General features: G+C 71.7%; 54 protein-coding genes and 1 pseudogene (1 of these 55 cut by a window edge). 28 read left to right on the forward strand and 27 right to left on the reverse strand.

Translation table 11 applies throughout. From position 1 onward, the window contains the following. The 3 genes and pseudogenes from ABT288_RS12830 to ABT288_RS12840 form a co-directional block, all read left to right on the forward strand. Positions 1-444 (forward strand): annotated as a pseudogene (locus tag ABT288_RS12830) (hypothetical protein); the annotation flags it as partial. Positions 445-926: 482 nt separating this feature from the next. Then, complete coding sequence (locus tag ABT288_RS12835) at positions 927-1589, forward strand: RNA polymerase sigma factor (protein WP_351605965.1); 663 nt, start codon at positions 927-929, stop codon at positions 1587-1589. Beyond that, positions 1589-2719 carry a hypothetical protein gene (locus ABT288_RS12840; RefSeq protein ID WP_351605967.1) on the forward strand — a complete coding sequence of 377 codons (1131 nt, stop codon included), beginning with the start codon at positions 1589-1591 and terminating at the stop codon, positions 2717-2719. The genes ABT288_RS12835 and ABT288_RS12840 overlap by 1 nt, the downstream gene beginning before the upstream one ends. 248 nt (positions 2720-2967) lie before the next feature. On the opposite strand, the gene ABT288_RS12845 is transcribed toward ABT288_RS12840, so the two are convergent. Continuing rightward, positions 2968-3843 carry a L,D-transpeptidase family protein gene (locus ABT288_RS12845; RefSeq protein ID WP_351605970.1) on the reverse strand — a complete coding sequence of 292 codons (876 nt, stop codon included), beginning with the start codon at positions 3841-3843 and terminating at the stop codon, positions 2968-2970. A 79-nt stretch (positions 3844-3922) separates the two neighbouring features. Between ABT288_RS12845 and ABT288_RS12850 the strand changes: the two genes are divergently transcribed. Continuing rightward, a complete protein-coding gene (locus ABT288_RS12850; protein ID WP_351605973.1) occupies positions 3923-5503 on the forward strand; it encodes an acyl-CoA mutase large subunit family protein in 1581 nt (526 codons plus the stop codon). Positions 5504-5596: 93 nt separating this feature from the next. Beyond that, positions 5597-6178 carry a Uma2 family endonuclease gene (locus ABT288_RS12855; protein ID WP_351605976.1) on the forward strand — a complete coding sequence of 194 codons (582 nt, stop codon included), beginning with the start codon at positions 5597-5599 and terminating at the stop codon, positions 6176-6178. A gap of 12 nt (positions 6179-6190) precedes the next feature. Here the strand turns inward: ABT288_RS12855 and ABT288_RS12860 are convergent, their stop codons facing one another. After that, complete coding sequence (locus tag ABT288_RS12860) at positions 6191-7561, reverse strand: FAD-dependent oxidoreductase (protein WP_351605978.1); 1371 nt, start codon at positions 7559-7561, stop codon at positions 6191-6193. A 71-nt stretch (positions 7562-7632) separates the two neighbouring features. On the opposite strand from ABT288_RS12860, the gene ABT288_RS12865 reads away from it, so the two are divergent. Next, complete coding sequence (locus ABT288_RS12865) at positions 7633-8283, forward strand: TetR/AcrR family transcriptional regulator C-terminal domain-containing protein (RefSeq protein WP_351605981.1); 651 nt, start codon at positions 7633-7635, stop codon at positions 8281-8283. A gap of 8 nt (positions 8284-8291) precedes the next feature. Here the strand turns inward: ABT288_RS12865 and ABT288_RS12870 are convergent, their stop codons facing one another. The 4 genes from ABT288_RS12870 to ABT288_RS12885 all read right to left on the reverse strand — a co-directional run bounded on the left by ABT288_RS12870 (position 8292) and on the right by ABT288_RS12885 (position 12899). Continuing rightward, positions 8292-9245, reverse strand: a complete 954-nt coding sequence (locus tag ABT288_RS12870) for a class I SAM-dependent methyltransferase (RefSeq protein WP_351605984.1) — start codon at positions 9243-9245, stop codon at positions 8292-8294. 102 nt (positions 9246-9347) lie between these two features. Then, the gene (locus ABT288_RS12875; protein WP_351605987.1) at positions 9348-10490 is read right to left on the reverse strand and encodes an acyltransferase family protein; all 1143 of its coding nucleotides are present in this window, start codon (positions 10488-10490) and stop codon (positions 9348-9350) included. 100 nt (positions 10491-10590) lie between these two features. Next, a complete protein-coding gene (locus ABT288_RS12880; RefSeq protein WP_351605990.1) occupies positions 10591-11925 on the reverse strand; it encodes an alpha-2,8-polysialyltransferase family protein in 1335 nt (444 codons plus the stop codon). Next, positions 11922-12899, reverse strand: a complete 978-nt coding sequence (locus ABT288_RS12885) for a glycosyltransferase family 2 protein (protein WP_351606204.1) — start codon at positions 12897-12899, stop codon at positions 11922-11924. The genes ABT288_RS12880 and ABT288_RS12885 overlap by 4 nt, the downstream gene beginning before the upstream one ends. 198 nt (positions 12900-13097) lie before the next feature. Here ABT288_RS12885 and ABT288_RS12890 point away from each other — a divergent pair, with 198 nt between their 5' ends. From ABT288_RS12890 to ABT288_RS12910, 5 genes are all read left to right on the forward strand, one after another. Next, positions 13098-14420 carry a DUF6716 putative glycosyltransferase gene (locus tag ABT288_RS12890; protein ID WP_351605993.1) on the forward strand — a complete coding sequence of 441 codons (1323 nt, stop codon included), beginning with the start codon at positions 13098-13100 and terminating at the stop codon, positions 14418-14420. A 17-nt stretch (positions 14421-14437) separates the two neighbouring features. Then, positions 14438-15667, forward strand: a complete 1230-nt coding sequence (locus ABT288_RS12895; protein WP_351605996.1) for a cytidylyltransferase domain-containing protein — start codon at positions 14438-14440, stop codon at positions 15665-15667. Positions 15668-15680: 13 nt separating this feature from the next. Next, positions 15681-16619, forward strand: coding sequence for an N-acetylneuraminate synthase family protein (locus ABT288_RS12900; RefSeq protein WP_351605998.1), 939 nt, complete (start codon positions 15681-15683; stop codon positions 16617-16619). A 44-nt stretch (positions 16620-16663) separates the two neighbouring features. Next, positions 16664-17848 (forward strand): hypothetical protein, encoded by a 1185-nt coding sequence (locus ABT288_RS12905; protein WP_351606001.1) that lies wholly within the window; start codon positions 16664-16666, stop codon positions 17846-17848. An 82-nt stretch (positions 17849-17930) separates the two neighbouring features. Next, a complete protein-coding gene (locus ABT288_RS12910; RefSeq protein WP_351606217.1) occupies positions 17931-18092 on the forward strand; it encodes a hypothetical protein in 162 nt (53 codons plus the stop codon). Here the strand turns inward: ABT288_RS12910 and ABT288_RS12915 are convergent. Next, positions 18035-18325: a class I SAM-dependent methyltransferase gene (locus ABT288_RS12915; protein WP_351606206.1), complete on the reverse strand. Its 291-nt coding sequence runs from the start codon at positions 18323-18325 to the stop codon at positions 18035-18037. The genes ABT288_RS12910 and ABT288_RS12915 overlap by 58 nt on opposite strands. Beyond that, the gene (locus ABT288_RS12920) at positions 18229-18579 is read right to left on the reverse strand and encodes a hypothetical protein (RefSeq protein ID WP_351606220.1); all 351 of its coding nucleotides are present in this window, start codon (positions 18577-18579) and stop codon (positions 18229-18231) included. Before ABT288_RS12920 ends, ABT288_RS12915 begins: the two co-directional genes overlap by 97 nt. Before the next feature lie 155 nt (positions 18580-18734). Between ABT288_RS12920 and ABT288_RS12925 the strand changes: the two genes are divergently transcribed. The 8 genes from ABT288_RS12925 to ABT288_RS12960 all read left to right on the forward strand — a co-directional run bounded on the left by ABT288_RS12925 (position 18735) and on the right by ABT288_RS12960 (position 29075). Continuing rightward, on the forward strand, positions 18735-19970 hold the full coding sequence (locus ABT288_RS12925) for an amidohydrolase (RefSeq protein WP_351606004.1): 1236 nt from the start codon (positions 18735-18737) through the stop codon (positions 19968-19970). Between the two features lie 1439 nt (positions 19971-21409). After that, on the forward strand, positions 21410-22468 hold the full coding sequence (locus tag ABT288_RS12930; protein ID WP_351606006.1) for a BMP family lipoprotein: 1059 nt from the start codon (positions 21410-21412) through the stop codon (positions 22466-22468). Between the two features lie 236 nt (positions 22469-22704). Next, a complete protein-coding gene (locus tag ABT288_RS12935; protein WP_351606209.1) occupies positions 22705-24231 on the forward strand; it encodes an ABC transporter ATP-binding protein in 1527 nt (508 codons plus the stop codon). Beyond that, complete coding sequence (locus ABT288_RS12940) at positions 24228-25355, forward strand: ABC transporter permease (protein ID WP_351606009.1); 1128 nt, start codon at positions 24228-24230, stop codon at positions 25353-25355. The genes ABT288_RS12935 and ABT288_RS12940 overlap by 4 nt, the downstream gene beginning before the upstream one ends. Then, a complete protein-coding gene (locus tag ABT288_RS12945) occupies positions 25355-26641 on the forward strand; it encodes an ABC transporter permease (protein ID WP_351606012.1) in 1287 nt (428 codons plus the stop codon). Before ABT288_RS12940 ends, ABT288_RS12945 begins: the two co-directional genes overlap by 1 nt. Then, positions 26638-27036 (forward strand): cytidine deaminase, encoded by a 399-nt coding sequence (locus tag ABT288_RS12950; RefSeq protein WP_351606015.1) that lies wholly within the window; start codon positions 26638-26640, stop codon positions 27034-27036. The genes ABT288_RS12945 and ABT288_RS12950 overlap by 4 nt, the downstream gene beginning before the upstream one ends. A gap of 75 nt (positions 27037-27111) precedes the next feature. Further along, complete coding sequence (locus ABT288_RS12955; protein WP_351606017.1) at positions 27112-28395, forward strand: thymidine phosphorylase; 1284 nt, start codon at positions 27112-27114, stop codon at positions 28393-28395. A 95-nt stretch (positions 28396-28490) separates the two neighbouring features. Beyond that, positions 28491-29075 (forward strand): Uma2 family endonuclease, encoded by a 585-nt coding sequence (locus ABT288_RS12960; RefSeq protein WP_351606019.1) that lies wholly within the window; start codon positions 28491-28493, stop codon positions 29073-29075. 7 nt (positions 29076-29082) lie between these two features. On the opposite strand, the gene ABT288_RS12965 is transcribed toward ABT288_RS12960, so the two are convergent. Further along, complete coding sequence (locus tag ABT288_RS12965; protein WP_351606022.1) at positions 29083-30003, reverse strand: AEC family transporter; 921 nt, start codon at positions 30001-30003, stop codon at positions 29083-29085. Positions 30004-30070: 67 nt separating this feature from the next. Here ABT288_RS12965 and ABT288_RS12970 point away from each other — a divergent pair, with 67 nt between their 5' ends. Then, positions 30071-30457: an STAS domain-containing protein gene (locus ABT288_RS12970; protein WP_351606025.1), complete on the forward strand. Its 387-nt coding sequence runs from the start codon at positions 30071-30073 to the stop codon at positions 30455-30457. On the opposite strand, the gene ABT288_RS12975 is transcribed toward ABT288_RS12970, so the two are convergent. Together ABT288_RS12975 and ABT288_RS12980 are read right to left on the reverse strand one after the other, a co-directional pair. Next, entirely contained in the window at positions 30341-31354 is a 1014-nt protein-coding gene (locus ABT288_RS12975) for a sigma-70 family RNA polymerase sigma factor (RefSeq protein ID WP_351606028.1), read from the reverse strand. The genes ABT288_RS12970 and ABT288_RS12975 overlap by 117 nt on opposite strands. A gap of 121 nt (positions 31355-31475) precedes the next feature. Beyond that, entirely contained in the window at positions 31476-32777 is a 1302-nt protein-coding gene (locus tag ABT288_RS12980) for an MFS transporter (protein WP_351606031.1), read from the reverse strand. 63 nt (positions 32778-32840) lie between these two features. On the opposite strand from ABT288_RS12980, the gene ABT288_RS12985 reads away from it, so the two are divergent. Further along, a complete protein-coding gene (locus ABT288_RS12985) occupies positions 32841-33800 on the forward strand; it encodes a LysR family transcriptional regulator (RefSeq protein ID WP_351606033.1) in 960 nt (319 codons plus the stop codon). A gap of 3 nt (positions 33801-33803) precedes the next feature. Here the strand turns inward: ABT288_RS12985 and ABT288_RS12990 are convergent, their stop codons facing one another. Further along, positions 33804-34565, reverse strand: a complete 762-nt coding sequence (locus tag ABT288_RS12990; RefSeq protein ID WP_351606036.1) for an alpha/beta hydrolase — start codon at positions 34563-34565, stop codon at positions 33804-33806. A 134-nt stretch (positions 34566-34699) separates the two neighbouring features. Between ABT288_RS12990 and ABT288_RS12995 the strand changes: the two genes are divergently transcribed. Both ABT288_RS12995 and ABT288_RS13000 read left to right on the forward strand, forming a co-directional pair. Further along, the gene (locus ABT288_RS12995) at positions 34700-35863 is read left to right on the forward strand and encodes an adenosine deaminase (RefSeq protein WP_351606038.1); all 1164 of its coding nucleotides are present in this window, start codon (positions 34700-34702) and stop codon (positions 35861-35863) included. Between the two features lie 147 nt (positions 35864-36010). Continuing rightward, the gene (locus ABT288_RS13000) at positions 36011-36364 is read left to right on the forward strand and encodes an ATP-binding protein (protein WP_351606040.1); all 354 of its coding nucleotides are present in this window, start codon (positions 36011-36013) and stop codon (positions 36362-36364) included. 98 nt (positions 36365-36462) lie between these two features. On the opposite strand, the gene ABT288_RS13005 is transcribed toward ABT288_RS13000, so the two are convergent. The 5 genes from ABT288_RS13005 to afsQ1 all read right to left on the reverse strand — a co-directional run bounded on the left by ABT288_RS13005 (position 36463) and on the right by afsQ1 (position 40327). Next, positions 36463-36663, reverse strand: a complete 201-nt coding sequence (locus ABT288_RS13005; RefSeq protein WP_351606043.1) for a PspC domain-containing protein — start codon at positions 36661-36663, stop codon at positions 36463-36465. Positions 36664-36752: 89 nt separating this feature from the next. Beyond that, the gene (locus ABT288_RS13010; protein WP_351606046.1) at positions 36753-37316 is read right to left on the reverse strand and encodes a VanZ family protein; all 564 of its coding nucleotides are present in this window, start codon (positions 37314-37316) and stop codon (positions 36753-36755) included. Positions 37317-37431: 115 nt separating this feature from the next. Further along, the gene (locus ABT288_RS13015; RefSeq protein ID WP_351606049.1) at positions 37432-38049 is read right to left on the reverse strand and encodes a hypothetical protein; all 618 of its coding nucleotides are present in this window, start codon (positions 38047-38049) and stop codon (positions 37432-37434) included. Next, positions 38049-39653: an ATP-binding protein gene (locus ABT288_RS13020; RefSeq protein ID WP_351606052.1), complete on the reverse strand. Its 1605-nt coding sequence runs from the start codon at positions 39651-39653 to the stop codon at positions 38049-38051. The genes ABT288_RS13015 and ABT288_RS13020 overlap by 1 nt, the downstream gene beginning before the upstream one ends. Then, positions 39650-40327: a two-component system response regulator AfsQ1 gene (gene afsQ1 / locus ABT288_RS13025; RefSeq protein ID WP_067041772.1), complete on the reverse strand. Its 678-nt coding sequence runs from the start codon at positions 40325-40327 to the stop codon at positions 39650-39652. The genes ABT288_RS13020 and afsQ1 overlap by 4 nt, the downstream gene beginning before the upstream one ends. Before the next feature lie 240 nt (positions 40328-40567). On the opposite strand from afsQ1, the gene ABT288_RS13030 reads away from it, so the two are divergent. Beyond that, positions 40568-41308 (forward strand): SigE family RNA polymerase sigma factor, encoded by a 741-nt coding sequence (locus ABT288_RS13030; RefSeq protein ID WP_069779063.1) that lies wholly within the window; start codon positions 40568-40570, stop codon positions 41306-41308. Between the two features lie 166 nt (positions 41309-41474). Here the strand turns inward: ABT288_RS13030 and ABT288_RS13035 are convergent, their stop codons facing one another. After that, on the reverse strand, positions 41475-42110 hold the full coding sequence (locus ABT288_RS13035; RefSeq protein ID WP_351606055.1) for a uridine kinase family protein: 636 nt from the start codon (positions 42108-42110) through the stop codon (positions 41475-41477). A gap of 125 nt (positions 42111-42235) precedes the next feature. Here ABT288_RS13035 and ABT288_RS13040 point away from each other — a divergent pair, with 125 nt between their 5' ends. Further along, a complete protein-coding gene (locus ABT288_RS13040) occupies positions 42236-42619 on the forward strand; it encodes a hypothetical protein (protein WP_351606058.1) in 384 nt (127 codons plus the stop codon). Between the two features lie 83 nt (positions 42620-42702). Here ABT288_RS13040 and ABT288_RS13045 read toward each other — a convergent pair whose 3' ends face one another. Genes ABT288_RS13045 through deoC form a run of 3 tightly spaced genes read right to left on the reverse strand, consistent with a single transcriptional unit; the run spans position 42703 to position 45979 of the window. After that, the gene (locus tag ABT288_RS13045) at positions 42703-43590 is read right to left on the reverse strand and encodes an aldehyde dehydrogenase family protein (RefSeq protein ID WP_351606061.1); all 888 of its coding nucleotides are present in this window, start codon (positions 43588-43590) and stop codon (positions 42703-42705) included. Continuing rightward, complete coding sequence (locus ABT288_RS13050; protein ID WP_351606064.1) at positions 43583-45013, reverse strand: aldehyde dehydrogenase family protein; 1431 nt, start codon at positions 45011-45013, stop codon at positions 43583-43585. Before ABT288_RS13050 ends, ABT288_RS13045 begins: the two co-directional genes overlap by 8 nt. Before the next feature lie 6 nt (positions 45014-45019). Further along, positions 45020-45979, reverse strand: a complete 960-nt coding sequence (gene deoC, locus ABT288_RS13055; RefSeq protein ID WP_351606212.1) for a deoxyribose-phosphate aldolase — start codon at positions 45977-45979, stop codon at positions 45020-45022. 135 nt (positions 45980-46114) lie between these two features. On the opposite strand from deoC, the gene ABT288_RS13060 reads away from it, so the two are divergent. Next, a complete protein-coding gene (locus ABT288_RS13060; protein ID WP_351606067.1) occupies positions 46115-46780 on the forward strand; it encodes a PH domain-containing protein in 666 nt (221 codons plus the stop codon). Positions 46781-46858: 78 nt separating this feature from the next. Here the strand turns inward: ABT288_RS13060 and ABT288_RS13065 are convergent, their stop codons facing one another. The 5 genes from ABT288_RS13065 to ABT288_RS13085 all read right to left on the reverse strand — a co-directional run bounded on the left by ABT288_RS13065 (position 46859) and on the right by ABT288_RS13085 (position 51850). Beyond that, positions 46859-47338 (reverse strand): hypothetical protein, encoded by a 480-nt coding sequence (locus ABT288_RS13065; protein ID WP_351606070.1) that lies wholly within the window; start codon positions 47336-47338, stop codon positions 46859-46861. Between the two features lie 375 nt (positions 47339-47713). After that, the gene (locus tag ABT288_RS13070; RefSeq protein WP_351606073.1) at positions 47714-48253 is read right to left on the reverse strand and encodes a hypothetical protein; all 540 of its coding nucleotides are present in this window, start codon (positions 48251-48253) and stop codon (positions 47714-47716) included. Positions 48254-48718: 465 nt separating this feature from the next. After that, on the reverse strand, positions 48719-50350 hold the full coding sequence (locus tag ABT288_RS13075) for a phospho-sugar mutase (RefSeq protein ID WP_351606077.1): 1632 nt from the start codon (positions 50348-50350) through the stop codon (positions 48719-48721). A gap of 117 nt (positions 50351-50467) precedes the next feature. Beyond that, on the reverse strand, positions 50468-51292 hold the full coding sequence (locus tag ABT288_RS13080; RefSeq protein WP_228621046.1) for a purine-nucleoside phosphorylase: 825 nt from the start codon (positions 51290-51292) through the stop codon (positions 50468-50470). A 120-nt stretch (positions 51293-51412) separates the two neighbouring features. Beyond that, positions 51413-51850 carry a gamma-glutamylcyclotransferase family protein gene (locus ABT288_RS13085; RefSeq protein ID WP_351606080.1) on the reverse strand — a complete coding sequence of 146 codons (438 nt, stop codon included), beginning with the start codon at positions 51848-51850 and terminating at the stop codon, positions 51413-51415. Between the two features lie 95 nt (positions 51851-51945). On the opposite strand from ABT288_RS13085, the gene ABT288_RS13090 reads away from it, so the two are divergent. Then, complete coding sequence (locus ABT288_RS13090) at positions 51946-53394, forward strand: NAD(P)H-quinone dehydrogenase (protein ID WP_351606083.1); 1449 nt, start codon at positions 51946-51948, stop codon at positions 53392-53394. A gap of 166 nt (positions 53395-53560) precedes the next feature. Continuing rightward, the gene (locus ABT288_RS13095; protein ID WP_351606085.1) at positions 53561-54490 is read left to right on the forward strand and encodes a DeoR/GlpR family DNA-binding transcription regulator; all 930 of its coding nucleotides are present in this window, start codon (positions 53561-53563) and stop codon (positions 54488-54490) included. 143 nt (positions 54491-54633) lie between these two features. Here ABT288_RS13095 and ABT288_RS13100 read toward each other — a convergent pair whose 3' ends face one another. After that, a protein-coding gene (locus tag ABT288_RS13100) for an acetyl/propionyl/methylcrotonyl-CoA carboxylase subunit alpha (protein WP_351606087.1) crosses the window boundary here: on the reverse strand, positions 54634-56254 show its 3' portion. Its footprint extends 152 nt past the window's final position; only the last 1621 of its 1773 coding nucleotides appear in the window; its start codon lies beyond the right edge, outside the window; the stop codon is at positions 54634-54636.

Here is a 56254-nt window from a genome sequence, read left to right on the forward strand (position 1 = left end):
CTCTCGGTGGCGCTCGCGAGCCTCACGCTGGGCGGTGTCGCCTTCGCGGCGATCGGCTCCGCCGGTTCCGGCACCCACGGCCGCCCCGGTACCCCGCATCCGGCCCTCCCATCGGCGAGCACCCCGCACCGGCCGCCCGCTCCCGGCACGCCCGCCGGGACCGCCGGCCAGGCATCCGGCGCCGCGTCCACGCGCCCGCACCATCCGGCCACCGCCCGGGACACGGTGGCCCACTGCCGCGCCTACGAGCGGGCAGGGGACCGGAGTGGCGCCCTGGACGCGACGGCCTGGCAGCGGCTCGTCGGGGCGGCGGGCGGCGAGGAGAAGGTGGCGGCCTACTGCGCGGCCCAGGTGAAAGCCGCATACGGGAAGAAAGCCGACAAGGGCGGCAACAGCGCCGGAAACAGTGGCAGTTCCGACCGTAGGGCCCCGGGGAAGAAGTAGTCCTCGTCACGCGGGCCCGTCGGTGTGTCACGGCAAGGTCACGGACGTTCTAGACGCGGGTGAGAACCCGTGGAGGCCTCCGCGCAGGTGAGGCACTCCTCGTCGGGCCGCAACCAGGGCCCGGCACGGAAAGCGCCGAGTCGAACGGGCCCGCACACCAGCATTGGCCGCGCGTTGGCCGCATTGGTCGCCGATGCCGCGCATCGGCCCAGGTCAGAGCGGCAAACTGATGCAACGGCCGGGGCCGCCACCCCCCACAGGAGAGGCCCCGGCCGTCGCGCTGACGGGCCGCGCGCGACCCGTACTCTCTACAGCGCCGTGCGTGCTGTTTCTGTCACACCCGGCCACCGTCGAATCTCACCCTGCGCACATCCGCACCTGGTCACGAGTTAGTTGCATCTTCTACGGACATGGACGGGGAGCGGTTTCACGCCGTAACGTGCCTTTCGCGCCGACCGGGAAACAGGCGTAAAGGGAGTCAGGTGCTGGGGGACGACGCGGAGCTGACCGCCGCGGTGCGATCGGCGCAGGACGGTGACGAGACCGCGTTCCGTACTGTGTACCGCGCGGTGCATCCACGGTTGCTCGGATACGTACGGACGCTGGTGGGCGATCCGGACGCCGAGGACGTGGCGTCCGAGGCCTGGCTGCAGATCGCCCGCGACCTCGACCGGTTCAGCGGAGACGCCGACCGCTTCCGCGGCTGGGCCGCCCGGATCGCCCGCAACCGCGCCCTGGACCACATACGCATGCGCGGCCGCCGCCCCGCCATAGGCGGCGACGAGACGGAACTGACCGGCCGGGCCGCCGAGTCCGACACCGCCGGCGAGGCCATCGAGGCCCTGGCCACCGACGGCACCCTCTCCCTCATCGCGCGGCTCCCGCAGGACCAGGCCGAGGCGGTCGTCCTGCGCGTCGTGGTCGGCCTGGACGCCAAGAGCGCCGCCGAGACCCTCGGCAAACGCGCCGGCGCCGTGCGCACCGCGGCACACCGCGGCCTGAAGCGGCTCGCGGAGCTGCTCGGTGACGATCCGGAATCGGCGGGCGTGCTCGACGCGCTCCCACCCCAGCGAGAACCGCGCGGCCGCGCGGTGTCGTCCGCAACTGTGACGGATACGCGTGCGCGGACGCAGAAGGACATGTGATGGCCGACGAGCAGGACAAGTGGCTGAACCGTGAGACGGCGGAACGCCTGTTGCGCGGCGAGTCGCTGGAAGCCGTCGATGCCTCCGCCCGTGACCAGGCCGAACGACTCTCCCGGGCGCTCGGCGCGCTGACCTCCCGGACGGCCCCCGCCACCGGCGAACTCCCCGGCGAGCAGGCCGCCCTGGCCGCGTTCCGCAAGGCCCGCGAGGCCGCCGCCGCGGAAGGCACCGCCGTCGGCCGTGCCGAGGGCGCCTCCGGCCTGTCCGTGCCCGGCGGCGACGCGGGCCTGGTCCGCATCGCCGCCCCGGCCCGTACCGGAATCCCCGCCCGCCGGACCCGCTGGGCCCGCCCCGTGCGGCTGGCGCTGGCCGCGGCGGTGGCCGTGGGCACGGTCGGCGGGGTCGCCATGGCCGCCGGGACCGGGATGCTGCCCACACCGTTCCGGCACGAGCACCCCGCCGCCTCCGTCTCCGCCGACCCGACCTCCCGAACGCCGCTCGCCTCCGTCCCGCAGGGCACCCCGGGGGCGACTGCGGGGCCCGGCGCGCCGAGCGGCAGCGCGGGCACCGACCGCGGTGGCGCCTCCGGCGAGGCCGTCGTACCGGGCGACCGCAACGGCAGGAGCAGCTCTCCCGGCACCGGCGACCCCTCCGGCACCCCCGGCGGCTGGTGGCGGGACGCGGCCTCGGCCTGCCGGGACATCCGCGACGGCAAGGAGCTGGACTCCGGCCGCCGGCGCGTCCTGGAGCACCTGGCGGGCGGCAGTGCCCGGGTGAGCCGGTACTGCAAGGTCGTCCTGGCCACCGTCGACTCGGCCGACGGCGCGACGGGCGGCGGCAAGGGCGACGAGAACGGCGACAAGGGCAAGGGCAACGGAAACGGCCGGGGCGGCGACGAGGAAGGCAACCCCGGCCACGGCGGCGACGGTCACCCCGGCTGGGGCGGCAACCCCGGCTGGGGCGGCAACCCCGGCAAGGGCACCGGCGACGGCAAGGGCAGCGGAGGCGGCAAGGGTTGGCACGGCGACGCTGTGGCGCCCGCACCCACGGCCTTCGCCCCGGCCCGCCCCGCCCGGAGCACCGGCACCCGGCCCGGCCCGGCGCCGAGCCCGACGTACACCGCCCTCTGACCCGACCGGCCCGCGGGCCGCTCCCTCCCCCGCCCCCCTTTTTTGCCCCTCTGACCTGCGCTTTTGTGGGTCGTGAAAAATTCTTCGGGCGGGGTGTGACGTTTTCGGCGGCCGGTACGCAGTACTGAGTGAGCCGACTGGTCATCGGCCGTCGCACTGAGCCGGGGTTCCCCCCGTACCCACGGCTCGTGCACCTGGCGCGGGCGGGACACGTTCCCCCGGTCCCGCCCGCGCCCCGCAATCCCGCCTCACCAGTGGACGACGACTTTGTCGCCCACCCGCACCTGAGCGAACAGCTGCTGGATCGCCGTCTCGTCCCGGACGTTCACGCACCCGTGCGAGGCCCCCGCGTAGCCACGCGCCGCGAAGTCGTACGAATAGTGCACGGCCTCGCCGCCGCTGAAGAACATCGCGTACGGCATCGGCGAGTGGTAGAGCGTCGACACCCAGTTCCGCTCCTTGCGGTAGACGTGGAAGACACCCTCGCGGGTCGGCGTGTACTGCGCCCCGAACCGCACCGCCGTCGTCGAGAGCGTCCGCCCGCCGATCATCCAGCGCAGCGTCCGCGTCGTCTTGTCGATGCACAGCACGCGCCCGGTCATGCAGCGCGGGTCGGGCGCGCCGGCCGGCTGACCGCCCATCAGATACAGCTCCCATGTGCCGGGCGCGTGGGTCATCCCCACCAGCCGCTGCCAGGTGACGGTGTCCGTCCGCCCCGTCCGCGGCAGCCCGCGCTTGCCCTGGAACCCCTGCACGGCCTGCTCGGTCGGAGCGTCGTACGACCCCGTCGGCCCCTCGAACAGCCAGTCCAGCTGGCGCAGCCGCGCCTGCAGCTCCCGTACCCCCGGCCCGCTGTCGCCGCGCGAGTACAGCAGCCGGGGAGCGGGGGCGGGCACGGCGGGGGACGGCGGCCGGGGAGCGGGCGCGGCCGGGGACGGCTGCTCCGTCCGGGTGGGCTGTGCCGCGCGGCTTTCCAGGGGCGGTGCCGGGCTCTGGGCGTACACCGGGGCCCGGGGTTTGCCGTCGGCGTCCGAGGGATGCACGGTGCAGCCGCACAGGGCGGTGAGGGCGGCGAGTGCGGTGGCCGATGTGAGGGCGGCGGCGGGTCTTCGCGAGATCGTCATGCCGGGATGCTTCCCCGCGTGACCGTCGCCGAACGACGGGGCATGGTGAGGGGTGACAAGACGTACTCCGGAGGCATCCATGTCGCGTGAGTCCGAGTCGGGACTGCCCATCGAGCCGGTCTACGGGCCGCGGGACCTGCAGGGCTGGGACCCGGCCGGGAAACTGGGCGAACCGGGCGTGTACCCCTTCACCCGCGGGGTCTACCCGAGCATGTACACCGGCCGGCCCTGGACCATGCGCCAGTACGCGGGCTTCGGCACGGCCGCCGAATCCAACGCCCGCTACCGGCAGCTGATCGCCCACGGCACCACGGGCCTCTCCGTCGCCTTCGACCTGCCCACCCAGATGGGCCACGACTCCGACGCACCCCTCGCGCACGGCGAGGTCGGCAAGGTGGGCGTGGCGATCGACTCGATCGAGGACATGCGGGTGCTGTTCGACGGCATCCCGCTCGACCAGGTCTCCACGTCGATGACGATCAACGCCCCGGCCGCCCTCCTCCTGCTCCTCTACCAGCTGGTGGCGGAGGAACAGGGCGCGCGCGCCGACCAGTTGACGGGCACGATCCAGAACGACGTGCTGAAGGAGTACATCGCGCGGGGGACGTACATCTTCCCGCCGAAGCCCTCCCTGCGCCTGACGGCGGACATCTTCAAGTACTGCACCGCCGAGATCCCGAGGTGGAACACGATCTCGATCTCCGGCTACCACATGGCCGAGGCCGGGGCGTCGCCCGTCCAGGAGATCGCGTTCACGCTGGCGGACGGCATCGAGTACGTCCGCACGGCGGTGGCGGCGGGGATGTCCGTGGACGACTTCGCGCCCCGCCTGTCCTTCTTCTTCGTGGCCCGTACGACGCTGCTGGAGGAGGTCGCCAAGTTCCGCGCCGCCCGCAGGATCTGGGCGCGGGTGATGCGGGAGGAGTTCGGCGCCCGGAACCCCAAGTCCCTGATGCTCCGCTTCCACACCCAGACGGCGGGCGTCCAGCTGACGGCCCAGCAGCCGGAGGTGAACCTGGTGCGGGTCGCGGTGCAGGCGTTGGCGGCGGTGCTGGGCGGCACCCAGTCCCTGCACACCAACTCCTTCGACGAGGCGATCGCGCTGCCGACCGACAGGTCCGCCCGGCTGGCCCTGCGCACCCAGCAGGTGCTGGCCCACGAGACGGACGTGACGGCGACGGTGGATCCCTTCGCGGGGTCGTATGCGGTGGAGCGGATGACGGACGACGTGGAGGACGCGGCCGTCGAGCTGATGCGGCGGGTGGAGGATCTGGGCGGGGCGGTCGCGGCGATCGAGCGGGGCTTCCAGAAGGCCGAGATCGAGCGGAACGCGTACCGGATCGCCCAGGAGACGGACTCCGGGGAGCGGGTGGTGGTCGGCGTGAACCGCTTCCAGCTGGACGAGGAGGAGCCGTACGAGCCGATGCGCGTCGACCCCGCCATCGAGGCCCGGCAGGCGGAACGCCTGGAGAAGCTCCGGGCCGAACGGGACCGGCGGGCGGTGGACTCGGCGCTGGACGCGCTGCGGAAGGCGGCGGAGGGGGAGGAGAACGTCCTGTACCCGATGAAGGAGGCGCTGCGGGCGCGGGCGACGGTGGGGCAGGTGTGCGGAGCGCTCCGCGGGGTTTGGGGGGCTTACGAGCCGTCGGAGGTGTTCTGAGCTGGGTGGTTACTTCGTATGGGTGATCGCGAGCCGAGTCCCCATGTTCCCGGTTACTCTCGTCGCAGAGTGGGCCCCGAAAAGGAGGACGCCATGGCCGTACTGCAGCAGGAGCTGACCCTGGGCGAGGCTGCCGACCAGCTTGCCCGTGCACTGCCTGGCCACCGCGTGGAGATTCTCCAGGGGAGGCTTACTGTGACACCGCCGCCGGATGGTTCGCACGCTCTGTCGCTGACGAAACTGGGCAGGGCTTTCGACCGGGCGGGGCTCGTTGAGGCGGGGTACGAGTACGTCCAGGGCGTCGGGCTCTGGCTGCCCACGCTGCCTGAGGACTTTGCGATCCCCGACTTCTCGGTCGTCGACCAGGACTTCCGCGACGCCCATGTCACGAAGAACTACTACGCACCGAACGTCTTCCGCATGGTGGTGGAAGTGACGTCCTCGAACTGGTCCGACGACCTCGGTCCCAAGGTCGAGTGCTACGCCCAGGCAGACCTTCCCGCCTACCTCATCGCTGACCGCAAGCACGACGAGGTCCTCCTCTACACCGACCCGGCCGACGGCAAGTACCCCGACCCTCAGCGCTTCAAGCGAGGTCAGTTCGTCCCCGTCCCCGAATCCGTCGGCGTCACCCTCGACCTCCCCGTCGACACCCTCCTCGACGGCGACGACTGACCACCACCCCGGTCAGACGCCGACCTCGGCCAGGTAGGCCTCGGCCCCGTCCGGCGAGTCTCCCGCCCACCCCACATAGCCGTCCGGGCGGATCAGGAAGACGCCCGGGCCGTACGACTCCGGCGCCGCCGGGAGCGCCCGCACACCGGCAACGGAGGTGTCCGCGCCCAGCAGCGTCCAGTGCGGTCCCCGGAACGCGTCGAAGAGGCGCACGCCGGACACCGTGCCGTCCGGGGCGCGGTCGCCCGCCCGGACGCCGGCCGGCTCGTCCCGCGTCTCCACGCTCAGGGACGACTCCCGGTAGCCCAGCCCCAGCTGCACCGTCGCCCTTCCGCGCCGTACCTCGCCGCGGTGGACGCCCGTGGACAGGTCCAGCATGGCCGCCGCGTTCGCCCGGCGCTCCTCCTCGTAGGTGTCCAGCAACGCCTCCGGCGCCCCGCCGCGCAGGACCGCGCCCAGCTTCCAGCCCAGGTTGTAGGCGTCCTGGACGCTGGTGTTCAGGCCCTGGCCGCCGGCCGGCGAGTGGACGTGGGCGGCATCGCCGGCGAGGAAGACCCGGCCCACCCGGAAGCGGTCCGCGAGGGCGGCGCGCGGGCGGAAGCCGGAGGACCAGCGCAGCTCGGTGACGTCCTCGGCGTCCAGGTGGGTGTACGCGGCGACCAGCCTACGGATGCCGTCGAAGCCCGGGTCGGGTTCCGTGCCCTCGGCGAGGCGTGCCTGGAGCTGGAAGTCGTTCGTGCCGGCCTGCGGGCACAGGCCGACGACGGTGCCGTCGTCCTTGGGGAAGACGTGCCAGAAGTCCCGGTCCAGGCCCGTCAGCCGTACGTCCGCCACCAGGAACGGCGCCGGGTCGACCGTTTCCCCGGCCATGCCCACGCCCACCGCGCGCCGGACCACCGAGCGCCCGCCGTCGGCCGCGACGACGTACCCCGCGCGCACGGCCGTACCGTCGGCGAACCGGACGGTCACGCCCTCGGCGTCCTGCTCCAGGCCCGTCACCTCGCGCCCGAAGTCCACCCGGCCGCCCAGCTCGAGCAGGCGCGCGTGCAGGATCTCCTGCGTCCGCCACTGTGCGACCATCCACGGCTCGGTGTACGGCGCGCCCTCGTCCGCCTCGATCCTCTCGAACATCGGCAGCTCGCCGACCCGCTCGCCGTCCTTCCAGGTCACCCGGTGCGGATAGGGGCCGCCCGCCGCCCGGATCGCGTCCACCACGCCCAGGTCGTCGAAGACCTCCAGGGTGCGCGGCTGGAGCCCCTTGCCGCGCGAGCCGGGGAACAGCCCCTCCGCCCGCTCCACGACCAGCGCTTCCACGCCCCGGCGGGCCAGGTCGATGCCGAGGGTCAGGCCGGTGGGACCCGCGCCCACGATCAGCACATCCATCACACTTCTCCTTAACGCCGTTAAGTGCCGTTGCCCAGAAGGGTGCCCTTAACGCTGTTAAGCTGTCAAGCGTGAGCCCTGAGAAACGCGCCCCCCTGGACCGCCGCCGCGTCGCCGCCACCGCCCTGCGGCTGCTCAACGAGGTCGGCCTGGACGGCCTGACCCTGCGCGCCATCGCCAGGGAACTGGACGTCAAGGCGCCCGCGCTGTACTGGCACTTCAAGGACAAGCAGGCGCTGCTGGACGAGATGGCGACGGAGATGTACCGGCGGATGGCCGCCGGTACCACGCTCGACCCCGCCGACAGCTGGCAGGAGCGGCTGCTCAAGGCCGGCCGCGGACTGCGGGCGGCGCTGCTCGGCTACCGCGACGGCGCCAAGGTCTACAGCGGCTCACGGTTCACGGGCACGGAGCACGCCCCCCAGCAGGAGGCCGGCCTGCGGCTGCTGACGGAGGCCGGATTCACCCTCGCCCAGGCGGTCCACGCGGCGCGCACGGTGAACGCGTACACCATCGGCTTCGTCACCGAGGAGCAGGGCGTACAGCCCCTCCCGGGCGAGCGCCGAGAGGGGTACGACATCGAGGAACGCGCCCGGCGGCTGGCCGGCCACCCGCTCGCCGCCGAGGCCGGGAAGCTGCTCTTCGACGGTTACGACGAGCAGTTCGAGGAGGGGCTGGCGATCGTGATCGCGGGGATCGGGGCGCGGTACGGGATCGGCTGAGCGGGCGGTCAGCGCCGGTTGGCGCGTGCCCGGGCGCGAGCCTTGCGGATCGCCCGGGTGGCGACCGGCGGGAGGAGGTCGACGGCGATCCGGCGGACCCTGCTCGCGTTGCGCCGCGGCGCGTGCCGGACCGGCGCCGGCGCGGGAGAGGGCGCCGCGGCCTCCTGAGGTACCGGTACCGGCTCCGGCTCCGCGTCCGCCGCCGCATGCCTGGACGGCGGGAACTCCGGCGCCCGCATCCCCTTCGACTTCAGCCGGACGATCCGGTGCCCGGCGGCCTCCTGGACGCTCAGATGGCAGTCGGACCGCTCCCGCACCATGGCCAGCAGCTCCTCCTGGACCGGCTCCGGGTCGCCCCAGGTGCCGTAGAGCTTCTGGGTGCTCAGACAGACCGGGCGCAGGCCGCGGTTGAGCACGGCCTCCCAGGTGGCTATGGAGACGCCGGGGGTGTGCTCGGAGCGGAAGTCGTCCAGGACGACGATCCCGTCCGGGAGCAGCAGATCGCGGGCGGCCCCGATGTCGCCGTGCACATGCTCGTACAGATGGGAGGCGTCGATGTGCACGAACCGGCAGGAGTCCGGCTCGACCTCGCCGGGCACCAGCGAGCTGGGGCCCTGCAGCACGCGGGGCAGTTCGTCGTGGAAGGAGAGGTAGTTGTCCTCGAAGACGCGGCGGGTCAGCGCGCCGTACGACTTCGCCGACTCCGCCCGGTTGGCGTCGTCCGGGGCGTCGCCCTCGAAGAGGTCGCACACCGTGTACCGCTCGCCCGGCTGCCGGTGCCGGCCGGTGAAGATCGCGCTCTTGCCCATGTAGACCCCGACTTCCAGCAGATCACCCCGCATCCCGGTGGTCTCCTGCCGGTTCAGGAACCAGTCGAAGAGCAGCTGGTCGAGCACCGGGAACCAGCCGGGGACGTCGTCGAGACGGCGGGGCGGTCGGATCGCATCCTGGATGGTGGCCATGCGGGGTGGGCACTCCCTCGGTACGGCGTCTGTGAGATCCCTGCGGAAAGCCTGTGCGGCATCTGCGGCAAGGGCTCTACGGTGCCTGCCCGACGGCCCGGTTCAAAACCCAAGACCAGGTGAACGGTCGCCCAACTTACGCTCCTTCAGGGCCCGCTTCAGCCGCGGCCCGAACGGCCTCTCCACGAACCGGTGGATCAGCCAGGCCAGCACCAGCATGCCGAGCACGGTCACCGCGAGCGTCGGCCACGCGGGCAGGCCGAGCCCCCGGTGCAGCACCCGTATGGCGAACCAGCCGAGGTGCTCGTGGACCAGGTAGAACGGGTACGTCAGCGCGCCGGCCGTGACCAGCCAGGACCAGGAGGCCCAGCGCGTCCAGCCCAGTGCCACGGCGGCGACGGCCGCGAAGGCGACGGTGACGATCAGGACGACGACGTAGGGGTCACGGTGCGGGTGCGGGCCCCACAGCCCGCGGGTGGCCTCGCTCTGGGCGAGCAGCCAGGACATCGCGACGATGCCCCACGCGAGCAGGTCGCTGCCGAAGCGGTGTATCAGGTACAGCGCCAGACCGCCTATGAAGAACGGGGCGTACTCGGGCATGACGACCTGGTTCAGCAGCTCGTTGCCGGACGAGTGGCACAGCACGCCCGCCACGGTCCACAGGCACGCGAACAGCACCACCCGGCGGTAGGTCACCCCGCGCAGGACGACGAGCAGCGCGAACAGCACATAGAAGCGCACCTCGACCCAGAGCGTCCAGCACACGCCCAGCACCCGGGTCGCGCCCATCGGCTGCTGGAGCATCGTCAGGTTCACCAGGAACTCGTCGAGCCGGACCGGGTGGACGACGACGGGCAGGGCCAGGGACGCCCCCGTGACCAGGGCCAGGGCCACCCAGTACGCGGGGTACAGACGGGCGACCCGGGAGCGGAAGAAGTCACCGAGGGTGCGGCCCCAGCTGCTCATGCAGATCACGAAACCGCTGATGACGAAGAAGAGCTCGACGCCGAAATTGCCGTAGACCGCGGCCCGGGACAGGCCCGGGAAGAGGTGGCCCGGGCTCCCGTGCCAGGACGCGGAGACCGTGCCGCCGCGGCCGGTGTAGTGGTAGAGGCAGACCATCAGCGCGGCGACGAGCCGCAGACCGTCCAGGGCGAGCAGACGGCTGCGGGGCCTGGAAGCGGGGGCCGTTCCGGGGGCGGGAGGAACGGGAACGGCGGTGCGGGCGGGGGATGGAGCAACCATGGTGTAGGCCGCCTTGCCAGGGTCTCGGCGCCTCACACCCACGACCGGGCCGCTCGGCACACTGTTCGTCAACTGGTCGGTGAACATTCACTCGGAGCTGTCAGCGGCGCACCGAATTGCGCAGACTGCGCGCCTTCTTCGCCATCCGGCGGACCGTCGGGTTGCGCGGGATGAACGCCAGCTGGGCGGGCACCCCGCCGGGCAGGGCCAGCGAGGACAGGCGCCGGCGCTTGAAGTAGCGCATGGTGCGCTGGTTCAGGTTCCGCGCCAGCCAGGCCTCGGTCTCCGGGCGCAGGCTCGGGTAGATCTTCGGCTGCATCGCGAAGCCCACCGCACGGATCAGCGCGCCGAGCGCGTCCACGGCCATGCCGGTGCGCTGCTCGGTCACCGCGCCGCGGTCGCCGAGGGCGGGCAGCAGCGCGTCGACGATGGTCACCGGGACCCGGTTGCTGTTCTCGTACGGCGTCAGCCGCTCCAGCAGCACCTCGGTGCCGATCCGGGCGACGGGCAGGCCGTACAGGGCCTTGGCCGTGAGCAGGGCGGTGGAGAAGCAGCCGACGACCAGCGCCGGACGCATGCGCTGGTACAGCACCTCGGCGAGGACCGGGGTGTCGAGCACGGTCAGCTCCACCTTCAGCCGCTCCGCCTCCTGCTCCAGCAGGCGGGCGAAGCGGGCCGGGGCGGACGGGTGCGGCTTGAACACCACCTTGGTGTGCCCGAGCGCGGCCGCGCCCTTCAGCATCCGCACATGCAGGTTCTCCTCCTGCTCGGCGGTGAGGATGTCCAGCGCGGACAGGTACTGGCCGAGCAGCAGCGCGGGCTCCTCGACGTCCGGCAACTCGGCGCCGGACGGGGCGAGTTCGGCGAGTACCTTGGTGAAGGCGGCCGTCGGCACGAGCTCGCCGGGCACGTCGAACTCGGTCAGCAGCAGCGGCTTCAGGCCCGGCACCAGGTCCAGGTGGAGCACCCGGTCCACGCGGGTGCCGGCCAGCGGGTCGATCTTGTTGCGGGTCGGGCCGTAGCTCATCAGGCCGTCGGCGTAGACCGTCACCGGGGCGCCGTTGAAGATCTGCGCGAGCGCCAGGGACGGGTTGACCTGGATCGACTCGACGGCCAGCTCCACGTCCTCGTCGCCGAGTTGCCACTCGTGGCGCAGGAAGCGTTCCCACAGCGGCATGTCGTCCACGCGGGGTGCCCAGCCGCCCGGGTGGAACGGGAAGATGGTCTCGTTGTACAGGATCACGTCGTCGAAACGGTCGCGCAGCTTCTCGAAGCCCGGCGCCTCGTCCAGCCCGGGCGTCGTCTCGGGCGTGGCCGCGTTGTTGCAGACCAGCAGGATCCGCCGGTCGGCCGGGCGGAAGCAGCCGGAGTCCAGGGCGGCGGCGAGCGTGGCCGTGCCGTAGAGCGTCGACGCCTGGAAGATCTGGGTGGTCACGCGGCGGCCCCCGCGGAGGCGGGACGGCGGCGCATTCGGCGCAGCTTGGTGGCGCGCTCCAGGTCCATGGAGTCGAGCGCGTCGTCCAGCACGTCCTGCGGCATGCGCCGCAGGGCCGCGGCACTCATGGATTTCAGTTTCTTCGCCACCGCGGGCTCGAACCTTTCGATGGATCCCAGATGATGGGAAATGATGGCGCAATAGGTGCGGACCGCCTTCGGCAACAGGTCATCGGCGTCCCGGTCCTGGGCGGTTTCCGTAATGACCTGATCGAACGCGCGAATGAAATCGAGCTGCCGGACATCGCCGATCTGGGTGAGCGACGAGGCGACTCCGCGCCGGTAGAACACGCCGAGCATGCTCACCGCGGCGAAGGATTCCGCCTCCCGGTGCAGTTTCCAGATCCACGGCCGGTCCTCGGCCGTGCGCAGACCGTCGGTGAAGTGCAGCAGCCCCTTGTCGACGAGTCGGCGGTGGTAGACGCCCGCCCACGCGTACGCGTAGTCGACGGAGGTGGACCGGTCGGCGGGCAGGATCGCCTCCCGCGGGCTGAGCACCACGTTCCGCCGGCCGACGGGCACCCGGTTCACCGTGCGCGACCGTGCGGTGCACTGCACATGGTCGGTGCGGATGAAGTCGCAGCCGAGTTCCTCCATGGCCGCGACCAGCTGCGGGTAGTAGCCGGGGGCGAGCCAGTCGTCGCCGTCCAGGAAGGTCAGGTACTCACCGCGCGCCCGGTCGATACCGGTGTTGCGGGCGGTCGCCAGCCCTCCGTTCTGCTCGTGCCGGACGTAGACCGCTCCGGGCAGCTCGCGCTCCGCGCGCGCGAGAATCTCTGGTGTCCCGTCGCGCGAACAGTCGTCGACGAGAATGAATTCGAAGTCCTCACGCGCGTTCGCCTTCAGGCTCCTGAGCGTGTCGGGCGCGTATTGCTGCACGTTGTAGAACGGCACGATGACGGAGAGCTTGACCACGGCTTGAACGTTAGGACGAAGCCCGTCATTCGTCTTGACCGCCCGCTTGATGCTGAGTGAACGGCATGTGGCGAAGCCGTGAACCAGGTCTTTTTCGCTTGCCCCGGCGGCCCGATTCGCCATTCGGCGGTGTGCTGTTAACCGTTTGTTGCATTCGGGTTGGGCGGAACCTCGGAATGGCTTCCTAGCGTCTTCGGCGTGCCAGCAAGTGCTACGAAGTCCCTGCGGGTCGCCGTCCTCGCCGATTCCGACACCCGGTGGAAGTGGGGTGCGCTCACCGCGCAGCGCCTCGCCCCCGCGGACGCCGAGATCCGGCTCGACGGCTACCTCCTGCGGGGGCGAGCCACCCCGACGGCCCGTCAGCTGAAGGAGGTCGGCGTCCGGGCGGACTCCCTCCGCGAGGTCACCGGCGTCGAGTTCCTGCGCGGGATGGGCGGCGCCGCCGAAGACCGGTACGACGTCCTCATCCTCGCGCTTGTCGGCGGCGGCGTCCAGGCCATGCTGCACGGGCTGCGCGCCACCTGGGCGGGCGCCGCCCGGCGTCCCGTCGTCGTCACCGGGTACGTCGGTGTCGTCTACGAGAAGCTCGCCGACGGCCTGCTGCTGCGGCACGGCGCCGACCTCGTCCTCGCCAACTCCCGCCACGACGCGGACCGGTTCCGGGCCGTGTACGAGGGTGTGGGCGCCGACGCCTCCTCGGTCACCGAGGTCGCGCTGCCCTTCCTCGGCGGGGCGCCCTACACCGGTGAACACGAGCCCTACACCGTGGTGTTCGCCGCCCAGCCGTCCGTCCCCGACAGCCGCAGGGACCGTACGTACCTGCTCAACCGGCTGATCGAGCACGCCCGGAAACACCCCGAGCGCGAGGTGCTGCTGAAGCTGCGCTCCAAGCCGGGCGAACACACCACCCACATCGAGGAGCTGCCGTACCAGAAGCTGGTCCAGGGCAAGGACGTGCCCGCCAACTTCCGCCTGGTGTACGGCCACATGGGCGGGGTGCTGGACCGCACCGACCTGCTGGTCACGGTCAGCTCCACGGCCGCCCTGGAGGCCCTGCACCGCCGCATCCCCACGGTGCTCCTGACCGACCTGGGCGTGCGCGAGGTGCTCGGCAACCACCACTTCACCGGCTCCGGGTGCCTGGCCTCCTGGGACCAGCTCGACGCCGGGTACCGGCCGGTGCCGGACGCGGAGTGGGTGGCCCGGCAGGGCGTGGCCGCCGACGGGTCGTACGGGACGGCCTTCGACGTCGCGCGTGAACGCATCGCCAAGCTGCTCGACCGCCCCGGCGGCCTGCCGCCCGTGAACCCCTACTACACCCCCGAGACCGCGCCCGGCTATCTGCCCGGCATCCTCGCCCGCCACCACCTCGGCCCCGACGGCGTACCGCTGCCCGGCGCGCCCGCCGCCGACAAGGAGCCCGGGCCGGTCCGCCAGATCGTGCGCCGCGCCGCGCGTGGCGCCTACCGCCACGGCGTGCAGCGGGTCGCCCCGGTGATCCGCCGGATGGGGGAGCTGTGACCTCTCAAGGAGATCGGATGTCCAACTCGGAAGCGGGACAGGGCGCGACGGTGCGCCGGGTGCTCGCGGTGATCCCCGCGCGCGGCGGCTCCAAGGGCGTGCCCGCGAAGAACCTCGCCCCCGTCGGCGGAGTCCCGCTGGTGGCGCGCGCGGTGCGCGAGTGCCGGGCGACCCGGCTGGTGACCGACGTCGTCGTCTCCACCGACGACCAGGCCATCGCCGCCGCCGCCCGCGAAGCCGGCGCCGAGGTCGTGCTCCGGCCCGCCGCCATCGCCGGGGACACCGCGACCTCCGAGGCCGCGGTCCTGCACGCCATGGACGCCCACGAGGCGCTGCACGGCGCGGCGGTCGACGCGGTCCTGCTCGTGCAGTGCACCAGCCCGTTCATCGTCCGCGAGGACATAGACGGGGTGGCCGGCGCGGTCGTCGAGAACGGCGCGGACACGGCCGTCACCGTGGCCCCCTTCCACGGCTTCGTCTGGCGGGAGGCCGACGCCGAGTCCGAGGGCGGCGCCGGGGTCAACCACGACAAGTCCTACCGCCCGCGCCGCCAGGACCGCCCCCAGGACTTCCTGGAGACCGGCGCCGCCTACGCGATGGACGCGGCCGGCTTCCGCAAGCACCAGCACCGCTTCTTCGGCCGTACGGAACTCGTCCGCACCGACCCCGCCCGGGTCCTGGAGATCGACGACCCGCACGACCTGGCCCGCGCCCGCGCCCTGGCCCCCCTGTTCGACGCGGACCGCCCCGGTTCGCTGCCCGCCTACGACGACATCGACGCCGTAGTCCTCGACTTCGACGGCACCCAGACCGACGACCGGGTGCTGATCGACTCCGAGGGACGGGAGTTCGTCTCCGTGCACCGCGGTGACGGACTCGGCATCGCCGCCCTGCGCAGAAGCGGCCTGAAGATGCTGATCCTGTCCACGGAACAGAACCCTGTGGTCGCCGCCCGCGCCCGGAAGCTCAAGCTCCCGGTGCTGCACGGCATCGACCGCAAGGACCTCGCGCTGAAGCAGTGGTGCGAGGAGCAGGGCATCGCGCCGGAGCGCGTGCTCTACGTCGGCAACGACGTCAACGACCTGCCGTGCTTCGCCCTCGTCGGCTGGCCCGTGGCGGTCGCGAGCGCCCACGACGTCGTACGCGGCGCCGCACGCGCGGTCACCACCCTCCCCGGCGGTGACGGCGCGATCCGAGAGATCGCCAGCTGGATCCTCGGCCCCTCTCTCGACTCCCTCCCCAAGTAAGGACATCCCCCTGATGAGCACCAACTCCCGTCTGCGTACGTTCGGTTCGCGCGAGGTCGGCCCGGGCCGTCCCGTCTACATCTGCGGCGAGATCGGCATCAACCACAACGGTGAGCTGGAGAACGCCTTCAAGCTGATCGACGTGGCCGCCGCGGCCGGCTGCGACGCGGTCAAGTTCCAGAAGCGCACCCCGGAGATCTGCACCCCGCGCGACCAGTGGGACATCGAGCGCGACACCCCCTGGGGCCGGATGACCTACATCGACTACCGCCACCGCGTGGAGTTCGGTGAGGACGAGTACCGCCAGATCGACGAGTACTGCAAGGAGAAGGGGATCGACTGGTTCGCCTCCCCGTGGGACACCGAGGCCGTCGCCTTCCTGGAGAAGTTCGACCTGCCCGCCCACAAGGTGGCCTCCGCCTCCCTGACGGACGACGAGCTGCTGCGCGCGCTCCGCGCCACCGGCCGCTCGGTCATCCTCTCCACGGGCATGTCGACCCCGAAGCAGATCCGCCACGCGGTCGAGGTCCTGGGCTCGGACAACATCCTGATGTGCCACGCCACCTCCACCTACCCGGCGAAGGCCGAGGAGCTGAACCTCCGCGTGATCAACACGCTGGAGAAGGAGTACCCGAACGTCCCGATCGGCTACTCCGGCCACGAGACGGGTCTGCAGACCACCCTCGCCGCGGTCGCGCTCGGGGCGGCCTTCGTCGAGCGTCACATCACCCTCGACCGCGCCATGTGGGGCTCCGACCAGGCCGCGTCGGTGGAGCCGCAGGGCCTGGAGCGCCTGGTCCGCGACATCCGCGTGATCGAGGCGTCCCTCGGTGACGGCGTCAAGAAGGTCTACGACTCCGAGCTCGGCCCGATGAAGAAGCTGCGCCGCGTCGCCGGTGCCGTCGCCGAGGCGGAGATCGCGGCCGCGGCCGGCGAGCCGGTCACGGTCTGAAGCCCGACCTCTTGAGCCCCTTACGACGGGACGGTCGTACGCCGATGAGCCCCCGCGCCGGTCATGCCGGCCACCCTCCCCGCACGCTCGCCTTCGTGGAGAGCCCCGTCCAGCTGCTGAACGTACTGGAGTGGGCGCATCTGCACGGGCTGCGCGGCGCGGACCCGGTCCGGCTGCCGGGCTCGGAGCCGCTGCCGGGCACGGACCCGCTTCCGTCCGTGCCCTCGCAGGTGCGGCGGACGGTGGCCGGCGACCCGCCGGGGACCGGCGCGGACCTCACGGTCGTCGTCCTGTCCCCGACCGACCCCATGACCCGGGGCCAGCTGCGCCGCATGGCGGACCTGGCGCGGGACGAGGGGTACCGGGTGCGCTGGGAGGAGGCGCGGGGCGGCACGACCGCGCCCTTCTCGACGATCGGCGGCCTGGCGGGCGCGCTGCGCCGGGCCGACCGGATCGTCATGGGCGACCCGTTCTCGCGGTATGTGCAGTTGCTGCTGACGATCACGCGGGCCAAGGACCTGGTCGTGGTCGACGACGGCACCGCGACGATGGAGTTCGTCGCCCAGCTGGCCCGGGGCGAGCGGCTGGTCCGCTGGCACCGCAAGGGCGGCCGTCCGGGGGCCAGGGACCTGCTCTTCGCGCCGGTGTCGTCCTCGGCCCGCCGCCGGCTGACACCCAGCGCGCGCCGGAGGGTGGAGGTCTTCTCCTCGATGCCGGTGACGGAGACCCCGCAGGGCGTCACGGTCACCGCGAACGACTTCTCCTGGACCCGGGCCCGCTTCGGTCCGCCGCGCATCACCAAGAGCGCGGACATGGTGGGAACGTCCTTGGTGGAAACGGGAGTTGTGGACGGGGCGGCCTATCTGGAGGCGGTCCGTCGCCTGGCCAGGACGCACGGCGCGACCCGCTACTTCGCGCACCGCCGCGAAAGCGCCGAGAAACTCCACCGCCTGGCCGCCGAGACCGGCCTGGAGATAGTCCGCCCGGACCTCCCCCTGGAAGTGATCGCCCGCCGGGGCCCGATCGGCCGTACGGTCCTCAGCTTCCCGTCGACGGTCGTCCACACCCTGCCGCTGGCCCTCGCGGGCACCGGGGTGCGGGTGGCGGTCTTCGACATCGACCCGACCTGGCTGACCGAGTCCGCTTCCCCACGGGCGCAGGGCTTCCTGTCGGGGGTGACTGGTACGGCGAGGGACGTGCACCGGCTGGCCGCGGTGAGCCCGGCGTAGCCGGCCTGGCCGGCGTGTCAGGTCGGTTCCTCGTCGGCTTCCGCCGCGATCGTGATCGCCGTCTCTGCCCCCGGAGGTCTCGGTGAGCCGGTTCTCCAGGGGCAGGCAGCTGTGTGAGATCACCCGGGACGGCATCGTGGCCCTGGTGACCTTCGAGGGGCAGTCGCCCAGCACCAGTGCCAGCACCTACGTCACCCTGGACATCACCCTCTGGCGGGACGCCGTACCGGCGCGGAGCGACTGACTCGGCCGGCCTTCCTGGCCAGTGCGAACCGTCGAGTACAGAGCGAGGATGCCGCCCAGGGTGGCGTCCGGCAGGTCCAGGGAGGTCATCGAACCGATGGGGAAGCGCAGTTCGGGGTAGGTGTCGCGGGCCGGCGTCACCATGGCGGGGGAGAGGTCCACGCCGAAGGCCGGGACGCCCAGCTCGTGCAGCAGTGCGGTGACGTGTGCGGGGCCGCTGCCCAGGTCGGCCAGGGGGCCGCGCCGTGCTCGGCGACCAGCTGGTCGAAGGCGGTGATCACGGTGCGGCCCAGGGGATGCCGGCCGTCGGCCGGACACCGGGCGGCGTAGTCCTTGGCGATCGCGTCGTAGGAGATGCGGTTCGTCTGCAGGAAGGTCGTGTGCAGGAAGGTCCAGGTCGCGTCGGTCACGAGTGCGGGCCCCAGCGGGACGCGGGTCGCGCCGTAGTCCGGTTCGTGGACATCGCGAGCGTGACCGTGGCGAGGCATGGTATCCGTGGAAGGAGAAAGAAAGGTTTTACCCATCACAGTCCGCCGCCATGCGTCCGCCGGTCAGATTTTCTTCCCCTAACGGGCTGAAGTTTTGTTGATCGAGGGGTAGTTGACCAGCCGGGCGTCCTACCCTTCAGAGGGTGAAGCAATTGATGTCCCTAGAGTCCGAGGCCGGCCTCGCGGGGGATGTGCTCCCCGGCGTGCTGAGCGAAGCCCTGCACGCCGAACTCGTCGCCTTCCGTCGCGACTTGCACATGCACCCTGAGCTGGGCAATCAGGAGTTCCGTACGACCGCCGCGATCAAGGAGCGGCTGGAGCTGGCCGGGCTTCGGCCCCGGGTGCTCGCCAAGGGAACCGGACTCGTGTGTGACATCGGTGTGGCGGAGGGTGATCGGCCGGCCGTACCGCTGCTCGCACTGCGCGCGGACATCGACGCCCTGCCCATCCCGGACACCAAGACCGACTGCCCCTACCGGTCGACCGTGCCCGATCGGGCCCATGCCTGCGGTCATGACGTGCACACGACCGTCGTGCTGGGGACCGGGCTCGTGCTCGCCGACCTGCACAGCAAGGGTCTGCTGCCCCGTCCCGTGCGGCTGATCTTCCAGCCCGCCGAGGAGGTGCTGCCCGGCGGCGCGCTGGACGCCATCGAGGAGGGGGTGCTGAAGGGGGTCGAGCGGATCCTCGCCGTGCACTGCGACCCCCGCGTCGACGCCGGCAAGATCGGACTGCGGCACGGCGCGATCACCAGCGCCTGCGACCGGCTGGAGATCGCGCTCGACGGCCCCGGCGGCCACACCGCCCGCCCGCACCTGACCACCGACCTGGTCACCGCCGCCGCCCGCGTCGCCGTCGACGTGCCCGCGCTGATCGGCCGCCGTGTGGACACCCGCGCCGGGCTGGCGCTGACCTGGGGGCGGATCGAGTCCGGGCACGCGCCGAACGTCATCCCGCAGCACGCCGAGCTCTCCGGGACCGTGCGCTGCCTGGACCTGGACGCCTGGCGGCAGGCCCCCGACATCGTGCACGCGGCCATCGACGAGGTTGCCACCCTGCACCGCGCCAAGTCCGAGATCACCTATGTGCGCGGGGTGCCGCCGGTCGTCAACGACCGGGAGTCCACCGACCTGCTGCGCCGGGCGATGGCGGCGCGCCGCGGCCGGGACTCCGTCGAGAGCACCGAGCAGAGCCTCGGCGGCGAGGACTTCTCCTGGTACCTGGAGAACGTCCCGGGCGCCATGGCCCGGCTCGGCGTCCGGCGGCCCGGCGAGCGCACCGTGCGCGATCTCCACCAGGGCGACTTCGACGCCGACGAGCACGCGATCACGGTCGGCGTGGAGATGTTCACGGCAGCGGCCTTCCTGGAACCGAACGAGGTACAGGGCTGACCCCGCGGTCCGCGGTGCGGCCGTTCGGCGGAGTCCCGTGTCCCGAGACGGGAGTCCGGCGCGGACCGGAGGCGGGAGTCCGGCGGCCCGAGGCGGGGGACCGGGCTGTCCCCGAGGCGTGAGTCCGGGGTCTGGGCTGGGGGATCGGGGTGTCGCCGGGGCGGGGAGTCCGGGGGCTGGGGTGTCCCGAGGTGGGAGATCGGCCCGAGGCAGAGGCCAGGCGCGCTTCAGCGGCGAGAGTCAGGCGGGCCCCGCCGGGGAGTCCGGAGTCTTGGGTGAGAGTCCGGCGCGGCCCTGAGGCGGGGAGTCCGGCGCGCCTCTGAGTTCCGGTCCGGGGGCTTCGAGGCGGGAGGCTGGGGCGCTCCCGCGGTGGGAGTCCGGCGCGGGCCGGAGGCGGGAGTCCGGCGGCCCGAGGCGGGGGACCGGGCTGTCCCTGGGGCGGGGAGTCCGGGGGCTGGGGTGGGAGTCCGGCGCGCCCTTGGAGCGGGGAGTCCGGGGTCCGGGGTGTCCCGAGGTGGGAGATCGGCCCGAGGCAGAGGCCAGGCGCGCTTCAGCGGCGAGAGTCAGGCGGGCCCCGCCGGGGAGTCCGGAGTCTTGGGTGAGAGTCCGGCGCGGCCCTGAGGCGGGAAGATCGGCGCGCCCCGGAGGCCTGGTCCGGGGGCTTCGAGGCGTGAGTCCGGCACGGGCCGGAGGCGGGAGGCCCGGGCGCCCCTAGGTGGGAGTCCGGGCCCCGAAGCGAGAATCCGGTGCGGGCCCGGGGCTGCAGTCCGGGGAGGCTCGAGGCCGGAGTCCGGGGCCTGAGGTGGGGGTCAGGCGTGGCCCCGGGGCAGGAGGCTGGGGCCCCGAGGCGCGGGCGGCGGGCGCGCCCGCCGCGGCGGGACCTCAGAGGGGATCGAGGCGGAGACCGGGCTCGGGCCCTGAGGCGGGATTCCTGGGCGAGCCCCGAAGCGGGAGACCGGCGCGGGACCGAGGCGTGAGACCGGCGCCCTCCGGAGGTGGGGGACCGGCGCCCCCCGGAGGGGGGAGACCGGTGCGCCCGGAGGTGGGAGACCGGCGCGCCCCCGAGGTGGGAGACGCGCACCTCCGACGCTGCAGTCCGGGAGCCTCGACGCGGGAGGCCGGGCGTCTCGACACCGGAAGGCCGGCCGGGGCCTTCGGGGGCCGGGGGCGGGGCCCCGAGTGTCCTTCCCCTGGGCGGCGCAACACACTCGTAAGCCATTCGTACACGCTGTGCAACAGCGCCATGAGAGGGCCGAGAGGCCGAGTTCAGACGCTGTTTGCCTCGAATCGATAACGGAGTCGCGAGAGGGTTTTTTGCGACATCTACGCGCGTTACGATGCCGCGAAGCCGACGCCGCCGGGGCGTTTCGGCTCGAGCACTGGCATGGTGCTCACATCAAGCGCCGACACGGCGCTCAGGTCAGGTGAAGGAGCCTCCCGTGCGCCGGGTAGCCAAGCTTTCCGCTGCGGCAATCGCCACCGCAGCTCTCGCCGTGACTGCCACCGCGTGTGGCAGCACGTCCTCCGACAACAACGCCAGCCCCTCGTCCTCGGGCAGCGCCAAGGGCGGCATCAAGATCGGCCTCGCCTACGACGTCGGCGGCCGTGGTGACCGTTCCTTCAACGACTCCGCCGCGCGCGGTGCCGACAAGGCCGCGAAGGAGTTCGGCGGTTCCATCAAGGAGCTGACCGCCAAGACCTCCGACACCGAGGCCGACCGTGAGCAGCGGCTGTCGGACCTGGCGCAGGCGGGGTACAACCCGATCGTCGCCGTCGGTTTCTCCTATGCGCCGGCCGTGACCAAGATCGCCAAGCAGTTCCCGAAGACCAACTTCGGCATCGTCGACTCGGTCGTGAACGCGAGCAACGTCGACAGCATCACGTTCACCGAGGAGCAGGGCTCCTACCTGGCCGGTGTCGCCGCGGCACTGAAGACCAAGACGGACCACGTCGGCTTCATCGGCGGTGTCGACGTCCCGCTGATCAAGAAGTTCGAGGCGGGCTACGTCCAGGGCGTCAAGGACACCAACCCGAAGATCAAGGTCGACACCCAGTACCTGAGCCACGGCTCGGACTTCTCCGGCTTCGCCAGCCCCGACAAGGGCAAGGCGGCCGCGCAGGGCATGCTGGACAACGGCGCCGACGTGATCTACTCGGCGGCCGGCTCCTCCGGCAACGGCGCGATCGAGGCCGTCAACGGCAAGAAGGGCGCCTGGGCCATCGGCGTGGACTCGGACCAGTACAACATCCCGGGTCTGGCCAAGTACAAGAACTCGATCCTGACCTCCATGGTCAAGAACGTGGACGTCGGTGTGTACGACTTCATCAAGTCCGTGCACGACGGCAAGCCGCTGGCCGGCCTCAACGCCTACTCCCTCGCCAAGAACGGTGTCTCGCTGGCCACCAGCGGTGGCTTCATCAACGACATCCAGCCCAAGCTGGACGCCGCGAAGCAGAAGATCGTCTCCGGCCAGATCAAGGTCAAGACCACCCCGTGACCCGTCCGGTACGGCCGGACCGCCGATGTGACGGTCCGGCCGTACCGTGGGACTTGAGGCTCGGCGCGGGGGCGCCCTCCGGAGCCCCCCGCCGAGCCATAACAATGTGTCAACTCTACGCGTGTAGCATGGAGTTGCCGCGCTAGCGTCGCCGACGCCCCAGCCCTCCCCTACGCAGCCCCTTTCCCACAGGAGAGTGCGCCATCAACGCGTCCAGCCCTCCCGCTGCCGTCGAACTGCGCGGCATCACCAAGCGTTTCCCCGGCGTCGTCGCCAACCGCGACATCGACATCACGGTCCGCACGGGCACCGTCCACGCCCTGTGCGGTGAGAACGGCGCCGGCAAGTCCACCCTGATGAAGATCCTCTACGGCATGCAGCAGCCGGACGAGGGCACCATCACGGTGGGCGGCGAACAGGTCACCTTCCACAACCCCGGCGACGCCATCGCCCGCGGCATCGGCATGGTGCACCAGCACTTCATGCTCGCCGACAACCTCACCGTGCTGGAGAACGTCGTCCTCGGCGCCGAGAAGCTGTACGGCATCGGCGGCAAGGCCCGGGCCAGGATCAAGGAGATCTCGGACGCCTACAGCCTGAACGTCCGCCCGGACGTGCTGGTCGAGGAGCTGGGCGTCGCCGACCGCCAGCGCGTGGAGATCCTCAAGGTCCTCTACCGCGGCGCCAAGACCCTCATCCTGGACGAGCCGACGGCCGTACTCGTGCCGCAGGAGGTCGAAGCGCTCTTCGACAACCTGCGCGAGCTGAAGTCCGAGGGCCTCACCGTCATCTTCATCTCCCACAAGCTGGGCGAGGTGCTCTCCGTCGCCGACGAGATCACCGTCATCCGGCGCGGCACCACCGTCGGCACGGTCTCGCCGCAGGGGACCACTCCCAAGCAGCTCGCCGAGCTGATGGTCGGCGCCGAGCTGCCCACCCCCGAGACCGCGGAGTCCACCGTCACGGACGTCCCGATGCTGAGGGTGGAGGGGCTGCACCTGGCGCAGACCGACCTCGAGGGCATCGAGCGGATCATCCTGGACCAGATCTCTTTCACCATCCACAAGGGCGAGGTCCTCGGCATCGCCGGTGTGGAGGGCAACGGCCAGTCCGAACTGGTCGAGGCGATCATGGGCATGCGCCACCCGGACGCCGGTGTCGTCACCCTCGACGGCACCGACATCTCCCGCACCCCCACCCGCGACCGCCGCGAGGCCGGCATCGGCTACATCCCCGAGGACCGCCACCGCCACGGCCTGCTGCTGGAAGCCCCGCTGTGGGAGAACCGCATCCTCGGCCACGTCACCGAGAAGCCCAACTCCCGCGGCCAGCTGCTCGACATCAAGGCCGCCCGCACCGACACCGAGCGGATCGTGCAGGCGTACGACGTCCGCACCCCCGGTATCGACGTCACCGCGGCCTCGCTGTCCGGCGGCAACCAGCAGAAGCTGATCGTCGGCCGGGAGATGAGCCACAACCCCAAGCTGCTCATCGCCGCCCACCCCACCCGCGGTGTGGACGTCGGCGCGCAGGCCGCGATCTGGGACTACATCCGCGAGGCCCGCCGCGAGGGCCTGGCCGTGCTGCTGATCTCCGCGGACCTGGACGAGCTGATCGGGCTCTCCGACACCCTGCGGGTGATGTACCGCGGCCGCCTGGTCGCCGACGCCGACCCTGCCACCATCACCCCCGAAGAGCTGGGCTCCGCCATGACGGGTGCGGCCACCGGCCACCTGGAGCACACAGAGGACGACGAGCGATGAACAAGCTGACCTCACGGATCGACAAGGAGCGGCTGCTCCTCGGCATCGCCGCGCCGGTGCTGGCGGTCGTCGCCGCGCTCGTCGTCACCACCCTGGTGATCCTCGCGACCGGCAAGAACCCCGGCAACGCGTTCAGCGACATGGTGACCTACGGCCTCGCCAGCGACAGCCAGGTCTACATCCTGAACAAGGCGACGACGTACTACCTCGCGGGTGTCTCCGTCGCCATCGGCTTCCGGATGAACCTGTTCAACATCGGTGTCGACGGCCAGTACCGGCTCGCCGCGTTCTTCGCCGCCGTCCTCGGCGGCGCGCTGACCGTGCCCGGCTGGATCGCCATCCCGCTGATCCTGATCTGCGCCATGGCGACCGGCGCCCTGTGGGCCGCCATCGCGGGCATCCTCAAGGTGACCCGGGGCGTCAGCGAGGTCATCTCGACCATCATGCTGAACTCGATCGCCACCGCGATCATCGCCTACCTGCTGCAGCCGGGGAAGCTGGCCCAGCTGGAACAGGGCGGCACCGTCGTCTCCACCAAGCCGCTGCCGTCGTCCTCGTACTTCTTCAGCATCAACACCGGCCCGGCCGGGCAGCTGTGGGGCTTCATCTTCATCGCCGCGGCCGTCGGCGTCGCGTACTGGTTCGTGCTCGGCCGCACCCGCTTCGGCTTCGACCTGCGCACCGTCGGCCAGTCCGAGAGCGCGGCCTCCGCGAGCGGCGTGTCGGTGAAGAAGATGATCGCCACCAGCATGATCATCTCGGGTGCGGTGGCCGGTCTGATCGGCATGCCGACCCTGCTCAACGACTCCTACGCGTTCAGCAACGACTTCCCGGTCGGCGTCGGCTTCACCGGCATCGCCATCGCGCTGCTCGGCCGCAACCACCCGGTCGGCATCGCGCTCGGCGCCCTGCTCTGGGGCTTCCTGGAGCGCACCACCAACCACCTGGAGTTCCAGGGCTACGACAAGGAGATCCTCGGCGTCATCCAGGGCGTCATCGTCCTGTGCGTCGTGATCGCCTACGAGGTCGTCCGCCGCTACGGCCTCAAGCGCCAGCAGCAGAAGGTCGGCGCCGAACTCGCCGCGCAGGCCGCCGCCCCGACGAAGAAGCAGGAGGTGGCGTGATGACTGCCACGATGACCGACACGCCGCCGCCCGCGGCGCCCAAGGCGGCGGGCGCGCCGCAGCGCTCCGGCCGCTCCTTCGGCCAGATCCTCCTGCTCGTCGCGGGCGCGCTGCTGCTCCTGGCCGCGGTCCGCGTGATCACCGGCTCCAACCAGCTCGACTCCGCCGGGCAGGTCAGCGCCGCGCTCGGCCTCGCCGTGCCGATCGGCCTCGCCGGCCTCGCGGGTCTGTGGTCCGAGCGGTCCGGTGTGGTCAACATCGGCCTCGAGGGCATGATGATCCTCGGCACCTTCGGCGCCGGCTGGGTCGGCTGGCAGTCCAACCCCTGGCTCGGCCTGCTGTGCGGCATCGGCTTCGGCGTCCTCGGCGGCCTGCTGCACGCCGTCGCCACCGTCACCTTCGGCGTCGACCACATCGTCTCCGGTGTCGCGATCAACCTGCTCGCGCTCGGTGCCACCCAGTACCTCGCCAAGCTGTTCTTCGCGGGCGGCAGCGCGGCCAACGCGGGCGGCAACCCCAAGCAGTCCCCGCCGGTGGACTCGCTGCCGCAGGTCACCGTGCCCGGCCTCTCCGACGGTCTGCAGTCGCTGGAGAACCACCACTGGTTCCTGATCTCCGACCTCGCCGGCATCCTCGGCGGTCTGATCACCAACCTGTCCGTGATCACGATCCTGGCCGCGGTGCTGTTCGTCGGCAGCTGGTGGCTGCTGTGGCGCACGCCGTTCGGTCTGCGGCTGCGCTCCTGCGGCGAGAACCCGACGGCCGCCGAGTCCCTCGGCGTCAACGTCTACAAGTACAAGTACGCGGCCGTCGCCGTCTCCGGCGGCCTCGCCGGCCTCGGCGGCGCCTTCCTCGCGCTGGTCACCTCGCACACCTACCTCGAGGGCCAGACCGGCGGCCGCGGCTACATCGGCCTCGCGGCGATGATCTTCGGCAACTGGCGTCCGGGCGGCCTCGCGATGGGCGCGGGCCTGTTCGGCTACTCCGACGCGCTCCAGCTGCGCAACGGCGGTCCGACCGTCCACGCGCTGCTGCTCCTGCTGGTCATCCTGCTCGTCGTCCTGGCAGGCTGGAAGCTGTACCGCACGTCGCTGTGGCAGGGCGCGGTCAGCCTCATCGTGGCCGCGCTGGTCCTGCTCTGGTATTTGGTCACCGACGAGGTCCCGAGCGACTTCGTGGGCGCCACGCCGTACGTCGTCACCCTGCTGGTGCTGTCGCTGTCGGCGCAGCGTCTGCGGATGCCCAAGGCGGACGGCATGCGCTACCGGAAGGGCCAGGGCAAGTGACGGCCGCCGACTTCGACTGGGAGGCGCTGCGGGAGGTGGCGCGCGAGGCGATGTCCCACGCGTACGCCCCCTACTCCGGCTTCCCGGTCGGTGTGGCGGCCCGGGTCGACGACGGCCGCACGGTCACCGGCTGCAACGTGGAGAACGCCTCCTACGGCATCGGCCTGTGCGCCGAGTGCGGCCTGGTCTCGGACCTGCAGCGCACGGGCGGCGGCCGGCTGACGCACTTCACCTGCGTCGACGGCACCGGCGGCCTGCTGGTCCCCTGCGGCCGCTGCCGTCAGCTGCTGTACGAGTTCGGCGGCCCGGACCTCCTCCTGGACACCCCCGAGGGCGTCCTCCCCCTCTCCGAGATGCTGCCCCAGGCCTTCGGGCCCGGGCACCTCTCCTCGTAAGTCCCGTACGGCCCCCCTGCCCCGCTCGCAGGGGGGCCGCACACTTCGCACCTCCCGGAAGGAACCACACCCGCCATGGCCATGGACGCCATCTCCGTGATCCGCACCAAGCGGGACCGCGGCGAGCTGACCGACGAGCAGATCGACTGGGTCATCGACGCGTACACCCGCGGCGAGGTCGCCGACGAGCAGATGTCCTCGCTCGCCATGGCGATCCTGCTCAACGGCATGAACCGCCGCGAGATCGCCCGCTGGACGGCCGCGATGATCGCCTCCGGCGAGCGCATGGACTTCTCCGCCCTGTCCCGCCCGACGGCCGACAAGCACTCGACGGGCGGCGTCGGCGACAAGATCACGCTCCCGCTGGCCCCCCTCGTCGCCGCCTGCGGTGCCGCGGTCCCGCAGCTCTCGGGCCGGGGCCTGGGCCACACCGGCGGCACCCTGGACAAGCTGGAGTCGATCCCGGGCTGGCGCGCGCTGCTCTCGAACGAGGAGATGCTGTCCGTGCTGGAGGGGACCGGCGCGGTGATCTGCGCGGCGGGCGACGGCCTGGCCCCGGCGGACAAGAAGCTGTACGCGCTGCGGGACGTGACGGGCACGGTGGAGGCGATCCCGCTCATCGCCTCCTCGATCATGTCGAAGAAGATCGCCGAGGGCACGGGCTCCCTGGTCCTGGACGTGAAGGTCGGCAGCGGCGCCTTCATGAAGACGCTGGACGACGCCCGCGAACTGGCGACCACGATGGTGGGCCTGGGCACCGACCACGGCGTGAAGACGGTGGCCCTGCTGACCGACATGTCGACCCCGCTGGGCCTGACGGCCGGCAACGCGCTCGAGGTCCGCGAGTCGGTGGAGGTCCTGGCGGGCGGCGGCCCGGCGGACGTGGTGGAACTGACGCTGGCCCTGGCGCGCGAGATGCTGGAGGCGGCCGGGGTCAAGGACGCCGACCCGGCGAAGGCCCTGGCCGACGGCTCGGCGATGGACGTCTGGCGCCGCATGATCGCGGCCCAGGGCGGCGACCCGGACGCCGTGCTGCCCACGTCGAAGGAACAGCACGTGATCAAGGCGCCGTCCTCCGGCGTCCTGACCCGCCTGGACGCCTACGGCATCGGCATCGCGGCCTGGCGTCTGGGCGCCGGCCGCGCCCGCAAGGAGGACCCGGTGCAGGCGGCGGCGGGCGTCGAGATGCACGCCAAGCCGGGCGACACGGTGACGGAGGGCCAGCCCGTGCTGACCCTGCACACGGACACCCCCGAGCGCTTCGCGTACGCGCTGCAGGCGGTGGAGGGCTCCTACGACATCGCGGCACCGGGCACCGACTTCACGGCATCGCCGGTGGTGCTGGAACGTATCGCCTGACCAGGGGATTTCTCCTTCGAGTGAACGGGATCGGTGGACCGCCGCCGGTCCCGTTCGGCATGCTGGGATCGGTGACGCACCGATAGGAGACCGCCGTGAGCGCACTCACCGTGAGCCAGGACCCCGACCAGAACTGGGACGACCTCGTCCGGTACTGGGAGGAGATGGAATGGCCCGAGGGCAGCAAGGTGGAGATCATCGAGGGGATCATCACCGTGTCACCCACTCCCGCGTTCCGCCACAACGTGATCGCGGAACGCATCCAGCGTCGCCTCTACTCCGTAATCCCTGACGACTGGGGCATCTTCCAGACACTGTCGATCGCCGTACCTTCACGGCTGGGCATGTTCATCCCGGACCTGCTGGTGACGCTGGTGCAGGAGCCCCCGGAGACGGACTCCTACATTCCCGCTGCCCTCGCCGAACTCGTCGTCGAAGTGACCTCCAAGTCCAACGCGCGCCACGACCGCGTCAGCAAGGCTGCCGCGTACGCCACCGCCGGGATCCCGCTCTACCTCCTCATCGACCGCTGGGCCCCCGGAGGCCCCACCGCCACCCTCTACGGGGAGCCGAAGGGCGATGTCTACCGGGTCCTCAGCGCCGTGAAGTTCGGCGACCCCATCAAGCTCCCGGCACCGTTCGACATCACGATCGACACCAGCGAGTTCCCAGTCGACTGACCCGGCGTCACCCCAACACCGCCGCCACCCCCACCAGCACCGGCACCGACACCACGGTCGACAGCAGGATCGACTCGCGGGCCAGGCCCTCGGCCACGCGGTAGCGGCTGGCGTAGGTGAAGAGGTTCTGTGCGGCGGGGAGGGCCGAGGTCACCACCACGTCCAGCAGCGGGGCGCCGTGGAGGTCGAAGACCGCCGTCGCCAGTGCCCACGCCGCCAGGGGCTGGGCCAGGGACTTCAACACGACGGACAGCAGGACGAGTTGGCGGTCGCGGCCCCGGCCGGGGGCCGAACTGCCGTGCAGCGACATGCCGAAGACCAGCAGCGCCGCGGGGACGGACATGTTGCCGATCAGGGTGAGGGGGTTCATCAGGGGGCCCGGGATCGTCCAGCCCGCCGCCGACACGGCGACCCCCGACAGCGAGCCCACCGCTATCGGATTCCGCAGCGGTGTCCCCAGGCGCCGCCACAGCGTTCCCTTCTCGCCCATGCCCGACAGATCCAGGATCGTCAGCGCGACCGGCGTCACCAGGACCACCTGGAAGAGCAGCACCGGTGCCACCAGGGACGCGTCGCCCAGAACGTACGCCGCGATCGGAATACCCAGGTTGCCCGAGTTCACATAACCGGAGCACAGGGCGCCGATGGTCGTACGGCCCACACCCCAGCGGCGCACCGCACCCACCGCGGCGAACACCCCCGCGACCGCGGCCGTGCTCAGCGCCGTCACCAGCAGCCGTGCCGAGAAGAGCACCGACAGGTCCGCGCGCGCGAGGGTCGTGAAGAGAAGCGCGGGGCCCGCCACCGTGAAGGCCAGCCGGGTCAGCACCTCGCCGCCCTGCGCCCCGAGCGTCCCGCGCCGCCCGAGCACATAGCCCACCCCGATGACGACCGCGATCACCGCGAACCCGCTCAGCACCCCCGTCACACGGCCAACCCTCCGAGGAGAAGAGGGAACTGGTCAATGTGATCTGTGCCGACGGTGATCCGTGGCGATGAGTTACGCCCGGCCCGCCGGTCTACCGCACGTGAAGGCCGAGGAACCCGCCGTGCTCGTGTTGCCCGGCCCCGTCAGCGGGGACGAGCTGGCGTCGCTGTGTGCCCAGGTGCGGATGCTGCTGGCGGGCGGCGGCGCCCGCGTCGTCGTGTGCGACGTGGGCGCACTCGGGCCCCCGGGCCTGGCCGCCGTGGACCTGCTGGCGCGGCTGGAGCTGGCCGCCCGCCGGGCCGGCGGGCGGATCCGGCTGCGGGACCCCGACCCCGCGCTACCCGCCCTGCTCGACCTCGTCGGGCTCCGCTTCCAGATGGAGGGGGAGGCCGAACAGCGGGAACCAGCGCCTGGTGTCGAGGAAGCAGTGGAAACCGGTGATCCGGCCCCCTGACAGCTCCAGCACCTGCACGGCCCAGGGACCGAAACCGCCCTTCTCCTCGTCCGGCTTGTAGTGCGCGAACCCCGGCAGCCCGTTGACCCGCACCGGCAGCAGACGCGACCCGGCGCAGGAGGCGCCGAGCGTCGACATGAAACCGGTGATGTCGGCGGGGCCGCGCAGCCACAGGTCGAACGGCGGCATCGTCATGACGGCGTCCTCGTGCAGCAACGCCGTCAGCGCCGTCATGTCGTAGCCCTCGAAGGCTTTGACATAGCGCTCCAGGAGTTTCTGCTGCTCCTCGTCCAGAGGATCGGACACCGCGCCCTCGGGGCCCGCTTCCGCGCGCTCCGCGAGCGTGGCCCGCGCACGCTGCAGCGCGCTGTTGACCGAGGCCACCGAGGTGTCCAGCAGCTCGGCGACCTCGCTCGCCTTCCAGGCCAGCACCTCGCGCAGGATCAGCACCGCCCGCTGCTTGGGCGGCAGCTGCTGGAGGGCCGCCATGAAGGCCAGCCGGATCGACTCCTTCGCGACGGCGGCCTCCGCCGGATCGTCGACCGTGGGCAGCACCCGCGCGTCCGGCATCGGCTCCAGCCAGGTGTGGTCCGGGCGAGGGGAGAGCGCGGCCTGCGCGAGCGGGGTCGATTCCGTCAGGTCCATCGGTCTCGCCCGCTTGTTGCCCGCCGTCAGCATGTCCAGGCACACGTTCGTCGCGATCCGGTACAGCCACGAGCGCAGGCTCGAGCGGCCCTCGAACTTGTCGTAGCTCCGCCAGGCCCGCACCAGGGTGTCCTGCACCGCGTCCTCCGCCTCGAAGGAGGAGCCGAGCATGCGGTAGCAGTACCCGGTCAGCTCGGTCCGGTGCTTCTCCAGTGCGACGTCGAGGTCCGCCGTCGCCGTGCTGTCGCCCATCGTCCACCCACCCCTGTGGCCGTTCCTGTGGCGCGCCTTCGCGCCCCAGCACCTTGGAAGCTACCGCAGGGCACTGACAATGGCGCCCAGAGTGGGAAAAGCGCAGGTCGGACGGGGCGCTTCAGTGCGCGTTGGCCACGACTGCGCGCCGCGCCGCCACCCGGGCCGCCCGCGTGCCGAGCACCGTGATGGTGACGACCCCGACGACCGCGAGCAGGCCGACCTGCACCGTGCCGCTCCACCCCGCCGCGTGGAACGCCGTCGCGCCGACCGTGCTGCCGACGCTGGAGCCGATGTAGTACGTGGACTGGTACAGGGCCGAGGCCTGGGCGCGACCCCGCGTGGCCGTCTTGCTGACCGCCGAGGAGGCGACCGCGTGGCCCGCGAAGAAGCCCGCCGTGATCAGCACCAGACCCAGCAGGACCAGCGGCAGCGAGGGGACCAGCGACAGCAGCAGGCCCGCCGCCGTCGTACCGCCCGCCAGGTACAGCGCGCCCCGGCGGCCGAGCCGGCCCACCAGCCGGCCCGCCGTGGACGCCGACACCGTACCCACCAGGTAGACCAGGAAGATCGAGCCGATGATGCCCTGCGGCAGCCCGAACGGCGCGCCCGTGAGCCGGTAGCCGATCACCGTGTACACGCCGCCGAACACCGTCATGAACAGCGCGCCGATCGCGTACAGCCGCCGCAGCAGCGGGTTCGCGAGGTGGTCGCGGACCGTGCCGAGCAGGACGCGGGGCCGCAGCGAGCCCGCCGTGAAGTGCCTCGGCGCCGGCAGCAGCAGCCGGAAGGCGATCGCGCAGCCCACCGCGATCACGCCGATCACGCCCACGGCGACCCGCCAGCCCCACTCCTGGGCCACCCAGCCGGTGATCACCCGGCCGCTCATGCCGCCCACGCTGTTGCCCGCGACGAACAGGCCGATCGCCGTGACCAGCGCCTTCGGCCGGACCTCCTCGGCCAGATAGGCCTGCGCCGAGGCCGGCAGACCGGCCAGCGCCGCGCCCTGCACCGCCCGCAGCACCACCAGCACGCCGAGCGACGGCGCGAACGGCACCAGCAGTCCCACCGCCACCGCGACGGCCAGCGAGGCCGTCATCACCGTACGGCGGCCGAAGCGCTCGGACAGGGCGCTCATCGGCAGGACGAACAGGGCCAGTCCGCCGGTCGCGGCCGCCACGGTCCAGCTCGCCTCGCTCGCCGCGACCCCGAACTCGCCGGAGATCAGCGGCAGCAGGGCCTGCGTGGAGTACAGAAGAGCGAAGGTCGCGACTCCGGCGAGGAAGAGGGCGAGGCTCATCCGGCGGTAGCCGGGGCCGCCCGGAGTCATACGGGAGTCGGAGTCGGAGGCGGAGGTGTCGGAGACGGGGACGGTCGGTGCGGCGCCCACGGTGGTGGACGCCCCGGTACTGGCGGGAGACATGCCACGACCGTAGGTACGGCCCGTCTCATCCGTCCAATGCATGGAATCGCCATAATCGTTCCCATGCCGCATCAGCAGAGCTCACAGCCTCGCCTGTCACCGAACAGTGACACAGAAGACATGTCCGCGATGTCGCGGGTACTGGCTCCCCGCCTCGCGTACTTCGCCGGTGTGGCCCGTACCGAGCACGTCACCCGCGCCGCCCACGAGATGAACGTCCCCCAGTCCACCCTCTCCCGCGCGATGGCCCGCCTGGAGCAGGACCTGGGCGTCGACCTGTTCGCCCGGCACGGCCGCACGGTCTCCCTGACCCCCGCCGGGCGCACCTTCCTCACCTCCGTCGAACGCGCCCTCGCCGAGATCGAGCGGGCCGCGGAGGAGGTACGCGCCGACGCCGACCCGGCCACCGGCAAGGTCGCCTTCGGCTTCCTGCACACCATGGGCGCCGAGACCGTCCCGGGCCTCCTGCACGCCTTCCGCGAGGACCACCCGCGCGTGCGCTTCAGCCTGGTGCAGAACTACGGCGAGGCCATGCTGGAGGGCCTGCGCGCCGGCGAACTGGACCTCTGCCTCACCTCACCCGTCCCCGACGCCCCGGACCTGGTCGCCCGCCGCCTGGACGAGCAGAAACTCCGCCTGGTCGTCCCCGCCGACCACCGCCTGGCCACCCGCCGCCGCGTCCGCCTCGCCGAGGCGGCCGACGAATCCTGGGTCACCCTGGAGGCCGGCTACGGCCTGCGCCGCATCTTCGACGCCCTGTGCCGCGAGGCCGGCTTCCGCCCGAGGGTCGCCTTCGAGGGCGAGGAGGCGGAGACCCTGCGGGGCCTGGTGGCGGCGGGCCTGGGCGTCGCCCTTCTGCCCCCGCCCACAGTCCCCAGGCCCGGGGTCGTGGAACTGTCGGTCACGGCCCCGAGAGCGGTACGGGAGATCGGCGTGGCGTGGCTGGCGGACCGCCCGGACACACCTCCGGTGGCCGCCTTCAAGAGGTTCCTGCTCTCGAGAAGGGGCAGCCTGCTTCCCTGAGCCCTACCGCTTCAACGACTTACCGAACCCCACCGCCAACGGCATCCGAAGCCCGATCGGCGGCGGCGCGGCAAGCGCGTCCTCGACAGGGCGGGACACGGAGTGTCCGAACAACGCCCCCATCATGAAGTCGACGGCCAGGGAGGCGACCTCCTCCCGGTGGCCGTGCAACCCGTGCCCGTCGGAGTGCACTTCGAACCGGCACACCTCCCGGTTGACCTTCTTCGCCCGCGCCGCGAACCGGAACGACAGCTCCGGGTCGGTCCGCTCGTCGTTCGTGCCGTGCACGATCAGCACCCGCCGTCCCACGAGCTGCTTCACCGGCTCGACGGGCGCGGCGACGTCGTCCTCCGGCAGCCAGGGCGCAAGAGCGACAACGGAGTTGACGGCCTCGTGTCCGCCCGCCCGCAGCGCCGCCCGTCCCCCCATGTCCACCCCGACCAGGCACACGGGAACGTCCCCGTACCGGCGTACGACCTCGTCGGCGGCCCACTCGGCGTCCACGGCCAGATGCGCCTCGCTCCCGTTCCAGCCCCGGCAGCGGTACTGGACGGTATGGACAGCCAAGCCCTCCTCCCGCCCCGCGCGAGCGAACCGCCGGCCCAGCGAGCGCAGCGCGATCGTCGCCCGCACGGGGGACGGCCTGCGGGTGGAGGCCTCCTCCCCGCCGGGGAGCAGCAGCACCGCTCCGCTCACCGCCGTCGGCACCGGGCCGACCGCCTTTCCCAGCCCGGCCGTTCGGACCGGTGTCGCTTGCTGTCCCATGACAGAACAGTGTCAGAAGGGGCGGTGGACGAAACCCGTATGGGCGGTCACCGTTGGGTATCGGCGGAAAACCGCCGCCGCGGAACTGTCGCGTTCGCCGGGATCTCTACGCGCGTAGGCGTTACAGTGCGGAAATGACGAGCCAGACTGCACCAAGTGGGGCCGTTCCGACGCCGGACCAGATCCGCCGGGCACCCAAGGTTCTGCTGCACGATCATCTCGACGGCGGTCTCCGCCCCGGAACCGTCGTCGAACTCGCCCATGCGAGCGGCTATACGGAGCTCCCCGAGACCGATCCGGACAAGCTGGGCATCTGGTTCCGCGAGGCCGCCGACTCCGGCTCGCTGGAACGGTATCTGGAGACCTTCCGGCACACCGTCGGCGTGATGCAGACGCGGGACGCACTCGTCCGGGTCGCCCGCGAGTGCGCCGAGGACCTGGCGGAGGACGGCGTCGTCTACGCCGAGGTGCGCTACGCCCCCGAACAGCACCTCGACATGGGGCTCACCCTCGAAGAGGTCGTCGAGGCCGTCAACGAGGGGTTCCGGCAGGGCGAGCGGCTCGCCCGGGAGAACGGCCGCCGCATCCGGGTCGGCGCCCTGCTGACCGCCATGCGGCATGCCGCCCGCTCCCTGGAGATCGCCGAACTCGCCAACCGCTACCGGGACTCCGGGGTCGTCGGCTTCGACATCGCGGGCGCGGAGGCCGGCTACCCGCCCACCCGGCACCTGGACGCCTTCGAGTACCTCAAGCGCGAGAACAACCACTTCACCATCCATGCCGGCGAGGCCTTCGGGCTGCCGTCCATCTGGCAGGCGCTGCAGTGGTGCGGCGCCGACCGGCTCGGGCACGGCGTGCGGATCATCGACGACATCGAGGTCCACGAGGACGGCTCCGTCACGCTCGGCCGGCTGGCCTCGTACGTCCGCGACAAGCGGATCCCGTTGGAGCTGTGCCCCAGCTCCAACCTGCAGACCGGGGCCGCGCCCTCCTACGCCGAGCACCCGATCGGGCTGCTGCGCCGGCTGCACTTCCGGGCCACCGTGAACACCGACAACCGGCTGATGTCGCACACGAGTATGAGTCAGGAATTCGAGCATCTCGTCGAGGTGTTCGGTTACACGCTGGACGACCTGCAGTGGTTCTCGGTCAATGCCATGAAATCGGCGTTCATTCCTTTCGATGAACGGCTCGCTATGATCAATGACGTCGTCAAGCCCGGATATGCCGAGCTGAAATCCGAATGGCTGTTCCGACAGACGGCCTCCACCAGCGGTTCTGCCGGTTCGGCGGGATAGCGGCGGTTCGGCGGGGGGACGGGTTGTGAAAGACGGTTCACAAGCCGTCCGCATTTCGGTGTTTGCGGCGGGTGATCGGGCGTGTTTACGGTCGAGGACCGTTCATCGTTTTTGTTCTCCGTCCCCTATTTCAAGGACGCACTCACCATGAAGCACTCTGCCGTCAGGACTCTCGGCGTCGCCGCCCTCGGTGCCGCTTTCGCCGCCGTCGGTGCGGGCGCGGCCAACGCGGCCCCGGCCGTACCGGACGCGACCCCGCCGCTGGACACCGTCTCCAGGACGCTGCCGGCCGGGGACGCCGGCATCGCCCAGCCGGGCACCACCGACGCCCTCTCCCGGGGGCAGGACGCCCTCGGCGCCGGCATGGCCGCCGCGCAGCCGGCCGTCGAGAACGCGCTGCAGGGCGGGGCGACCGGGCCGGTCCACAGCCGCCTCGGCGGGCTGCCCGTGCAGGGCGCGCCCGTGCACGGCCTGCCGGTGAACGGCATCGCGCTCGGCTGAGGCCGGCCGCCGTACGACGCCGTCGGGGCGCCTCGGTCAGGTCCGGGGGCGCCCTGTCGGCGTTTTGCGCACTCCGGTCGCCGGGCGGCAGACGGCGGTCACCAGGCGGTACTCGTCCGGTCCTCGGCCGGCAGCAGGATCCACAGCGCTATGTAGAGCAGGAACTGGGGGCCGGGCAGCAGGCAGGACAGCAGGAAGATCACCCGCATCGTCGTCGCGGAGGTGCCGAAGCGCCGGGCGAGTGCCGCGCACACTCCGCCGATCATGCGGCCGTGGGTCGGGCGGGCAAGGGTGGTCATGTCGGCTCCTCCGTGGTCGTCGGTTCCTGTCGGCTGTCTTCCAGCAGCTGTCTTCGACGATACGGACACGAAGCGGACGAAGCGTCACTCTATGGAGCTATCCCGACCCTGGGAATCGTCGGGGTACGCCCCTGAGACAGCTCCTCCTGGACGGTGACCGGCTCGGCCCCGGTGTGGTCCTGCAGCTGCCACCGCCGCACCCGGGCGCGGCCCGCGGGTACGACCACCAGGTGGGCCAGCGCGACGCCGGCGGTGTTCAGCAGCAGCGAGTCGATGTCCACGACCCGGCCCGGGATGCCGGTCTGCAGCAGGGCGATGCCGACGGAGACCAGGGCGCCGGCGGCGGCCGTACGGATCAGGGAGGAGACCGGGGAGACGGTCAGCCTGCCGTGCGCCATCGGCAGCAGCACGCCCAGCGGGGCCAGCAGGGCCAGGCCCTCGCCGATGGGTCTGGCGGCCTCCGGCCAGCCCAGGGCCAGGTCGGCCCTGATGCCGGCGAGGGGGTGCAGGTTGGGGGGTGACACCCAGGGGACGTCCAGGGGTCGCAGCATCAGCCAGGCGACGAGGGCCAGGTGGGCGACGAGGAGGACACCTCCCGTCACCCGGATACGGATCGCGGCGCTGTCGCCGCCGATGGAGCCTTGACGCTGCACGTCCCCCAAGACGCGCTGCCGCACCCGATCGGTTCCGCCCCGCAACCTTCCGGTTGCCCTGCGCTCCGGAAAGGGGTTTCGCACGGGGAGGACGACCCCGCGCACCCTCGGGCGGCTACTTCCCCGCGACCTCGCTGGACGGCGGTTCGACGCTGCCCGGGCGGTCGCGGACGTCGGCGGTGCACGCGTAGCGGCGCAGCGGTCCGTTGTCCGGACCGCCGAGGATGACCGAGCCGTCGCCCTCCGTCGCCGCCGAGTCGGACAGGGTGCACACCAGCTGCGCCAGGGCGTAGGAGGTGAGCCGGGACGGCGGCGTGCTCAGGTGGAGCGCGTCCTCGGGGTCCCCGTGGCCGGGCCCGCGCACCGTGAGGCCGCCCGGCACGTACGTCGTATAGCCCGCGGAGCGCTCCGCGGCGGACGGGGACGCGGCGAGCTGGTCCAGGAGCCGCTGGGCCACGATCACGCGGCGTCGCGCGTCCGGGGTGCCCTCGGGAACGCCGACCGTCCGGTCGACGGTCACCAGGGACGCCCCGCAGAGCAGGAAGACCTGCACGGGCACGCCCTGCGCGGACTGCGTGGCCCGGTCCGGCCCGGCCAGCGAGCACGGCACCCTGGACGGCGCCGCCCCGAAGTCGGTCGGCACCTGGGTGGCCCGGATACCGCAGCCGGAGACCAGCAGGCCGAGGAGGGGCAGCGCCAGCAGGCGTCGCACGGTCAGGCGTCGTACGGACATCACCCCTCCTTTCCTGAACTTCCCGGGCTTCCGGAGTTTCCGGAAGCGTTCTCGTCGGTCTTCCCGCCCTCGTCGGACTCCTCCGTCAGCCGGGAGGCGTCCCGCGGCAGCCGCAGTGTGAACACCGCGCCGCCCTCGGGCGAGTTGGCGGCGGTGATCTCACCGCCGTGGATGTGGGCGTTCTCCATGGCGATGGACAGGCCCAGCCCGCTGCCCTCGGAGCGCGGCCGGGAGGCGCTCGCCTTGAAGAAGCGGTCGAAGACGTGCGGGAGCACGTCCTCGGGAATGCCCGGCCCGTGGTCACGCACCGCGATGACCAGGTCGTCGCCGTCGATGCGCACCGACACCCGCACCGGCGACCCGCCGTGTTTGAGCGCGTTGCCGATCAGGTTGGCGAGGATGACGTCCAGCCGGCGCGGGTCGAGGCGGGCGTGGATGCCGCGCTCGGCGTCCAGGTCGACCGCGTCCAGCCAGGCCCGGGCGTCGATGCAGGCGGTGATCTGGTCGGCGAGGTCGACGTCGTCCAGGACCAGCCGGGCGGTGCCCGCGTCGAAGCGGGTGACCTCCATCAGGTTCTCGACCAGGTCGTTCAGCCGCCGGGTCTCGCTGACCACCAGCCGGACCGCGGGCTCGATCATCGGGTCGATGCCGCCGGCCTCCGACTCCAGCTCCTCTTCCAGCACCTCCGTCACGGCGGTGATGGCGGTCAGCGGCGTCCGCAGCTCGTGGCTCATGTCGGCGACGAAGCGACGCGAGGCCTCGTCCCGCGCGGCCATCTCCGCGACCCGCTTCTCCAGCGCCTCGGCGGCGTTGTTGAACGTCCGGGAGAGGTCCGCGAGTTCGTCGGTCCCCGACACCCGCAGCCGCGTGTCCAGCCTGCCCTCGCCGAGCCGCCGGGCGGCGACCCCCAGCCGGTGCACCGGTTTCAGTACGGTCGTGGCGGCGGCCTGGGCGAGCAGCGCGGCGCCGATCAGCGCGAGCCCGGTGGCGATGCCGAGCGACCAGGCCAGCGAGTTGAGGTCCTTCGCCTCCGGCTCCAGCGACTTGGCCATGTAGCCCGTGGGCCCGCCGCCGATCAGGCGCGAACCGGCCACCAGGTACGGCGTGCCGTGGTCCACGACCCGCTGCCAGTACAGGTGGTACGGCTCCTTGTTGGCGTCGGTCACCTTCTGCCGCTTGTCCACGGCCGCGCGCAGCGGTTTCGGCACGTCCTCCAGCGAGAAGCCGTTGATGCCGCCCGAGTTGCCGTACACCGTCTTGCCACCGGTGTCCTGGGCGACCAGCAGCACGCTGAAGTGCTGGCTGCTCGCCGCCATCTGGCCCGCCACGCGCTGGAGTTGGTCCTGTGTGGGGTGTGCCGGCAGCGTGCCCGCGCGGTTCTGCATCTCCTGCCGGAAGTCGCGCAGCACCGCGTCCTGGGCGCGGGTGAGCACCGCCTCCCGGTTCAGCCAGTAGGCGATGCCGGACGCCGAGACGGCGGCCGTGAGAGCCACCAGCGCGAAGACGACGACCAGGCGCAGCCTGAGGCTGGTGAACCTGAGCCGCGACAGATTTCCCGTGCGCCCCGCGGCCCAGCCGCGCAGCCCCCCCTGCTCGTCGGTCACTGAGGAGTGTCCAGGCGGTAGCCGACACCACGGACGGTACGGATCAGGGTCGGCGACGAGGGCACGTCCTCGACCTTGGCGCGCAGCCGCTGCACACAGGCGTCCACGAGCCGCGAGTCACCGAGATAGTCGTGCTCCCACACCAGCCGCAGCAGCTGCTGCCGGGACAGGGCCTGACCGGGCCGCCGACTCAGCTCCAGCAGCAGCCTCAGCTCGGTCGGGGTCAGCTGCAGGTCCTCGCCGTTCTTCGTCACGGTCATCGCCGACCGGTCGATGACGAGGTTGCCGAACGTCGCCGAGTCGCTGGACTCGCGCTCCCCGCGCCGCAGCACCGCCCGGATCCGGGCGTCCAGCACCCGGCCCTGCACCGGCTTGACCACATAGTCGTCGGCGCCGGACTCCAGCCCGACCACCACGTCGATGTCGTCACTGCGCGCGGTCAGCAGGATGATCGGCAACTGGTCGGTGCGCCGGATGCGACGGCACACCTCGAAGCCGTCGATGCCGGGCAGCATCACGTCCAGCACGATCAGGTCGGGCCGCTGCTCGCGCAGCAGCTTCAGACCGTCCTCACCGCTGGCAGCGGTCGCCACCCGGTGGCCCTGGCGCGTCAGGGAGAGCTCCAGGGCCGTGCGGATGGCGTCGTCGTCCTCGATCAGCAACAGGGAAGGCACGGGCTCATTCTGGCCCATGGACGGGCTGTCGTACGACCCGCCGACACCGGGCCTTCCCCACCGCCACCATCTGTGCACTTCCTGTGACGATGCCGGGCCGGACCCCTGTGACAGGTCTGTGACAGTCGGCGGACACGTCCATGAAGTCGCCCCGGCAGTCTTTTGGGCACGGGCAGGGCGGCCAGCCGAGCCGGCCCGGGCAGGACCGAACGACCGGAAGTCCACCACGGGGAGCGCGAGATGAACACGCTGCACAGCATCAGCACCAGCGCCGTAATCACGCGACTGCACGATGTGCACCGGGGTTCCGAGAAGTCCGGTGCCGTGAGCGGGCGGGGGTGCGCTCGCGGCACCGGGCGTCAGCACACCGCCTACATGACGGTGGTTGACGCGCACACGGGGGAGACGCACGGGGGATCCGCGTACAGGGAGGACTCGGGGGAGCAGCGCCGTTCCCTGACGGAGGCGGAGTTCACCGCCTACGTCCAGGAGCGCCGCGCCTCCCTGTACGCCACCGCCTACCACCTGACCGGCGACCGCTTCGAGGCCGAGGACCTGCTGCAGAGCGCGCTGTTCTCGACGTACAAGGCGTGGGACCGGATCAGCGACAAGGCCGCGGTCGGCGGATACCTCCGCCGCACCATGACCAACCTGCACATCAGCGCCTGGCGGCGCCGCAAGCTCAACGAGTACCCGACCGAGGAACTGCCGGAGACGCCCTCCGACACGGACGCGATGCGCGGCACCGAGCTGCGCGCGGTCCTGTGGCAGGCGCTGGCCCGGCTCCCCGAGCTCCAGCGCACCATGCTGGTCCTGCGCTACTACGAGGGCCGTACGGACCCGGAGATCGCGGAGATCCTCGACATCAGTGTCGGCACGGTGAAGTCCAGCATCTGGCGCTCGCTGCGCCGGCTGCGCGAGGACGAGGTCCTCAGCTTCGGCCGTGACGAGGAGGACGCCTTCGGCGAGCTGGTCGCCTGAAGGTCGGGGGTCACCGGGAGGTGACCCGACGGGGGACACGGGGGAAAACGGAGGGGGACACGGGGGAGCACCGGGGGAGGGCCCACGGGGGAAACGGGGGAGTGCGCGAAGCGGGACTGGAGGGTCGGGGGGCCTGTCCAGTCCCGTTTCCGTTTCCGTACGGCGCTCACGCCACCGTCTGCCGACGGGCGTGCCGCCCCGCCGCGGCTGCCGCGAGCCGCCCCAGCGCCTCGTCGCGGTCGCACGCGTGCGCGCCCAGCGACACCTGGCGGGCGACGATCGAGCGCTCCGCGCGCATCAGCCGCCAGCCGCGGCGCAACAGGAACGGCACCGACTTGCGGCCCTCGCTCAGATCCCGCAGGAACCGCCGCCGGAACGTGGTGAACGGCCCGCGGCTCAGGCACAGCGCGTCCGCGAGCACGCCCAGTTCCCGGCAGCGCGCGACGATCTCCGCGGCGAAGATGCCCTCCGCTATGAACAGCGGGGTACGGCCGATGTGCAGCGTCTCCTCGCCGGTACGGGCACTCAGCGCGATGTCGTACACCGGCACCGGTGCCGAACCCGTGGCGCACAGCCGGGCGATGGCCTGCACCGCGACCTCCGCGTCCCATGACTCCGGGTGGTCCCAGTCGATGTCCGAACTCCCCTCCACCAGGGGCAGAGTGGGGTCGTCGCCCTCCTTGTAGAAGTCGTCCAGACGCAGGACGGGAAGCCCGGAACGGGCGGCGACAAGGGACTTGCCCGAGCCCGAGGGGCCGCACAGCAGCACGACACGGGCGGGGGACGGGGGATGAATGCTCACGGAACACCAGTTTGACGCATGGCGGCGCGCCTGCCGACCCCGCGGGTCGGCTTTTGAGCGTGACTCCCGCCTCAACTACCCTCTGTGTCGACCGTTTCACCCTGAGTATCAGAAGGTGACCCCGCATGACACGACACACGTCCCCCCGCAACCACACCGCGCGGCGCGCCCTGATCGTCCTCGCGACCGCCTCGGCGGCGCTGGGTGCGGGCGTGGCGACGGCGTCCGCGGACGCCGCTCGCGTCCCGGACGTGCCCTTGCGGCCCGCTTCGCTCGGGACGATGGCCCCGCAGGCCGGTACCCAGGTGCCGGGACTGACCGACTACGCCGCCATCCCCGTCCAGGCCCTCCAGTACACCCCGGTCGCCCACACCCGTGTCATGCCGGGGGACGACGGCGACCTCGGCGGCCTGACCGGACCGCTCGCCCGGATGGGCCCGATCGGCGCCGTCCCGGCGGCGGAAGGACTCGGGGGAGTGCTGGGCGGCCTGACCGGAACCGAGGGCTGACCGCGGACGAGAGAGCCGCGCCGCCCCTGGACGGAGGGGCGGCGCGGCTCTCGGCTGTCGTGGCCGTCGGGCCGTCGTGGCCGTCAGTATGACGAGCCGGACGCGCCCAGCGACCCCGTCGGATGCCACACCGTCTTCGTCTCCAGGAACGCCGTCATCCGGTCGATGCCCGGCGTCCCGGAGTAATCCACAGCCTGTGGACGAAGAACCCGCTTCAGATTGTCGGCCGCCGCGATCTCCAGCTCCTTCGCCAACTCCTCGTCCGCACCCGCGAGGTCGATCGCGTTGACGTCCTGGTGCGCGGCCAGCGGCGCCGCGAGCTCCGCCGTACGGCCGGAGAGGATGTTCACCACACCGCCCGGCACGTCGGAGGTGGCCAGCACCTCGGCCAGGGACAGGGCCGGAAGGGGGGACTTCTCGCTCGCGACCACGACCGCCGTGTTGCCGGTGGCGATCACGGGCGCGAGCACCGACACCAGGCCCAGGAACGACGACTCCTGCGGGGCCAGTACGGCGACCACACCCGTCGGCTCGGGGGAGGAGAGGTTGAAGAACGGGCCCGCGACCGGGTTCACGCCGCCGATCACCTGGGCGATCTTGTCGGTCCAGCCGGCGTACCAGACCCAGCGGTCGACGGTCGCGTCCACGACGGCGGCCGCCTTCGACTTCGACAGGCCCTCGGCGTCGGCCACTTCCCGGACGAACTGGTCCCTGCGGCCCTCCAGCATCTCCGCGACGCGGTAGAGGACCTGGCCGCGGTTGTAGGCCGTCGCGCCGGACCAGCCGCCGAACGCCTTGCGCGCGGCGACCACCGCGTCCCGGGCGTCCTTGCGGGAGGACTGGGGAGCGTTGGCCAGCCAGTTGCCCTTCGAGTCGGTCACCTCGTACACCCGGCCGCTCTCGGAACGCGGGAACTTCCCGCCGACGTACAGCTTGTAGGTCTTGAACACCGACAGTCGTGCATCAGACATCGAGGTACGCCTCCAGGCCGTGGCGGCCGCCCTCGCGGCCGAAGCCCGACTCCTTGTAACCGCCGAACGGCGAGGTCGGGTCGAACTTGTTGAACGTGTTGGACCAGATCACGCCCGCGCGGAGCTTGCCCGCGACCGCCAGGATGCGCGAGCCCTTCTCGGTCCAGATGCCCGCCGACAGGCCGTACTGCGTGTTGTTCGCCTTGGCGACAGCCTCGTCCGGGGTGCGGAAGGTCAGGACCGACAGCACCGGGCCGAAGATCTCGTCACGGGCGATGGTGTGCGCCTGGGTGACGTTCGTGAACAGCGTCGGGGCGAACCAGTAGCCGGAGGAGGGCAGTTCGCAGGCCGGGGACCAGCGCTCGGCGCCCTCCGCCTCGCCCTGCTCCGTCAGCGCGGTGATCCGGGCCAGCTGCTCGGCGGAGTTGATCGCGCCGATGTCGGTGTTCTTGTCCAGCGGGTCGCCGAGGCGGAGCGTGGACAGGCGGCGCTTCAGGGAGTCCAGCAGCTCGTCCTGGACCGACTCCTGGACCAGCAGGCGCGAGCCCGCGCAGCAGACCTGGCCCTGGTTGAAGAAGATGCCGGTGACGATGCCCTCGACGGCCTGGTCGATCGGGGCGTCGTCGAAGACGATGTTGGCGCCCTTGCCGCCCAGTTCGAGGGTGAGCTTCTTCCGCGTGCCCGCGACCGTGCGGGCGATCTCCTTGCCCACGGCCGTGGAGCCGGTGAAGGCGACCTTGTTCACGTCCGGGTGCGCGACGAGCGCGGCGCCCGCGTCGCCGTAGCCCGGGAGGATGTTGACGACACCCTTGGGCAGGCCGGCCTGGCGGCAGATGTCCGCGAAGAACAGGGCGGAGAGGGGAGTCGTCTCGGCGGGCTTCAGGACGACCGTGTTACCGGTCGCCAGCGCCGGGGCGATCTTCCATGCCAGCATCAGCAGCGGGAAGTTCCAGGGGATGACCTGGCCGGCCACGCCCAGCGGCCGCGGGTCCGCACCGAACCCGGCGTGGTCGAGCTTGTCCGCCCAGCCCGCGTAGTAGAAGAAGTGAGCCGCCACCAGGGGGAGGTCGGCGTCCCTCGTCTCCTTGATCGGCTTGCCGTTGTCCAGCGTCTCCAGGACGGCCAGCTCGCGGCTGCGCTCCTGGATGATCCGGGCGATGCGGAAGAGGTACTTGGCGCGCTCGGAGCCCGGCAGCGCCGACCACTTCTCGAAGGCCTTGCGGGCGGCCCTGACAGCGCGGTCGACGTCCTCGGCGCCGGCCCGGGCCACCTCGGAGAGGACCTCTTCGGTCGACGGGCTGACGGTCTTGAAGACCTTGCCGTCGGCCGCGTCCGTGAACTCGCCGTCGATGAACAGGCCGTAGGAGGGGGCGATGTCGACGACCGAGCGGGACTCGGGCGCCGGTGCGTACTCGAAAACCATGATCGATCAGTCCACCGTCACGTAGTCGGGGCCGGAGTAGCGGCCGGTGGCCAGCTTCTGACGCTGCATCAGCAGATCGTTCAGCAGCGAGGAGGCGCCGAAGCGGAACCAGTGGTTGTCCAGCCAGTCCTCGCCCGCGGTCTCGTTGACCAGGACCAGGAACTTGACGGCGTCCTTGGAGGTGCGGATGCCGCCGGCGGGCTTCACGCCGACCTGGACGCCGGTCTGGGCGCGGAAGTCCCGTACGGCCTCCAGCATGAGGAGGGTGTTGGCGGGGGTCGCGTTCACCGCCACCTTGCCGGTCGAGGTCTTGATGAAGTCGGCGCCGGCCAGCATGCCGAGCCAGGAGGCGCGGCGGATGTTGTCGTACGTCGACAGCTCGCCGGTCTCGAAGATGACCTTCAGCCGGGCGGCCTGGCCGCAGGCCTCCTTCACGGCGACGATCTCGTCGTACACCTTCAGGTACCTGCCGGCGAGGAACGCGCCCCGGTCGATGACCATGTCGATCTCGTCCGCGCCCGCGGCGACGGCGTCACGCACGTCGGCCAGCTTCACGTCGAGGGCGGCACGGCCGGCCGGGAAGGCGGTGGCGACCGAGGCGACCTTCACGCCGGAACCGGCGACGGCCTCCTTGGCGACGGCCACCATGTCGGGGTAGACGCAGACCGCGGCCGTCGTCGGGGCCGTACGGTCCGTGGGGTCGGGGTGGACCGCCTTGGCGCCGAGCGCCCGGACCTTGCCCGGGGTGTCCGCGCCTTCCAGCGTCGTCAGGTCGACCATCGAGATGGCGAGGTCGATGGCGTACGCCTTCGCGGTGGTCTTGATGGAACGGGTGCCGAGAGACGCGGCGCGCGCCTCCAGGCCGACCGCGTCGACGCCGGGCAGCCCGTGCAGGAAGCGGCGCAGCGTGCTGTCGGACGCGGTGACATCCGAGAGTGCGTGAGCTGTGGGTGCGGTAGTGGGCATGGTCACCAGACGAGCATATCTACGCGCGTAGCAGCTGTACAGCCCCGATGCTCGTCTCCCGTCCCGGGATCACGGATGAGCGCCGGTTCCGGGGCGCGTGGCGGCACCGCCGCCGGTGTCATGCAGACTGGGCGCATGACCACCCCCGACCACCAGTCACCCGCGCCACAGCCCCCGGTCCCGACCGTCGGGGACCGGATCTACCGCTCGCCCATGGGGCTCGTGGGCGGCGTGCTGCTGCTCGTCGTCGTCGGCTGGCTCGGCTCCGACGCACTGTTCCACGGCCACGGCCGCGCGCCGTGGCTGGCGCTCGCCGCGATGATCCTGATCGTGCCGCTGGTGATCGCCTTCACGCTCCGCCCGGCGGTCTTCGCGGGCGAGGACCGGCTGCGGGTGCGCAACCCCTTCCGGGTGATCGTCCTGCCCTGGGGCGAGGTGGCCGCGCTGCGCTCCGGCTACTCCAACGAGGTCGTCGCGAAGTCCGGCGGCACGTACCAGCTGTGGTCGGTTCCCGTGTCGCTGCGGGCCCGCAAGAAGGCGCAGATGCACAAGTCGCGGGCGGCGGCGGAGGCGGCGCGCGGCGGGGAGCAGACGCGCCGCGGCTTCGGTGGCGCGGGCACTCGGACCGGACCGACCCGCGCGGAGACCGACCAGGTCATGGACACTCTGCGGGAGCTGCTGGACCGGCGCGGCGCGGCGGAGTCGGCGCAGGGGGAGGTCACCGTGCGCTGGGCGTACGAGGTGATCGCGCCCACGCTGGCGGGCGCGGTGTTGCTGCTGATCCTGCTGATCACGGGGTGAGGTTCGCCGGGCGCCCGGTGCGGCCGCCCGGTGGGACACGGTCCGCTGGTCGCGGGTGCGGGCGGGGGCGGCCGCCGGTCACAGCGAGCGGCAGCGCGGGCTGTGGATCGTGCGTGAGCCTCCGCCGCCGTACGTCCTGGACGGATGGAACCTGCTGCTGAAGTCCATGGGGATGTCCAGCGCGAAGAAGTTCTTTCCGTCCCCCGTCCGCGCGCGCAGGCGGATCCGGTGCTCGGCCACCGGCACCGCCTCCGGCAGCCGCAGGATCCACGTCTGCTTCCACCGCCCGGCGGGGGGCCTGGGGTCACCCGGCAGGCGCGCGCCCAGGTGCGCCAGCAGCTCGGGCAGCCGGTACCACCTGTCCAGCATCTTCACCGGACCGAACTTCATGATCACGTTGCAGGTGACCCGGGTCAGGTCGACGGCCTCCTTGAGGTGGCCCTCCATCTCGCAGCGGACCTGGTGCCCGAGCCACGGCAGTGCGGGTGTCAGCGTGATGGTGAGGATGTCCAGGACGTACGTGTCGTCGCTGACGTCTTCCACCAGACCCACAGTCATCTCACTCACCCCGCGGTGTCTCGAATACGGGACGCCCTCGGGCCGCGCCCCGGTCATCCCCGGGAGCAGGGGCAGCGGCCCTTGGCACGCGTCTTGCGCCGCTCCCCACCCGTTCAGGGGTGGGGAGCGAGGGGACGGAAGCCGACGGCGGTCGCGTCGGGACAGGCACCGACGACGCGGCGCGCTCCGGCGGACACCACCGGACGGCCGGGCCGGTGAGCGAAAGGAAGGCCGCCCGGACATCCGGCGTACGGCGCCTCGTGTCCGGTTCCGGTGGGATGCGCACGGCACGCGGGCCGTCGGACAATGGCCGGGACTGGGGCTCCGGCCCGATTCCGGCGGGCCGGAGCCCCGTATCGTGCGGCGGGCCGCGGGCTACTTCCCGCCGTTCCCGCCGTTCCCGCCGTCGCCGTCCCAGCCGTCCCAGCCGTCCCAGCCGTCCCAGTGGTGGATGACGCGGAAGCTGGCCACCACGCCGTCCTTGATGTGGATGCCGTCGACCCGCCTGACGTGCACGCCTTCCGAGGAGCTGTGGGGTCCGACGGTGGCGATGGGGGCACCGTTGTCGCAGACCACCCCGCGGAAGACCTCGACGGTGTTGTGGCTGTCGTTGCGGATGTTCAGGCTCCGGGCGCCCAGACCGCTGACCACGGTGACGCAGTCGCCCGGCTCGGCGGAGTACGACCGCTCGTTGATCTGGATCCGGCCCCAGTCCCAGCCCCGGCGGCCGCCCTCGCGGCCCTCGTTGCCCTTGCCCGGCCCGGCTTCGACACCGAGGGGCGCCGCGGGGGCGAGGACCGGGGCCGGCTGGGATGCCGGGATGGAGGCCGCCGAGGCGTAGGTGATGCCGGTCGCGGCCAGGGCGGCGGCGGACGCGACACCAGTGGTGACCACGGTGGAACGGGGGAGCTTCATATCGCTTCTCCTGTCTCCGGTTTCCGGGATACCGGCCCTTCAGCCGGCTCGTGAGTAAAAGTACCCAGACCAGTCATATAGGTCATATAGGAAGACAGGTTTTAGGGGCCGATCGAGGTATTTTTCGCGTGATGCGCAGCCTTTCGAGGATGCCGACGGCCCATCAAATTGCCGTAATTAAAAGAAGATTGACCGACTATTAGGCCTTTTGACGTATTTTCTGACGCCTGCTCACCTCCGTCGTGTCGCCGCGTGTCTCACCGCGCCGCAGCGTGTCGCTGCGGCGGCATGGACGAGTCGTGCTAGAGGGGGACGCCGCACTCGATCCGGTCGGCCGCCGAGCGCGCGACCACGCCGCGAGGGGCGAAGAGCCGTTCTCTGTGAGGGAGTTGAGGAAGTCGCGGGGACGACGACATGGGGTGCCCCGGGCCGGGGCACCCCATGTCGTCAGCGGTGTCGTACGGGTCAGATGCCGGCGGCCGCCGACAGGTCCCGCTTGATCGCGGTGAGGAGTTCCGTCGCGCGGGCGCGGGCGGCCGGAAGCGCCGCGTGGTCCGCGACCGGCACGACGACCTCGAGGTAGCACTTCAGCTTCGGCTCGGTGCCGCTCGGGCGGACGATCACGCGGGCGCCGTCGAGGGTGTAGCGCAGGCCGTCCGTGGGCGGCAGCTTCTCCGTGCCCCGGGTGAGGTCCTCGGCGCGCACGACGGCCAGGCCCGCCAGCTCGGTCGGCGGCTGCTCGCGCAGGCGGCGCATCGCGTCCGCGATGAGCGAGAGGTCCTCCACCCGCACCGACAGCTGGTCGGTGGCATGCAGGCCGTGCTCCACGGCCAGGTCGTCGAGCAGGTCGAGGAGCGTACGGCCCTCCTCCTTGAGCTGTGAGGCCAGCTCGGTGACGAGGAGCGCCGCCGTGATGCCGTCCTTGTCGCGTACGCCCTCCGGGTCGACGCAGTAGCCGAGGGCCTCCTCGTAGCCGTAGCGCAGGCCGTCCACGCGGGCGATCCACTTGAAGCCGGTCAGTGTCTCCTCGTGGGGGAGGCCCGCCTTCCCGGCGATCCGGCCGAGGAGGGAGGAGGAGACGATCGACTCGGCGAAGGTGCCCCGCGCGCCGCGCCGGACCAGGTGGGCGGCGAGCAGGGCGCCGACCTCGTCGCCGCGCAGCATGCGCCAGTCGGCGCCGTCCCTGACGGCCACCGCGCAGCGGTCGGCGTCGGGGTCGTTGGCGATGACCAGGTCCGGGTCGGTGGCGCGGGCCCGGGCGAACGCCAGGTCCATCGCGCCCGGCTCCTCCGGGTTCGGGAAGGCGACCGTCGGGAAGTCCGGGTCGGGCTCGGCCTGTTCGGCGACCAGCACCGGCTCCGGGAAGCCGGCCCGGGCGAAGGCGGCCAGCAGGACGTCCTTGCCGACGCCGTGCATCGCCGTGTAGACCGTGCGGGCGGTGCGGGGGGAGCCTTCGGCCAGTACGGCGTCCGTACGGGCCAGATAGGCGTCCAGGACCGCGTCGTCCAGGGTCTCCCAGCCGGCGTCCGGGCGGGGCACGTCGTGCAGGGAGACGATCGCGTCGATCTCGGCGGCGATCCCCGCGTCGGCGGGCGGCACGATCTGGGAGCCGTCGCCGAGGTACACCTTGTAGCCGTTGTCCCGGGGCGGGTTGTGGCTGGCGGTGACCTCGACACCCGCGACCGCGCCGAGATGCCGTATGGCGTACGCCAGGACCGGGGTGGGCAGCGGGCGGGGGAGTACGGCGGCGCGCAGGCCGGCGCCGGTCATCACGGCGGCGGTGTCGCGCGCGAAGTCGGCGGACTTGTGGCGGGCGTCGTAGCCGATGACGACGAGTCCACCGGTGTGGCCGTCCTTCTTGAGGTACGCGGCGAGGCCGGCGGCTGCCCTGATGACGACGCTTCGGTTCATGCGCATGGGGCCTGCGCCGAGTTCGCCCCGCAGGCCGGCGGTGCCGAACTGGAGCGTGCCGCTGAAGCGGGCGGACAGCTCCGCTGTGTCACCGGCGTCGATCAGCTTGGCCAGTTCTTCGCGAGTCTCCGTGTCCGGGTCCTCGGCGAGCCAGGCCTCGGCCCTGCTGATGAGATCGTCGTGCACCTTGGGATCAACCTCTCCGTGTTTGCCTGGTCCACTGGGGGCTCCGCCCCCAGACCCCCGTGTGCCCACCCACCCGGAACGGTCGGCCGGAAAGCGGGCGGATGGGCTCGGCGGCGTTTACAGCTTGCCCAGCAGGCGGCCCAGCAGTTCGCCCATGCGTGCCGCCGAGTCGCGGCCCGCCTGGAGGACCTCCTCGTGGTTGAGGGGCTCGCCGGTCATGCCGGCCGCCAGGTTGGTGACCAGGGAGATGCCCAGCACCTCGGCGCCCGCCTCGCGTGCGGCGATGGCCTCCAGGACCGTGGACATGCCGACCAGGTCCGCGCCGATGACGCGGGCCATGCGGATCTCGGCCGGGGTCTCGTAGTGCGGGCCGGGGAACTGCGCGTAGACGCCCTCCTCCAGGGAGGGGTCGATCTCCTTGCACAGGGCGCGCAGGCGGGGGGAGTACAGGTCGGTCAGGTCGACGAAGTTGGCGCCGACGATCGGGGAGGTCGCCGTCAGGTTGATGTGATCGCTGATCAGGACCGGCTGGCCGGGGCGCATGCCCTCGCGCAGACCGCCGCAGCCGTTGGTGAGGACCACCGTCTTGCAGCCGGCGGCGACGGCGGTGCGGACGCCGTGGGCCACGGCGGCGACGCCACGGCCCTCGTAGTAGTGGGTGCGGCCCAGGAAGACCAGGGCGCGCTTGTCACCGATGGAGTACGAGCGGATCTTGCCGCCGTGCCCCTCGACGGCCGGCGGGGGGAAGCCGGGCAGCTCGGTGACCTGGAACTCGGCGTCGGGTGCGCCCAGGGCGTCGACGGCCGGAGCCCAGCCGGAGCCCATCACGAGGGCGACGTCGTGGGTCTCGGCGCCGGTCAGTTCGCGCAGGCGCGCGGCGGCGGCGTCGGCGGCGGCGTACGGGTCGCCCTGGATGTCGTCCGGAAGAAGAGATGCGTTCACGTGGACGAGAGTAGCCGCTCTTCGCCTACGCGCGTAGATGACAGACGTCACGGGATGGCGATCGTTGTCTTGTCGTTTCCGACGAGGCCCGCGTCAGGGGGGACGCCGGGGCCGGCAGGGTCAGCAGGGACGTTTACGGAGTTCCATCACATAGTCGTGGGGCGCCCCGGCGGACTCCGCCGCGTCGGCGATCTCGCCCAGGTAGCGGGCGGAGGGCAGGCCGCCCTCGTAGGCGTTGAGCACGTACGTCCACGCCGCCTCCTCGCCGTCCAGGGTGTGCACGCGCACCCGTACCCGGCGGTAGACGTCGTCGCCGACGCCCTCCCACCGGTCGAGGGACTCCTCGTCCAGGGGTGCGATGTCGTACAGCCCGACGAAGACCTGCGCGAGCGGATCCTCGACGATCGTCGCGAGCGCGCCCTCCCAGCCCAGGTGCTCGCCTCCGAACGTCAGCCGCCAGCCGTTCAGCCAGCCCGTGGCGCGCAGCGGGGAGTGCGGGGCGCGGAAGGACATCAGGCGCGCGTCGAGGTTGCCGGCGTACGCGGCATAGAGCGACATGGACAGAGCGTACGGCAGGGAAAGTCGCGTCACTCGCGCCCCGTACGACACTCGCGTGCGCCCCCGGGCAGTAGCACCTTGAAGCGTGCGGGACAATGGGGTACGTGACTCGGATCGTGATCATCGGTGGCGGACCCGGCGGATACGAGGCGGCCCTGGTAGCCGCCCAGCTCGGTGCGGAGGTGACCGTCGTCGACTGCGACGGTCTGGGCGGAGCGTCGGTGCTGACCGACTGCGTGCCGTCGAAGACGCTCATCGCTACGGCCGAGGTGATGACCACCTTCGACTCGTCGTACGAGGAGCTCGGGATCATCGTCGCCGACGACACCCCGCCGCTGGAGCAGGCGGCTCGGGTGGTCGGCGTGGACCTGGGGAAGGTCAACCGCCGGGTGAAGCGGCTGGCCCTCGCCCAGTCCCACGACATCACCGCCTCCGTCACCCGCGCCGGCGCCCGGGTCATGCGCGGGCGCGGCCGGCTGGAGGGCATGCAGGCCCTCGACGGGTCCCGGAAGGTCGTCGTCACCGCCGCCGACGGCACCGAGGAGACCCTCACCGCCGACGCCGTCCTCATCGCCACCGGCGGTCACCCGCGCGAGCTGCCCGACGCCCAGCCCGACGGCGAGCGCATCCTGAACTGGACCCAGGTCTACGACCTCACCGAGCTGCCGGAAGAGCTGATCGTTGTCGGCTCCGGCGTGACCGGTGCCGAGTTCGCCGGTGCCTATCAGGCGCTGGGGTCCAAGGTCACCCTCGTCTCCTCCCGGGACCGCGTGCTGCCGGGTGAGGACCCCGACGCCGCCGCCGTGCTGGAGGACGTCTTCCGGCGCCGCGGCATGAACGTCATGGCCCGCTCCCGTGCCGCCTCCGCCAAGCGGGTCGGGGACCGGGTGGAGGTCACGCTGGCCGACGGCCGGGTCATCAGCGGCACCCACTGCCTCATGGCCGTCGGCGCCATCCCGAACAGCGCCGGGCTCGGCCTGGAGGGGGCCGGCGTGAAGCTGCGCGACTCGGGTCACATCTGGACCGACAAGGTGTCCAGGACGACCGCTCCCGGCGTGTACGCGGCCGGTGACGTGACCGGAGTCTTCGCGCTCGCCTCCGTCGCCGCCATGCAGGGACGTATCGCCATGTACCACTTCCTCGGCGACGCGGTGGCCCCGCTGAACCTGAAGACGGTCTCGTCGAACGTCTTCACCGACCCCGAGATCGCGACCGTCGGCTACACGCAGGCGGACGTGGACGCGGGCAAGATCGACGCCCGGGTGGTGAAGCTGCCGTTGCTGCGCAACCCGCGCGCGAAGATGCAGGGCATCCGGGACGGCTTCGTGAAGATCTTCTGCCGTCCGGGTACGGGCATCGTGGTCGGCGGTGTGGTCGTGGCGCCCCGCGCCTCGGAACTGATCCACCCCATCTCGATCGCCGTCGACAACAATCTGACGGTCGAACAGATCGCGAACGCGTTCACGGTGTACCCCTCCCTTTCGGGGTCGATCGCGGAGGTGGCCCGCCAGCTCCACACCCGCAAGGCCGGCGTGGAGGCCTGACGGCCGGTTTCGACTTCCCGCTGGTCACGGGGAGTTGCCGCGTTTGCGTACGGCATAGTCGGGGCGGATAGGTCCTATACCACTTCCCGCCCTGCCATGCGAACAACTTCTGTTATTCGGCGCAAACTGCTGAAACCAGACGGTCGCTGGGGTTACTGTCAGTTTCGTGTTCGCTGCTGAACGTCGCCAATTGATCCTCGAAATGGTGCGAGCGAACGGTGCCGTGTCGCTCCGTGAGCTCGCCCGCGTCGTCCAGACCTCCGAAGTGACCGTACGGCGGGACGTGCGGGCACTGGAGGCAGAAGGACTCCTCGACCGCCGGCACGGCGGTGCGGTACTGCCGGGCGGGTTCACGCGGGAGTCCGGCTTTCCGCAGAAGTCCCATCTCGCGACCGCCGAGAAGACGGCCATCGCCGACCTCGCGGCGGGCCTCGTCGAAGAAGGCGAGGCCATCGTGGTCGGTGCCGGTACGACCACGCAGGAGCTGGCCCGCCGGCTCGCGCGGGTGCCGGGGCTGACCGTCGTCACCAACTCGTTGTTGGTCGCCCAGGCGTTGGCCCATGCCAACCGGGTGGAGGTCGTGATGACCGGCGGCACCCTGCGCGGCTCCAACTACGCCCTCGTCGGCTCCGGCGCGGAGCAGTCCCTGCAGGGGCTGAGAGTGTCCAAGGCCTTCCTCTCCGGGAGCGGGCTCACCGCCGAACGCGGGCTGTCCACCTCCAACATGCTCTCGGCGTCCGTCGACCGGGCCCTCGTCCAGGCCGCCGCGGAGGTGGTGGTCCTCGCCGACCACACCAAGCTCGGCACGGACACGATGTTCCAGACCGTGCCGACCGACCTCATCACCCGCCTGGTCACCGACGAGCCTCCCGTCCACGACGACCGCGCCGCCACCGAGCTGCAGGCCCTTGCCGACCAGGGGGTGCAGATCGCCGTGGCGGGGGCGAACGGAGCCCCTCCGGGGGGTGAGCAGGCCCCGGCGCGGCGCGCTCCCCTGCCGGGGCCACGCAGGGGACATGTGGCCCTCCGCTCGGGGCCGGGGCTGGAGCCGACGGGGGTGGAGCGGGGGCGCGTCGCCGATCTGCGGCGGCGTTAGCTCTCCGGCTCGCGCCCCGCGGCGCGGCCGCCGATCGATACAGCCCCGCTCCCCTGGGGGAGTTACGGCCGGCCTTGCTGAAAACGGAACGCCCGGCAGACCGATCGAAGTCGGTCCACCGGGCGTCACGGTGAAGCGTGCCGTCAGTCCTTGATCTCACAGATCGCCGCGCCGGAGGTGACGGACGCGCCGACCTCCGCGCTCAGGCCCTTGATGGTGCCCGCCTTGTGGGCGTTCAGCGGCTGCTCCATCTTCATGGCCTCCAGGACGACGACCAGGTCGCCCTCCTTGACCTCCTGGCCCTCCTCGACCGCGACCTTGACGATCGTGCCCTGCATCGGGGAGGCGAGGGTGTCGCCGGAGGCGACGGGGCCGGACTTCTTGGCCGCGCGGCGCTTCGGCTTGGCGCCGGCCGCGAGGCCCGTGCGGGCCAGGGACATGCCGAGGGAGGACGGGAGGGAGACCTCCAGGCGCTTGCCGCCGACCTCGACGACGACCGTCTCGCGGCCCGTCTCCTCCTCCGCCTCGACATCGGCGGGGGCGGCGAACGGCTTGATCTCGTTGACGAACTCGGTCTCGATCCAGCGGGTGTGGACCGTGAACGGGTCGGTGGAGCCGGTGAGTTCGGGGGCGAACGCCGGGTCCTTGACCACCGCGCGGTGGAAGGGGATGGCGGTGGCCATGCCCTCGACCTGGAACTCGTCCAGGGCGCGGGCGGCGCGCTGGAGGGCTTCCTCGCGGGTGCGGCCGGTGACGATCAGCTTGGCGAGCAGGGAGTCCCAGGCGGGGCCGATCACGCTGCCGGACTCCACGCCGGCGTCCAGGCGGACGCCCGGGCCGGACGGCGGGGCGAACGTGGTGACCGTGCCCGGGGCGGGCAGGAAGTTGCGGCCGGGGTCCTCGCCGTTGATGCGGAACTCGAAGGAGTGGCCGCGCAGGGCCGGGTCGTCGTAGCCGAGTTCCTCGCCGTCGGCGATACGGAACATCTCGCGCACGAGGTCGATGCCGGTGACCTCCTCGGTGACCGGGTGCTCGACCTGCAGGCGGGTGTTGACCTCCAGGAAGGAGATCGTGCCGTCCTGGCCGACCAGGAACTCGCAGGTGCCCGCGCCCTCGTAGCGGGCCTCCTTCAGGATGGCCTTGGAGGCGCGGTACAGCTCGGCGACCTGCTCCTCGGAGAGGAAGGGCGCGGGGGCCTCCTCCACCAGTTTCTGGTGGCGGCGCTGCAGGGAGCAGTCACGGGTGGAGACGACGACCACGTTGCCGTGCTTGTCCGCCAGGCACTGGGTCTCCACGTGCCGGGGGCGGTCCAGGTAGCGCTCGACGAAGCACTCGCCGCGGCCGAAGGCGGCGACCGCCTCGCGGACGGCCGAGTCGTAGAGCTCGGGGACCTCTTCGAGGGTGCGGGCGACCTTCAGGCCGCGGCCGCCGCCGCCGAAGGCGGCCTTGATCGCGATGGGCAGGCCGTGCTGCTCGGCGAAGGCCACGACCTCCTCGGCGCCGCTCACCGGGTCGGGGGTGCCGGCCACCAGGGGGGCGCCGGCGCGCTGGGCGATGTGCCGGGCGGCGACCTTGTCGCCGAGGTCGCGGATCGCCTGCGGGGGCGGGCCGATCCAGATCAGGCCGGCGTCGAGGACGGCCTGAGCGAAGTCGGCGTTCTCCGAGAGGAAGCCGTACCCCGGATGGATGGCGTCCGCGCCGGACTCGCGGGCGGCGTTCAGGACCTTTTCGATGTCCAGGTAGCTGGTGGCCGGGGTGTCACCG

Origin of the sequence: Streptomyces sp. NPDC001093, from assembly GCF_040298985.1 — a bacterium.
Classification (GTDB): Bacteria; Actinomycetota; Actinomycetes; order Streptomycetales; family Streptomycetaceae; genus Streptomyces.

Excerpts from the sequence above, each read along its gene's own strand:
- ABT288_RS12840 (WP_351605967.1), top strand. The coding sequence starts at position 1,589 with ATGGCCGACGAGCAGGACAAGTGGCTGAACCGTGAGACGGCGGAACGC.
- ABT288_RS12845 (WP_351605970.1), bottom strand. The coding sequence starts at position 3,843 with ATGACGATCTCGCGAAGACCCGCCGCCGCCCTCACATCGGCCACCGCA.
- ABT288_RS12850 (WP_351605973.1), top strand. The coding sequence starts at position 3,923 with ATGTCGCGTGAGTCCGAGTCGGGACTGCCCATCGAGCCGGTCTACGGG.
- ABT288_RS12855 (WP_351605976.1), top strand. The coding sequence starts at position 5,597 with ATGGCCGTACTGCAGCAGGAGCTGACCCTGGGCGAGGCTGCCGACCAG.
- ABT288_RS12860 (WP_351605978.1), bottom strand. The coding sequence starts at position 7,561 with ATGGATGTGCTGATCGTGGGCGCGGGTCCCACCGGCCTGACCCTCGGC.
- ABT288_RS12870 (WP_351605984.1), bottom strand. The coding sequence starts at position 9,245 with ATGGCCACCATCCAGGATGCGATCCGACCGCCCCGCCGTCTCGACGAC.
- ABT288_RS12875 (WP_351605987.1), bottom strand. The coding sequence starts at position 10,490 with ATGGTTGCTCCATCCCCCGCCCGCACCGCCGTTCCCGTTCCTCCCGCC.
- ABT288_RS12895 (WP_351605996.1), top strand. The coding sequence starts at position 14,438 with ATGTCCAACTCGGAAGCGGGACAGGGCGCGACGGTGCGCCGGGTGCTC.
- ABT288_RS12900 (WP_351605998.1), top strand. The coding sequence starts at position 15,681 with ATGAGCACCAACTCCCGTCTGCGTACGTTCGGTTCGCGCGAGGTCGGC.
- ABT288_RS12905 (WP_351606001.1), top strand. The coding sequence starts at position 16,664 with ATGAGCCCCCGCGCCGGTCATGCCGGCCACCCTCCCCGCACGCTCGCC.
- ABT288_RS12920 (WP_351606220.1), bottom strand. The coding sequence starts at position 18,579 with ATGCCTCGCCACGGTCACGCTCGCGATGTCCACGAACCGGACTACGGC.
- ABT288_RS12925 (WP_351606004.1), top strand. The coding sequence starts at position 18,735 with ATGTCCCTAGAGTCCGAGGCCGGCCTCGCGGGGGATGTGCTCCCCGGC.
- ABT288_RS12940 (WP_351606009.1), top strand. The coding sequence starts at position 24,228 with ATGAACAAGCTGACCTCACGGATCGACAAGGAGCGGCTGCTCCTCGGC.
- ABT288_RS12945 (WP_351606012.1), top strand. The coding sequence starts at position 25,355 with ATGACTGCCACGATGACCGACACGCCGCCGCCCGCGGCGCCCAAGGCG.
- ABT288_RS12955 (WP_351606017.1), top strand. The coding sequence starts at position 27,112 with ATGGCCATGGACGCCATCTCCGTGATCCGCACCAAGCGGGACCGCGGC.
- ABT288_RS12970 (WP_351606025.1), top strand. The coding sequence starts at position 30,071 with ATGAGTTACGCCCGGCCCGCCGGTCTACCGCACGTGAAGGCCGAGGAA.
- ABT288_RS12975 (WP_351606028.1), bottom strand. The coding sequence starts at position 31,354 with ATGGGCGACAGCACGGCGACGGCGGACCTCGACGTCGCACTGGAGAAG.
- ABT288_RS12980 (WP_351606031.1), bottom strand. The coding sequence starts at position 32,777 with ATGTCTCCCGCCAGTACCGGGGCGTCCACCACCGTGGGCGCCGCACCG.
- ABT288_RS12985 (WP_351606033.1), top strand. The coding sequence starts at position 32,841 with ATGCCGCATCAGCAGAGCTCACAGCCTCGCCTGTCACCGAACAGTGAC.
- ABT288_RS12990 (WP_351606036.1), bottom strand. The coding sequence starts at position 34,565 with ATGGGACAGCAAGCGACACCGGTCCGAACGGCCGGGCTGGGAAAGGCG.
- ABT288_RS12995 (WP_351606038.1), top strand. The coding sequence starts at position 34,700 with ATGACGAGCCAGACTGCACCAAGTGGGGCCGTTCCGACGCCGGACCAG.
- ABT288_RS13000 (WP_351606040.1), top strand. The coding sequence starts at position 36,011 with ATGAAGCACTCTGCCGTCAGGACTCTCGGCGTCGCCGCCCTCGGTGCC.
- ABT288_RS13005 (WP_351606043.1), bottom strand. The coding sequence starts at position 36,663 with ATGACCACCCTTGCCCGCCCGACCCACGGCCGCATGATCGGCGGAGTG.
- ABT288_RS13015 (WP_351606049.1), bottom strand. The coding sequence starts at position 38,049 with ATGTCCGTACGACGCCTGACCGTGCGACGCCTGCTGGCGCTGCCCCTC.
- ABT288_RS13030 (WP_069779063.1), top strand. The coding sequence starts at position 40,568 with ATGAACACGCTGCACAGCATCAGCACCAGCGCCGTAATCACGCGACTG.
- ABT288_RS13040 (WP_351606058.1), top strand. The coding sequence starts at position 42,236 with ATGACACGACACACGTCCCCCCGCAACCACACCGCGCGGCGCGCCCTG.
- ABT288_RS13045 (WP_351606061.1), bottom strand. The coding sequence starts at position 43,590 with ATGTCTGATGCACGACTGTCGGTGTTCAAGACCTACAAGCTGTACGTC.
- ABT288_RS13050 (WP_351606064.1), bottom strand. The coding sequence starts at position 45,013 with ATGGTTTTCGAGTACGCACCGGCGCCCGAGTCCCGCTCGGTCGTCGAC.
- deoC (WP_351606212.1), bottom strand. The coding sequence starts at position 45,979 with ATGCCCACTACCGCACCCACAGCTCACGCACTCTCGGATGTCACCGCG.
- ABT288_RS13060 (WP_351606067.1), top strand. The coding sequence starts at position 46,115 with ATGACCACCCCCGACCACCAGTCACCCGCGCCACAGCCCCCGGTCCCG.
- ABT288_RS13065 (WP_351606070.1), bottom strand. The coding sequence starts at position 47,338 with ATGACTGTGGGTCTGGTGGAAGACGTCAGCGACGACACGTACGTCCTG.
- ABT288_RS13070 (WP_351606073.1), bottom strand. The coding sequence starts at position 48,253 with ATGAAGCTCCCCCGTTCCACCGTGGTCACCACTGGTGTCGCGTCCGCC.
- ABT288_RS13085 (WP_351606080.1), bottom strand. The coding sequence starts at position 51,850 with ATGTCGCTCTATGCCGCGTACGCCGGCAACCTCGACGCGCGCCTGATG.
- ABT288_RS13090 (WP_351606083.1), top strand. The coding sequence starts at position 51,946 with ATGGGGTACGTGACTCGGATCGTGATCATCGGTGGCGGACCCGGCGGA.